Below are 42,391 nucleotides of genomic sequence, written 5' to 3'. Positions count from 1 at the left end.
GGAAAAACAAGGCTAATAAATCATCATTCATAACATGACAAAGATAACAACATTATGTTTTTTGCCCACTTTTTGTTAGTGACCCGATATAATATCTTAGGTGAAAATTAAACCAAAACCATTATAAATGACTGAACCTTACCACTTTCATGGTAAGGTTCTTATACGATTTTCATCAGTAGTTTTGCCAGAATGAGGAAAAATTTCCGACTAAGTTTAAAAAATCTTCGTAAAAGACAATTAATCCTTCGAAGTATTACAAAGATATAGAACTATTAATAATTATCAACAGATGAAATGTTAATTAACAAATAAATCTTAAAAATAGTTCTTCTTTTACACTTATAAATTAATTTTGGTTGCTTTTCAATGCTTCAATCAATTTGGGAACCACTTCAAAAGCATCTCCAACTACCCCATAATCAGCCGCTTTGAAGAAAGGAGCTTCAGGATCTTTGTTGATAGCAACAATCACTTTGGAAGAGTTTACCCCTGCCAAATGCTGGATCGCACCAGAGATACCAACCGCAATATATAACTGAGGAGCTACTTTGATTCCTGTTTGTCCTACGTGCTCGTGATGTGGACGCCAATCCATATCTGAAACTGGTTTAGAACAAGCAGTTGCCGCTCCAAGAGTAGACGCTAAATCCTCAATCATTTGCCAGTTTTCTGGCCCTTTCATGCCTCTTCCCGCAGAGACTACTAAATCTGCCTCTGGTAATAAAATATCGCCTTCTTGCTTATGAACACCGACTCTTTTCACTCCGAAATCAGCATCATCAAATGCCACTGTGATTTCTTCTACCGGTGCATCTGAGCCTGTCTCTTCTAATTGCACTACATTTTTAGTAACAGTAAGTACTTTCTTACCTTCTGGCACTTCCACAAATGCATAGGCTTTCCCTGTAAATACTCCACGTTTTACTACAAAACCATTAGAAGTATCAGGTAGCTCTTGTACGTTCGCGACTACACTTGCTCCCATTTTAATGGCTACTCTTGCCGCAACAGCGTCAACTAAAGAAGAACGAGACATAATTACTACATCAGTTCCTGCTTGGCCTGCTGCTTCTGCAATTAATTTGGCTGTAGCTGAGATTACACCATCGTTTAGTCGTTCATCAGAACAATGCAATACTTTGGTTGCTCCATATTTACCAACTCCTGCTAATTCAGAAGCATCAATACTTCCCATTGCAACAGCTGTTACTTCACCTAATTTTGATCCATATGTTACTGCTTCTAATGAAGATTTCTTAATGACTCCATTGTCTGCTTCTATAAATACTAATACTGACATGTTTTTTGTTATTTTATGTGTTTAAGTTGAGATAATAATGATTAAAGGACTCTAGCTTCGTTTTTCAACAAACCTACAAGTTCATCCATTTGTCCTGCATCGACCATTTTACATTCAGCCTTAGCTTCAGGTAATTCAAATGATTTGTAAGAAGTAACTCCTTCAACTCCTACAGGTTCTACAACTTGAAGTGGCTTTTTTCTAGCCATCATAATTCCTCTCATATTAGGAATCTTCCATTCTGCAATTGGTTCTTGACAACCCGCCACAAATGGCATTGCAACTTCAACATCTTCATGTCCACCTTCGATTTCTCTACTTAGCTTAGCTGTCGTTCCGTCTACCTCTAACTTCATAGCAGGAGCAATTGAAGGCCATCCCATCAACTCCCCCACTAAACCATGTACTAGGCCTGAATTATAATCTGAGGATTCACGCCCCATTAAAATCATATCATAATTTTCAGATTTTGCATGCTCTACAATTTGTTGAGCCACAAATAGTGAATCTATAGGCGCTGCATTTACTCTTACGGCATTATCGGCTCCAATAGCCAATGCTTTTCGGATTGATGGTTCAGTGTCTGCCTCTCCTACATTGAGAACAGTAACAGTTCCACCTGTAGCTTCTTTTATTTCTACAGCCCTTGCTAAAGCAAAGTCATCATAAGGTCCGATGATAAATTGAACTCCATTAGTGTCAAGCTTATTATCTGCAAACTTGATTTTAGTAGTGGTGTCAGGTACGTGACTAATGCAAACTAAAATTTTCATGTGTTGTGTTATTAATTGGTGATTACTTTCTGTGGTAGAAAGCAATAATTATCTTAAATTCTTTTTATTGGTAGAGCTAAAATAGTATGCAAGCATAATAAATTGCAAGTTTTATTTAGAATAAATATAAAAGATTGTATAAAAAGTGGTTTCTCGATATAGTATTAAACATTTTCAAACACAAAAAATTATATTAACATATATATTTGTATCAATCGAAAACCATCGAATTCTGAAAAGAAGTTAAGAAGAATAACATTTACACTCAAAAAAAATTTCAAATGGGAATTGCAAAAAAAAGATTACAAACCGCGTTAGATGGGAATGTTGAAAAAATGTTGAACCAACAAGTTCAGCTTGAAGATCAATCTTCTCAATTTTATCTTTCATTTGCCTCTTGGTGTGAACGTGAGGGGTACGTAAAATCAGCAGAGTTTTTATACGATCATGCAGAAGAAGAACGTCAACATATGTTGAAGTTTTTTAAATATATCAATGCCGTAGGAGGTCATGCTTTGGCCGCTGAAATCACTACAGTACCACATGAGTTTGAATCGTTACGCCAAATCTTTGAACTAGTGCTAGAGCACGAAGTAAAAGTTACCAAGGCAATTAATGAAATTGTAGATTGCTGCTTTCAAGCAAAGGATTTTTCTACCTTCCAATTTTTACAATGGTTCGTAGCAGAACAACGTGAAGAAGAAGAAACAGCTCGTACAATTTTAGATGCTTTTGATTTAATTGGTGAGGATAGTCCTCAAGGTTTATGGTTAATTGATCAAGAAATTGGTCGTATTGGACAGCAATCTGAAGAGGATCCATCTGCAGAAGCATAAAAAAATAGAGGTAGCCTACGATTTTTCTTTTCGTATGCTACCTCTTTTTATTTATGATTTGGAAGGTATAAAGAGATTTAAACCTCGGTGCTTTGTATCACTCTTATTCCTGAAACTTTCATATCTGTGAAAGCATTCTGGACATCATTCGGTTTTAAGTTAACACCTTTAGTCGCATCTTCAATCACAAAGGTTTTAAACCCACAAGATACTGCGTCCAAGGCTGTAAATTTGACACAATAATCAGTTGCAAGCCCAGTGACATAAACTTCAGTCACCTCTTTATTTTTCAAGTATTGACTAAGCCCCGTATCCTTTCTTTTTCCATTATCAAAAAAGGCACTGTAACTGTCAATACTAATATCTGTTCCCTTTTTATAAACAGCATCAATATTGGAGGTATCCAGTGACGATACAAATTCTGATCCTTCAGAATTTTGAACACAATGTATAGGCCACAAAATTTGAGGAAGCCCCTCCAAGTCAATAATTTGTCCTAATTCTTTGCCATCATGATTGTCGGCAAAACTTAGATGCTCCTCAGGATGCCAATCTTTTGTGGCTACTACAAGATCGAATTTTGATGATATTTTATTTATTGTTGGTATGATTTGATCCCCCTCTGGTACCTCTAAAGCACCGCCTGAAACAAAATCATTTTGTACATCAACAATTAACAATGCACGCATATGTAAGTTTGAATATTTTATTTTAATAATAAGACAATTTACAATAACATTTAAAAAAATACACAAAGTTGTTATTAGAATAAATGTATCTATGTAACTTGAAATAGGTTTGTCACTTTACTATTAGCAAAATCATACCTAAAAGTGAAGTTGACTACTACTATAAACGTAATTGATTCTATTATACACCATTAATTTTTTCGAAAAATGGATAAAAAAAGTAAAGACTTTTTATATAAATATTTAAATAACCCATCACCTACAGGACACGAAGCAGAAGGTCAAAAAATCTGGTTAGATTATGTAAAACCCTTTGTTGACTCTTCATTTGTAGACAACTATGGTACTGCCGTAGCTGTAGTAAATCCTGAAGCTCCTTATAAAGTTGTCATTGAAGCTCACGCTGATGAGATTGCTTGGTATGTCAATTACATTACTCCGGAAGGATATATCTACGTTATTAGAAACGGCGGTTCAGACCATCAAATTGCACCTTCCAAGAGAGTTTTACTACATGGTGAAAATGGCGTTGTAGAAGGCGTTTTTGGATGGCCTGCAATTCATACTAGAAAGCCAGGTAAAGAAGCAAATCCTTCTTTAGATAATATATTTATTGATGTTGGAGCAGCTTCTAAAGAAGAAGTGGAAGAAATGGGTATTGTGGTAGGTACTGTCATCACCTATGAAGACGAACTTCGTGAGCTTAACAAAGGACGCTATTTCTCTGGTAGAGCCTTGGACAACCGTATTGGTGGTTTTATGATCGCTGAGGTAGCAAGAAGGTTAAGTGAAGAAAAACATAAAGTCCCTTTTGGTTTATATGTAGTCAATGCGGTACAAGAAGAAGTTGGATTAAGAGGTGCTGAGATGATCACACAAACTATTAAACCTAATGTTGCAGTAGTTACTGATGTGTGTCATGATTCTTCTGCTCCAATGTACAATAAACAACTAGAAGGTGATACAAAAGGTGGAAATGGGCCTGTATTAACAGTGGCTCCAGCAGTACAAAACAACCTCTTTAAGATGCTTGTCAATACGGCTAAAGAGAAAGAAATTCCTTTCCAACGTGCTGCATCTTCTAGAGTTACAGGTACTGATACTGATGCTTTCGCTTATTCTAATGGAGGTGTCCCTTCTGCTCTTATTTCATTACCATTGAAATATATGCACACAACGGTAGAAACCGCACACGCTGATGATATTGAAAATACAATTAAACTGATGACTGAATTCTTGAAGCAATTGCCTAATGAGCATGATTTCAGATATATCAAATAATTGGTATTAGCTTTTTTAAAAAAGTACAAATTCAAAAATAAATCATAGTTAATTTTGAATTTGTAGATAAAAAGGTCCCCTTAGTATTTATACTACTAAGAGGACCTTTTTGAGTTCAAGATATTTCTTAAAAATAAAATTACTGTTTTTTACCTCCAGTCACTTTAGGCATTGACATACCATTACCTTTTGAAATAATGACATTGACCTTGTTCATTTTATTTTTTTTCAATTTCGAAGATTTCAAATCATCTTCACTTCTCATATCACCTTTAGTGGCAACTATATAATAAGATATTTCTTTTAGGCCTTTTGTAAACTTCACTCTACCATTTTCATTGGTCTTTGTTTTGGCTTTGATACCATTTGTTTCATCAAATGCATCATCCTCATTAGAGTAAAGTACTACATCAGCCCCTTTTACTACATTTCCTTTCTCATCTAAGACAGTCACTTGAAGACCAATCAAAGCGAATGGGCTTTCAGATTTAGGGATGACATTAAAACTAGATGTCACAATTAATAAAATAACCCCTGATAAAATTGATAGTAAGTTCGTTGTTTTCATAAAAAGATAAATTAGAGTTTAAAAATCATGTCCTAAAGATACATAATACTTAGGATCTGTTTGTCTAAATCCATCTTCAATTCCCCATGCTACATCTAATTTCAGATAATATCCTAATAATGTGGTACGTGCACCTACACCATGCCCCATTAAGAATGGATATCTGAAGTTTTTCACTGTGGCATCAAACGACCCTACTGGACCAATATCTTCTGTATTCAAACTATTATCTTCTTCAAATGGGCTTACACCTGTCCAAGCCGATCCAATATCAAAGAAAACTGTAAACTGTAAATCTCTCAATAATTTTGATTTAACTGGACGTTTAGTTAAAAACTTCATCACTGGCATTCTTAACTCGGCATTGAAAACCATATAGTTTTCGCCCTCCCATTTATTCCAATTAAAACCTCTAAGCGGTGTTGTAAATTTTGTAAACATCAAATCAGTTAAATCTGGAATATCATTGCTGTTCTCTGGCACTCCTCTTGGGTCATTATCCATACTACCAAATGCCCAGTTTTCCATTCCTCCCAAACGATATGTTTTAGGACTTTCGCCAAAGAATGATCCCGCTGAACCTCTTAATGCTAAAGTCATTGATCTTAACACTTTCTGGTAATGTCTAATATCAAAAGATATGTTTTGGAAATTTAAGGAAGAACTATTGAGGCCTACATAGTTTTCATATCTAATTTTTGCTCTTGTGCCTATCAACATGTTTTTTCCTCTCTCTAAGCTATTATCAAATATATATTCAATATTAAAACCTGTCCAATAACGATTTATATCACTATCACTCAAACCACTTATAGATGTATCTGTAAAACGTGTTGTAGTTAAAAATGGAAGTACCTCTATTCTACTTCTAATACTAACAGGTAAGGCTACCCCCACTTCATAATAATTTTTACTGTAACGATGCTGCAACTGCTCAATCTCTAAAGACTGCCTTTCATACCTTACACTATAATCCAATCGGTGTTTTAAATAAAGGTATTCCGCAAAGAAGTTACCATTATTTAAGGAGAACGTACCAAACAAACCAGCATTGATCTTGTGGTTTTCCATTGCATCCGTCATCATTACCTCAAACTGTAAACCTGAACCCATTAATGGGTCAAATCGCATATTTGTATTAAATCCATCTACAGAAAAACGTATCTCATAATCTTGTGATTTAGAGAACATCGATTTTCTTGCGGACGCCTCTTGTTTAGCTTTTAATCGATCATTGTATTTACTCCAAAACGCATCTCTTTTATTTTTACTATAAGAGAAGAATTTATAATTATCGGTATTGGCTTTATCTTCTTCCTCACTATCAGTGTAAGTTGGCTTCTGAGGAAGTATACCAATATCAGGCCCCTTATTCCCAGTTCCCTTTGTAGTAACAAAAGAATAATTATCGAAATCAATTTCTTCATCAAAAGGATCTCCCTCTACAACAGGTTCAGCCTCTTTTTGAGCCACTACAACATCAGGCTGATCGTTTACCTTTTTTGCAGTATCCTGTAATACTACTACTGGCAAAGATTTATCCTCGACCTGAATCGAATCATCCCAAACAATATCATCCCCTTCATAAACAGTATCTGCTGTATCTGCTAAAATCTTTCTGAGTTGTTCTTCCTCTTGCTTTGCTTGGAAAATTGAATCTTGAATTCTTTTTAGTTCCTTTTGTCTTTGTTGTTCTCTAAGAAGGGCCATTCTCGCTTCAGCCTCACGTTTACGTTTTGCTTGTAACTCTTTTTTCTTTTTAATCTCCCTCAATTCTCGAAGATCCATTATTTGCTGTCTCTTCGTTTTAGGAGTAAAAATGGTCTTATCTGGATTAATGCTTCCTGTATATATATGTTCTTTTTCTTCATTGTAAGCTACATATGCAATATCTCCCTTATAAGTAGTATAATCTTTCACACTATACTTAAAGTTTGAGACTTGTCTTACTAATGAATCTTTTAAATCATAAACAAAGAAGTTAGTAATCCCTTTTCTATCACTGAGGAAAAGAAGATGATTCTCGTCTAAAATTGAGGGTTTAAAATCCTTTCCTAAGTTATTTGTAATTCTTTCTAATTTTTGAGGGTTGGATTTAGAATAGACAAATAGATTAAATGTGCCTGTTATATCTTCCAATTCTCCTGTTTTGGTTTTAGTGGAGTCAACAGTTCTATTAGAACTAAAAATAATGTCAGAACCATTAGGTAGATAGGAAGGAGTCACGTCATCAAAATAATCTTTTGTAATTTGTCTCGTTCTACGTCTTGCAATATTATGTTCATAAATATCTGTTTGTCCTCTTCTTTCAGCACTCATTGCGATTTTCTTTCCATTAGGAGAAACAGAAACATCATTGATATGATCAAATTTAAATTCGATTTCTCTTTTCAGATATCTAAAGAATGTATTAAAGCCACCTTTTGATAAATTGTAAATGAACATGTAGTTCTGCCCCTTCTTCTGCGAGAAAATAACCAACTCGTCTCTGCTGATCCAATCTACAAGCGGCACATCATAATCGATTTGTTGATTGACTACCTTGTAACCACTTTTAAATACAGTTCGTATTTTTTTCTGCTGAAGGTCATAAACATTGATTTTATATTTCCCTCTCTCATTTTCGGTGTAGGCTAACCGTGTTCCATCAGGGCTAATATTGATTTTATTATATATTCTTGACTTTCTATTTTTGGAGATAGACTCATCCGCGTCAATATCTTTATAGTTTTGTTCTAAGGATTCATGTTCATCCAAATAAAACTTTTTCCAACCTTCAATAAACTCTTCATAAGATAAACCTAAAGTATTTTGAATGGCAATCTTCTCATCTCTTACAATTCTTGTAAGGTTTAGAATAGATGCCATATTACTTTTCCCATATTTCTCTACAAGGTAATTCCATATGGACTGACCTACTATTTTGGCATTTTCACCTTCTAAATATCTAATGTTAGGAAATTTCTTAGGGTGTCTTGAAAAGAAATCTCTGACTTTATCATCCATATCTCTAGACCAACCACGAGCTATATAATCTGAAGCTCCCACTATGAACCAATTCGGAAGATTCATCAGATAACTCGACTTGATCATATCTTTTAATGACCCACCGTACATCATTTCAAAAATAAGGGCATCAGCAATACTCCTTTTGACATCTTCTTCAAAAAGATACTTTGCTCCACTAAAAGCCACCTCTACTTCTGAGCGGATAAAACTCGTTTGTCCAGTAATAGCGTATCCTTGTTGATTGATACCAATATTACTTTGACGAAGATCCTGAATAGAATTATAGACTAAAATCTTTGTTTTAAAATAAGGAGCATACCCTACTGTTTCGGTAATATCTTGATATTCCCTTTCGGCTATTTCACCGGCTATTTTGGCAATTGTAATACCATAACCATAATAGTAGAGTTCAAAATGTTCTGTTTCGATGTAACTCCAATCAAAAATCTCATATTGTACCCTATTTTTCCCAAAATTCTCCAAACGGAAAAAATGTTGAGCATTTATACTTGTTGTAGCAAACAAGAACAATACTAAGATTGAAATAAATAATTTGCAGTGTCGGTTCATATTATAAAGGTTGCCCGTTCTAGGAGCTGTCAGATATTTAAATAGATAGATAATGCTGCACACGATTTAACTTAATCCCGCACATCACAAAAAGAGTTAATAAAAAGATAGCTTACTATCAGCCATATCGAAATTAAGATATTTTTCGAGATTGACTACAATTAATTTAATAAAAAAAATTGACGAATGTTTACTAAAAAATACAAAAGATCACCATTTTCTGCTTTTGATCATTTTTTATTGGTGACTTAAACCTAATATTTTTCTGATATTCTCAAATAATCTGTTTATTTTTGGCTTGAAAACGAAAAATTGGTAAAAGACAATAAAAAAATACAGTCTTAATTAGATTATGGCAGAAGTAATCAGAATGCCTAAGATGTCAGATACGATGACAGAAGGCGTAATAGCATCTTGGTTAGTAAAAGTAGGCGATGAAATCGCTTCAGGCGATGTGATCGCAGAGGTTGAAACTGATAAAGCAACTATGGAGTTAGAAAACTATGAAGATGGTATTCTACTTTACATTGCAGTTCAAGAAAAAGAAGCAGTTCCTGTAGACGGAATTATTGCTATTGTTGGTGAAGAAGGAGAAGATTTCCAATCTCTTCTTGATGGTGGTAATGCTGCTCCTGCTGCAGAAGCTCCAGCACCTACTGAAGCTCCAGCTGCAGCCCCTGCACCTGCTGCAGAGGCAATTGATACTTCAGGTATTAATGCTGTTGTAGTTAAAATGCCTAAAATGTCTGATACCATGACTGACGGTACCATTTCACAATGGTTAATGAAAGTTGGTGACGACGTTGAGGCTGGCGATATCCTTGCTGAAGTTCAAACAGACAAGGCTACAATGGAATTAGAATCTTACGATGAAGGTAAGTTATTATATGTAGCTGTTGAAGACGGTGGTTCTGTTCCTGTTGATGGCGTAATTGCTATCATCGGTGAAGAGGGTGCTGACTTTGAAACACTTCTTAAAGCTGAAGAAGCTAAATCAGCGGCTCCGGCGGCAGCTCCTGCAGCTGAAGCACCAGCTCCGGCTCCTGCAGCGGCACCAGCTCCAAAAGCAGCAGCTCCTGCACCTAAAGCAGCCCCAGTAGCTTCTACTCCACAATCACGTGACGCAGCTCCAGCTCCTGAACATGACGGTAAGAGAGTTTTTGCTTCTCCATTAGCAAAGAAAATGGCAGAAGACAAAGGTTTCAACATCGCAATGATTCCTGGTTCAGGCGAGCACGGTAGAGTAATTAAAAGAGACGTTGAGGCTTATGTTCCTGCTCCAACAACAGCACCTGCGGCTCCTGCAGCTGTAGCAGCTCCACTTGGTGTAGAAAGTTTTGATGATCAACCAATGAACAGTATGCGTAAGGCTATCTCAAGAAACCTTACTGCTTCTCAATTTGGTGCTCCTCACTTCTACTTGACAATGGACATCGACATGGACAATGCTATCAAAGCTAGAAAGTCTATGAACGAGCTTCCTGACGTTAAAGTATCTTTCAACGATATCGTAGTAAAAGCTGTTGCGGCTTCATTGAAGCAACACCCTATGGTAAACTCTTTAGTTGAAGGTGATTCAATCAAAGTGGCTAGCCACGTAAACGTTGGTGTAGCGGTTGCAATTCCTGACGGTTTAGTAGTTCCAGTAATCAGAAATACGGACTTAATGTCTCTATCTCAGATTTCTAGTACTGTGAAAGAAATGGCAGGTAAAGCAAAAGACAAGAAACTTTCTTTAGATGAAATGTCTGGTGCAACGTTCACTATTTCAAACTTAGGTATGTTTGGAATTGAGCAATTCACTTCGATCATCAATGCTCCTGCTTCTTGTATCTTAGCAGTAGGTGGTATTAAGCAGGTTCCTGTAGTGAAAAACGGTCAAATCGTACCAGGTAACGTAATGAAAATTACACTTACTTGTGATCACAGATCTGTTGACGGTGCTATCGGTGCAGCCTTCTTACATACATTGAAAGGTTTATTAGAAGATCCAGTTAGAATCTTAGTTTAATTAAGATCTCAAGATAAATTCAAAAGCAGTTTTACTTCGGTAGAACTGCTTTTTTTTATGGCCACACATTTGGGAAATAGTCTATTTCAAATAGATATTAAGTGCCAAGACAAAATTATTTAATACTAATTCTATTTATTGTTTTGCGATTATTTCCTTCAAAAAACGCTAAATAGAACCATTATTAAAACGTTTTTTAGCGTCGTACACACCAAAAAATTAGTAGTACTTAAATACAAAAAAGCACAACATACAAAACATGTTGTGCTTTTTTTGTGATTGGATTAATCGTCCTCTGTCGTTAGACAGCTTATCTTTAGTATTATTCGCATTTATATTAACGGTATGTGAACAAAAAATGTTACAGGAAAAATGATTTTTATTTTATTTTTTACAAAAAAGATCATTTCTGTATAACAAAATGTAAAACAACTACCATTGACCATGCTTTATTTCATCAATTGCCGTCTCTAAAATTGTATCAATATTCTTTTGAGTATCAGATGGGTTCTGAGTCTGATAAATATCAGGAGGAACACCTAATTCAAAGTCTAAATCTCCATCTACGGATCTAGTTTGAGTTACTGACATCCTATAATACCATCCATTAGGCAGCTGTCCTCCTCTTGGAGCGCCTAAACCACCACCCGTTGGTACTCCAATAATCTTCACATCTCTCAACTTTTGAACAGCTTTCATTGCTGTTGCAAAATATGAGGTTGCACTATAACAACTTCTATCTGTCAATATTACAATTTTCCCAGGGTAATAAAGTCCTGAAGGTGATATTGTAGCAGATACCCAATCGTCAAAATCATTTTCACCAGGACCTACCTTATTTCTACTATAATAAAGGATTGTCTCCCCTGCATCCGCTGGAATAAAGCGTTCACATAATTGGAATATATTTAGTGGAGAACCTCCCCCATTACTTCTCACATCAATAATTAAACCTGCAGTAGATCTTCCGTACCTTGAAATCACATAATCGATATCATAATTTGATATTAAGGATGCAAAACTACTATATCTCACATATCCAATACCTCGAATATCATTAGGGTTACCATTAACATGTAAAGTGTCAATTACTTTCTGACCATCATCATTTATTCTATGAATAAAATCATGTTGTAAAGGACCTGTCACAAAATATTGCTCACTCAAATAAGTAGTCCTTACAATTCGAGTACTATAATTGGAATCCGGCACTGCCAGTTCAGGGTACCTTGAAACACTAAATGGAGAATATAAATTGACATGACCATCTTCTAATGTCTTCAGCATATCAAACATCAAGCTGAAAAACAGTTCTTGAGGCATATCATCCTCAACTTTTGGACTATATTCAGTATAAACACTATCCCAATCAATATTTTTGAGTTCAAGATAAGAGTATTGTTCATTGACCTTATTCCATAAGTAATCAAATGATGCCCTATGATTACTCCCTGGATCTTTTTCTATAAATAAGTTTTCACAGCCAAATAAAAAAACAGCTACAAAAACACTTAAGACAACAGTTTTAAATTGATTTGTTTTCATTTTTTATTTATTTCCCGTGACATTAAACATAAATGCTAAACCTAATTGATGATATGCACCTTGGGTATTCCCGCTACTTCCTTCATTCACTGCAAAATATTTCCATTCATAAAAAAGCTTGAAAGCATTTTTATTATGCAATCTATAATACATCTCTAATCTTGAATTGAATTGAACGAGATCACCGATAAAAGCAAAATTTTGTTTTGCTCCTCCTGAAATAAAATTAGCACCAGTTGTAAAATCACTAATTGTATTGAAGCTAGGACGCATATAAGTTCCCATTATCGGAAGTGAAATGGTCCATAAAAATGTCAGGTCCCTATCCCTTTTTCTGAAGAATTTACCCGTTTTATTAAGATGTAGATCCCATCCTAATTGTGCTCCAGGACCAATACCCGAAATATATTCAAAATTTAGTGCTGAGTTGGTGTATGAAAAGTTACCTCTAAAGTTACCTGTAAAATCAACAGCCCCTCCTACTCTTAAAAATGCATTGGGAGTGCCTTTAAACACTGAATTAATAGTCCATAAGGCGTGAGTATGAATAGGAACAGTGTAAAAAATATTACCACCTGTATCAGTGTTCCCAGCTAAATCGGTTCTCATTATTCCAAAAGTAAAACCTCCATCGAAAAGGAACTCAAACTGTTCATTTCTGGTGATAAAACCGCCATTCCCTCCAATACCTGGACCTTCATATAACAGAGGTGAAAACGCTGCATCTCTAGATTTTGAAGATACATTCAGGGTTGTTCCAAAGAAAATAAATTGTTCTCTATACTTTGGGGTATTACTTAATGAATCAGATTGACCATAAGTATTAGGTAAAGTAAAATAAGAGAGCAATAAGATACTTAGTATTCGTAAGCTCTTGGTGAGACTCATTTTAATTGATTTAGATGAATAGATAAAAAAGTAATTATCATCAATGAAGTTAATGAACCTTTTTCATATATAAAATGAAAATATTCATGATTTATACTTAATTTTATTTTGAATATTAAAGGGAAAGGAAACGTATTTTTATTTTCTTTTACTTTAATAATTGAAATCATTCATATCTCTTCTTACTATCAGAACTTAAAAGCAATAATTTTTTATGGTTCAATCTCTTTCTTACAAGCTACTGATTTCCATTTTTTTATTATTTTTTTCAACCTCACTTTTCGCTCAAACAGGCAGGTATTGGAGCAATAGCTTTAATACGGATGCTAGTTTACTTTCTGGTGCTGTAGTGGGAGGTGGTAGTGGAATTGCTTCTATCTTTTATAATCCATCACAAATTGCCGATATAGATTATAAAACTTTTTCCATTTCTGCGAACATTTTTAGTACTTATATCTTCAGGTATGATGATGCATTGGGTGGTGGAGATAGTTATTCAGATTGGGATTTTAAGGTACAACCTCGTTTTGTAGCCTTTTTACTTCGACCTAGAAATTGGGATAAAACCAGTATTGAATTGGCCAGTTTTACAAGGGATAATATCTCATCTGAAATAAGAAGTAGAACAGCACAACAATTAGATATTATTAAATCTCTTCCTGGGATTGAAGAATATATCGGAGATTTCTACTATAGAATGGAGTATGAAGATTATTGGATAGGGATAGGTATGGCCAAAAAATACTCAGATAAATTCAGTTTTGGTGTTAGTGCGTTTCATTCTTATGCTGTCATTAACTACGATTACAATTTAGAAACAAAAGCCTACAACATTGAAAAAGGAGCAGCCATTGATATTGAAGATTTTTACATTGCTAATTTTGCCAATGTCCAAAATATCAAAGGGTATACTTCTAGATTCTTGCTTAAAATTGGATTTAAATATACACTGAATGATCTTCATTTAGGGCTTAATATCACGACTCCAACGATGGCTTATGCTGGCACATCAAAGGTTTATAGAGAAGTGAGTGTACAAAATGTAAATAATGTCGACGATCAACCTCTTCCTAATATGTTGGCAACTGAACAACAAGAAGAATTAGAAACCCGATTCAAAGAGCCATTCAGTGTTGCTTTTGGTGCCACATATTTTAGAAAAAAGTCATCATTATATTTTACAGTTGAATATTTTGCTCCCATTAAAAGGTATAACCTTATTACTGATATGCCGCCAGAAGCATTCGTAACGAATAATATTATTGGTTTTAAAACTGAAAATTGGTTGAACTACAAAGCACAGCATCGTAATGTCACTAATGTCGCTGTAGGAATGAGAGGTAATGTCAATCAAAATATTGAACTAATAGGAGGTTTTAGGACCGATTTTACCTACACTCCTTACACTGGAGGAGGAGACAATAAATTCCCTTCAGAAATCACTACATTTTCATTAAACCAATATCACTTTACAGGTGGTGCACAATTTAAAATTTTCAAAACAGATATAATCGCTGGACTACAGTATTCCCTTTCTAGAGGAAAGAATTTAAAGCAAGTTGCTAATTTTTCTAATCCTGTTGAATTTTCTCCTGAAGATCGCATAGTTTTGCAAGGGAGAAGAGATCACTCTATGGGAATACGTGAAAATACTTTGAGCTTATTCCTTGGATTCACATATAATATTGGACAATCTTCAGAATGAGACTTATAAATTGGATCAAAGAAATATTCAAACCACAATCATCCATACACTATTGGGAACAGGCAATCTCTGAAGAAAATATAGTGGAACGGTTTCAAGAATTATATCATGCATATTGTTCACTTCACGGTAAAATTGAAGCAGTAGTTCCACTTCAAAAAATCACTTCCATTGAAGGAAACTATGCTGTTCATGGTCATAATACATGGGCTACTGATAGTACTTATAGTGGAAATTTAAATTTATCATTGATTGAGAATGGAAAATGGTTTTCAAAATGGGACCTAGGCATAAGTAGTCAAATTCAATCAGGAAAGGGCTTTTTGTATCAGAACTTCTTAAATATTCAATTCAATTATAAAGATGAAGAAAATCAATACAGTGGTGAAGTGATCTATTGCTTCATTGATAACAAAAAAGCAATTGGCTTTTGGATTGAAGAAGGAATTTTTGAAGTTGGCTACGAAGAGTTAAATTTGAAAAATAAAGGATTTTAGAAAATGAAAAGTAAAGAAATATACCAAACTTTATTAGCACAAAAAGGCAAAAGTACCAACTACGCCAAGTTTAATCAATTGTCTGAATATCAAAAGAAGTGTCTTTACAATTCCAATTATTGGAGAATACAAACAGGTGAAGATCCTATCCCAGTTCCAGAAACTAATACTTCATATTGGGAAGATATTGAGAAAAATTTGGAAAAATGTCTTGATGAAGACTAATTTAAGGGAAACAAATAAAAAACTGCACGGAATTGTTCTATCATCATGAGTATTGAACCAAACGACATCATCAACAGTAATATCAAAAAAAAGATCTTTGGCGGCTATGACACCAAAGATGTTAGCAGACTTTTACATAAAGTAGCCAAAGAAGTAGAAGATTTAAAATCTCAGAATGATACAATGCTTCAACAATTAGAAGAAAATAGAAAGAGGCTACAAAAATTCGAAGAACTTGAAGATAAGATGATAGATAGTATCAATAATGCCGAAAATGCTCGACAAAAGGCAATAGATGATACTAAATCTCAAACTTCAGCCATGCTCGCAAATGCTCAGCAACGTGCTCAATTTATTGTTCAAGAAGCGGAAGACAGAGCTCAAAAAGCAATGGAAGAGGTACAAAAAAGGTATCAACATGAAATGGATACCCTACGCAAAAACACTAAAATGATCAAAAGAGATTATCAAGCTATTGATAATTATTCTGATAAGCTTTTGGAAGCCTTAAGTGATATGGCCGAGAAAACTTTAGGTGAAGCAAGAAGGTTAAAAGCAATCAAAAAGTTGGCATATAGCGATCAAGAAGCTGTAAAAGCTCAAAAAGAACAAACTAAGAAAATGCAGGACAAAATTGCCGTTGACGATTCTTTAAATACCAACTTTTTTGAGGATTTAAATCTTGACTAATCGATTCACAATGAAACATACTATTGCTCTAGAAGGGCTAGAATTTTTTGCATACCACGGATTTTTTGAAGAAGAACAAAAAATAGGTAATAAATATGGTGTTGACCTTTCTGTGGACACCAACTTTGATAATGCAGCACAAACTGACAATCTAGAAGGTACTATCAATTATATGGATTTGTATGATATAGTAAATAGTGAAATGAGTGTTTCGTGCAAACTTCTAGAGCACTTAGGGCAAAAGATTGTTGATAGAATATATCAAAAATGGCCTAAAACAGCTTTTCAGGTTACCGTAAAAATCAAAAAATATAATCCCCCTATTGGTGGAGTATGTTATGCATCAAGCATCAACATCACTCAGTGAGAAATTCTTAGCTAAATTGTCAATCAAACCTATAAAACCAGGTAAACTTGGTAGTAGCTCTGCATTTTCAGTCATTTCGTAATCCATACCAATAATCTGTCTTCCTGTTAAAAGAATTTTAGCATTGGGAAATGCATTACCAAGATCTAAAATATAATCCTGTAAATTACCAGTTTTAAGTAGTGAGGTAGATACCGTCAACATATACTCGCAAGGTGTAGTCTTGTAAACTGCTTTCAACTCTTCTAATGGCAATGACTGACCTAGATAAGTTACTTTAAAACCTCTTGACTTGATGATATAACAAGCAAAAAGTAAAGTGATCTCATGCAACTCTCCTTCTGGTAAAAAAAGCGTAAAACGTGGTTTCCCTTTATCATCTCTCAACATAATGGCATCTAAAGCTACGATAATTTTTTGTCGTACAAGATGGGAGATAAAATGCTCTTGTGCTGGTGAAATCGCTCCTATTTGCCACAGAAAACCGACCCTTGTCAAGAAAGGTAAAATTATGTTGATCATGCTTTCCTCAAAGCTATATTTTAAAATAGCTGTTGAAATGACTTTTTCGAATTGAAATTCGTCAAAGTTAAGCATACATGTAGTTAACTGGGTGATTTGATCTGAATAATTGTCACTTGAGCTCATGACATTAAAAACCTCCTCCCGGATTTGTTCTTGCGTTAACTTCGCTATCTTTGAAATTTTAATACCATGTGAATTAAGTAACGAAACGTTAAGCATTAATTTTAGGTCATCATCATCATAGTAACGAATGTTTGTCTCTGAGCGTTTAGGAATAATAATTTTGTAGCGTTGTTCCCAAATCCTTAGAGTATGTGCTTTTATTCCAGTAAGGTGTTCTAAATCTTTTATTGTGTAAGTACTCATATTACTTTACATATTCTAAATTAGTACTCCAATAACATTTTGTCATTAAAATTGTTTTAACTTTTGAAAGATCATTTACTTAAAAACCCTTCATTTCATTATTATAATTCACATCAAAATAATAAAAGAATTATTATTTGCATACACGGCTATGGTCAGCGTGCTGAGATTTTCAAGATCTTATCAAATCAATTATCACAATATGCAATATTAAGTATAGATTTGCCATTTCACGGTAGTAACAATTCAAACAACAATATTCATCTTCTTTGGAGAGATCTCAAAGTATATCTTGAAGGAAATGATTTTGATGAAATAAACCTACTTGGTTACTCAATTGGTTCCCGACTTGCCACTTTTTTTTATTCACAAGCGCCTCAACTTTTTCAGGAAATATACCTTATTGCTCCTGATGGAATTGCAAAAAATCCACTATTTCCTGTAGTTACTCACACTTTTGTTGCTCCTATTTTCAGGTTTGCAATGTCAAAACAAAAAGTTATACACAATGCACTGGAACTATTGGCAAACTTCAGATTGATTAAACAAAATTTATTTCAATTTGCTTCAAAAAGCTTAGGTTCTCCACAAGAAAGTGAAAAAGTCGCCAATACATGGATTGCTTTGAGAGATACTCAACTGAAAAATAAAAAGTTACTCACAATCCTCCTTCAACATAACACCAAGCTATATTTACTTGTTGGGCAAAAAGACAAAATCATTACAGTTCGCAAAGTAAGTTCTGTAGCAAGGAAACTTCCCAAAGGGCAAACTATATATTTTGACGCTAACCACTATCAAGTATTAATTGAAAGTATACAATGGATCACTGAAAAAAAGACCTCACAGAAGTAAAACTCTATGAGGTCTTTTATTACATAAAAAGTTTTTTTATTCAGCTGATGAAGCTGCTTCAATTAAACCTTTACGCTCTAATAATTTAAACATAAAACCTTTAGCAACTTCTGTAGGGAAGATCGAGAAAGGTAAGTATAAAGGCATACCTAAACGTTTTGCAAAGAAACGTTGTACTTTATTTGCCTCAATATTATCGTTACCAAGCATCAATACGAAAGCTTCTTTCGTTACTTTTACGCTTTTCACCATTTCCCATTTTACTGGCATACCTTCTTTAGCATTACGCTTCATCATGATAAAACGGCTATCAATTTCGTAAGATAACTTCTCAAAGAACATTTTACTTTGTTCCATTTGAGTTGCACCCATAAATTGTGCCCACCAAAATAAAATATATAAAACGGAAATGAATACGGATAAACCTACCATCCACCAGATAGAAGAGGGCCATATTAATGATGGAATGATAATGATAGCTGCAGGAATAAACCAAAACCACCATAATTCTTTCATCACACCCATTAGGCCTAACTTCACATAAGTACTCGATTCTAGTTGGTATTTTTTTGTCTTAATTGTCATAATATGCTTTATTTTACAGCTTTAAGGCTGATATCTTTACTTAAACTTGAATGTGTCAATGCACCTAACGAGATAAAATCGACACCTGTTGAAGCAATTTCTGCTACTTTTTCTTCAGTAACACCTCCTGACGCTTCTGTATCTGATTTTCCATTAATAATACCTACAGCCTCCTTCATTGTTGGCACATCCATATTATCTAACATGATCACATCTACTTCAGCTTCAATTGCTTGACGTACTTCATCAAGGTTACGAGTTTCAACTTCAATTTTTAAGTCTTTATTCTTCGCCTTTAAGTACGCTTTTGTTTCACTGACTGCTTTAGCAATACTTCCTGCATAATCAATATGATTATCCTTAAGCATTACCATATCATAGAGACCAAATCGGTGATTTTGTCCACCACCAATAAACACTGCCCATTTTTCCATTAATCTGAAATTGGGAGTAGTTTTTCTTGTATCAAGAATTTTTGTAGATGAATCTTTGATTAGGCTAACAACTCTTTGAGTATGCGTTGCAATACCACTCATTCGTTGAGCACAGTTTAAAGCTAGGCGCTCACCCATTAAAATAGCACGAGCATTACCTTTGATTTTCATTACAATATCACCTTTGTTTAAAAGGTCACCCTCTTCTACAAAAGTCTCGATTTCCATTGTAGGATCTAAGTGTAAAAAAATTCGCTTAGAAATTTCTATTCCTGCGATTACACCATTGTCTTTGAAGATCATTTGTGCTGACTCGATAGCATCTTCCGGCACTGCAGAAAGTGTTGAGTGATCTCCATCTCCTATATCTTCATTCAATGCCGTTGTAATAAACGCATTGATGGCTTCTTCTGTTAAATATTTCGGTTTCACGGACACAAAAGTAATCAATTGAATTTATTGTTCAACGATATAATCCATCTTACAAAAGAAAAATATAAATTCTTTGAAATGCTTGATCGTTTAGTAATAACAGAACAATAAAAAAAGCCATGCATTGCATCGCTTTGTCTATAAAAAAGGGCCGGTTGGAATTCTTCCTTTTATAACAAGATTAGGTTTCCTGAACTATGTCGACCTTCCACTGTTAACATTCTAGGAATGACTTTACCGAAGTAAAGTTGAGGCCTGCTCTTCAAAAATCAGTACACCTTATATGAGTTCACGTTGAAAAATCCAATATGTGACCGACCCAAGACAAAGGTCATAAATAATAGGATAATTCACAACATAAATTCCATTATTAACAGTAGTGAACACAAGTTATCAGACTACGATTGGCATTACTATTCTAAATGTAGTTCCAACACCTGGTGTAGATTCAAGAATATAGATTCGTCCTCCGTGATACTCCTCAATAATCCTTTTCACCAATGTAAGTCCTAAACCCCAACCTCGCTTCTTAGTGGTATAACCAGGATTGAAAACCTTACTTACTTTATTTTTAGGAATACCTTTACCGGTATCCTTTACATCAATTTCAACGGCTGTTTTATGTTGAGTAAGTCGAATAAAGACATTGAGCTCTCCTACACCATTCATTGCATCTACAGCATTTCGACATAGGTTTTCTATTACCCATTCAAACAATGGAAGACTAACATTGATTTCTACCGGACTGTCGATTTCATAATGAACACCCAATTTCACTTTGCTTGAGATTCTTTTCGACATATAATCCAAAGCACCTCTCACTGACGGTTCCAAATTGACTGGCTTTAATACAGGTTCAGAACCAATATTTGAAAAACGTTGCGTAATCATTTCCAATCGAGTCACATCTTTTTGAAGCTCCTCAATGATGGATTGATCAAAATCTTCATCTGTCTTAAAATACTCAATCCAAGCGACCAACGATGAAATCGGTGTTCCAAGTTGATGAGCCGTCTCTTTGGCTAACCCTGCCCAAACTTGATTTTGTTCAGCTCGCCTTGAAGTGGAGAATACCAAATAAGCCGTTAATGCTAATATACCTAAGACTGAAAGTTGAATAATCGGGGCAAATCTAAGATTGCTTACCAAATTTGAATCGGCGTAAAAGATATATTGAATCTCGCCATTTGAAAAATCAATTCGAATTGGTTCATAATCTTTCTTCATATCCTCGATTTTATTCATTAGGAAATCTTGTTGTTCCGCAACATTTATACCTTTCGGAATTGTAATATTTTTAGAAGAGATCGGTATACCATTCTCATCTGCAAGAATAACAGGAATCAGATCGTTACCTTTGATCACTTCCATTAATAGAAAAGTGACATCTGCATTATCTTCTGCTCCCATTGAAGCTAACTTTGCCTGAACCTTAGCAAAAAAGTCTATTTGATCGTATTCTCTTAATCTTAATTCATCTACCAACAATTCTGTATACACCAAAGAGGTCAATCCAATGATTAAACCAATAGTAATTACTAATACTTTTAATGTGACTCTATTTGAATAAATCTGTGCTTTCACTCTTTGGTTGAATTAGGTTAATTATTGTAGAATTATTGATTGAACAACACTTCTCTCATTAGGATAGTATTCTAAATACAATTTTTTAAAATTAGGGTAATCTGTATCGGCTTTATTGGAAAGTACCTCAATCACATTTTGAGGGTTTGGTGTTAACATTTCTCCTAATACTATTTCTGAATATACTTCTTTATAAGGGCTTTGCTCAAAGTAAGTGTACCCTTTTGATTGCTTATTTTTACTAATTACACCAACAATTGCTTTTACTTCTTGATCAGTGTTAGGATTCTCAAAAAATAATGCGGCCAATTCACCTTTCAATTTACCCTTTTTAACTTCAAGCGAAATAGAATCATATAATTGTGTAAAATTCTTACTATCTAATTTACCTTTATATTCTAAACCAGACAAAACCCAACCTTCATTATCTCTTTCTTCTACCTGAATATCAACAAACCAACCTGATTGTATACCTACTATTCCCAATGAAATAAATATAAAAAGTATTACAATCCATATCTTGGTATTTCCCATAAAATTAAATCTTCAATAAGTGATAAAAAACAAATTTCGTAAAACGAAGAAGAACTCTAAAAGTGTTACTAAAGTTCAAAATTTGCACTTTTTTTTGGTTAAAATATTACATTGATTCCACGAATCAAGCTAAACCTTTTTTTTCTTTTTTCTCAAAATCGCGACCGTCATTCTTGAAATACAAACCAATTCGCCGTCTTCGTCTGTAATATTAATTTCCCAGACGTGAGAATTCTTTCCAAGATGAACAGGTTTTGCCGTTCCGATGACAAATCCATTTCTTGTACTTTTTATATGATTGGCATTGATTTCTTGACCAACAGGTACAAATTCAGTATCATCTATATGAGTTAGTGCTCCAACACTACCTAGTGTTTCTGCTAATACTAAAGATGCACCTCCATGTAATAAACCCATAGGTTGCTTGGTTCTTTGGTCTACAGGCATTTTAGCACTGATTAGTCCATTTTCAACTTGAATAAATTCTATATCAAGGTGTCCAAGCATGTTGTCTCTCAAGTTATTAAGATTTTTTATTGTAAATTTACTGTTAAACATACATGAAGGTTAATTTTTTTTTATACTTAACTAACATTTTTTACGTAAAATAAGGTAGTAGCTTTTCCTTTGAGGAAGCAATTTAAAAATATGTTTTACCATTAAATCATTAATCAGATGATTTTATTAGAAAAGTCTAAATTAAGTTATGAATGCAAAACACATCTATATTATCAGGCATGGCGAGACTGATTTTAACAAAAAGGGATATGTACAAGGAAGTAGTATAGATTCCAATCTAAATGAACTAGGAACGCTTCAATCCGAAGCCTTTTTCAAGAAATATAACCACATCGCATTTGATAAGATTTATACTTCTAATCTAAAAAGAACACATCAAACAGTTCTACCATTTACAGCATCAGGAGTCCCTGTTCAATCTCACCATGGTTTGAATGAAATCAGCTGGGGAGAAAAAGAAGGACGAAAATTGACAGAACAAGATGATAAGAACCACATGAAGCTGTTATTTGAATGGCAAAATGGTAATTATGATTATAAACTGGAAGATGCTGAATCTCCTAATGATGTTGTAAAACGCCAAAAGGAAATAATGGATCAAATCTTATCAAAAACGGATGAAAAAAATGTTCTTATTTGTACGCATGGTCGTGCGATGAAAATATTGGTTTCTTACCTAATGGATGAACCTTTAAGTAAAATGGACCAATACGAACATTCTAATCTTGCGTTATATCATCTAGTTTACAAAAATGGCCTCTTTAGAATAGTACAGGCCAATGACATCAGACACTTAGAAAAAATCCAAACAAAAGTACATGCTAGCTAATTCTTATTTCTCAACTTCTGCATTTAACTTTTCAATTAATGCAGGCAAATCAGACATATCCTGAATAACATTTTTAACCCCTAATGTTTTCAGGGTATGTTCATGATCACTCTTTAAGTGAGAAGCTCCAATAAAACCAATTACATACATACCTGCTGCTAGTCCGGCTTTCGCTCCACTAGTACTATCTTCAATCACCACTACTTTACTCGGATCTACACCCAAATCTTTTGCTGCAAATAAATACACATCAGGTGCAGGCTTAGGATTATCCACACTTTCTACTCCAGAGTACACTCTATTCCCAAATTCATTTCTCAATCCCGTAAAATCAACAGCATGGTTAATCTGCTCTTTGTAGCTATTTGAGATAATAGCCTTAGGAAGATCGATGGCCTCGTATGCCGCTTTCGTACCTTTTATAGGTTTATCTTCCGTTTTTGCAGCTTCCTTGTATTGATCGGTAATTTGAGTAATAAAATCTTCAGGAAGAGTAAAACCATGCTCTTTTGAGAGCTTTGTCATAATTCCACTGAATGTTTGTCCTGCAAAATTACTTAAATACTCATCAACCGTCATCGGAACCCCAAATGAGTTAATGTATTTTACCATTACTCTTGCTGCAACGATCTCACTGTCTATAATGACACCGTCACAATCAGAAAATAAATATTCGAATCTCATTAGTTTAATTTTTTTCTCTTAATGGTGCAAATGTAATATATAAAAAGGCCAATAGACAAAAGATTCCGGACAAGATAAATGACCATCCAATTTGTGAAAGCTCATTTGCATAAATGTACCCTGAACCCAATGCTCCTAACCCTATACCTAGTTCTAAAGCAATGTACATTGTGGCAATTGCTCTTCCTCTATGCAATGGATTACTTCTATCAATAGTCCAAGCATATAATGTTGGTGAATTAGTACCAATTCCTAGCCCTAAAACAATCGCTCCCAAATACAATTCTAAATCTGTGCTAACAAAACCTATCCAGACCAATGAAATCATCAACATCAATGTTGAGAACTTTAAAACAGGCAACCTACCATAACGATCGGACAACCTCCCTGCAAATACTCTTACTAACATTGATGCGCCCGTAAAGAACATAAAAAACATCCCTTTATTCTCTATTCCCAATGATTTACTATAATCAGGGATGAGCGTGAGAATTACGCCATAAGATGTGGTACATAAAAGCATGACAATGGATGGTGATAATGCATTTTTATCTATAATTTCATTCCTTTTAATATTAAAATGCTCTAATCTCAGCTTCTCAGGGTTTTCAAGCGTTTCTTTTAGGCCTGATAAAATTAATATCGACAATAAAGAAATGCCAGAGGCACAATAAAACATGGTGTCAAGATCTGTTTCTAAAGCCAGCCAACTCCCTATAATTGGTCCCAAACCAATTCCTGTACTTGAGCAGAACCCTAAAATACCCAATGCTTCTCCTCTTCTTTCAAATGGAACAATATCAGCCAAATAAGCCGAGGTACCGGTAGGTTTAAATCCTGTACTGAAACCATGAAAGAACCGGATCAGTAAAAAAGCAGCAACACTTCCTATCAGTGGATAAAACAAAGTACACACACAACTCACCACTACACCTACTACCATTACAGGAACCCTACCTACTCTATCCGTCAATTTCCCACTAAAAGGTCGGGATAAACCCGCTGAAAGCGTAAATATTGAAATAATGTATCCTTTATATTCTTCACCACCCAAAGAAGTTAAATAATCAGGCAGTTCTGGAATGATCATATTAAAACTGGTAAAAAAGAGTAACGAACTACTACATAGTAACCAGAAGTTTAGAGTATATATTTTTTGATTTTGAGTCATTTGTTCTTTTAGTTTATCATTAAAAAAGGGTACATCCTCAACTTATAAAGAATGTACCCTAGTGAATTGTTTCAAAGACTTAGGCAAAAGCCCTATTTAAAATCCCTGCTAAACGAATTCCTGCTATTTTGATACGTTCTTCTAATACTCCATAGTGGTCATATAGATATCTATAACCAAGTTTTCCATCACCAATATTAGAATAATATTTTGTTGCCAATTCAGATGATTCATTCATCATATCTACAGTAGAAGCACTTTGTAACCTATCAACTTCCTCCTTAGTCGCTCTATCTACATAAAAAGCAACTTCAGTATAAGAAAGTTCTTTGGACTTTAGCATTTCCGAATCCCACACCTTATGTATATTGGAAGGTTTGCCAAACCATGTGACTTTTACTTTATTGCCTCCTAAATCTGTTTTTCTCCCTACATGAAAAGGTTGGTGTAAATCACCAATCAAGTGAGTCAACACTTTCACCGCCATACCTTTTTTTCTTTTTGAAGCACTTTCGTCTTCTAAAATAGCAATCATTTCATCAACAGCTTTAACAATATCCCCTTTGGGGCTTCTTTCAATAGACTCAAAAGTTTCTCCTTCATCAATATTGATATAATGCCAAGAGTACATGAAGCTATATTTTTTATCTGATTTTATATCGTCCATCCATGTAGAAACCATTGGCAGATAAGCAGAGTCTCCTAGAATATTCTCCAACTCTTTCTTTGCTTTTTTTGTTAAATGATTTTCAGCGACATGTGCTACGGCACGATGTCCTGTTTGTCCCCATGCCCATACTTCAGAATGATTTAACAAGAAAATTAGGAGTAATGAGAATAAGGATAAAGTATAGTAATTTCGACGCATTTTGATATGATTGGTTAAATTTTTGTTCTAATCGTGTGCAAGATAAAGGGTACATGATATCAAACAAAGCTTATTGATTGATGTTTATATTTTATCATTTATAATTGACAAACATTTAATGTTAATTGTCTATACCATAAGTCCCAAGATTTAATTAAACTTGTATACTAATTCTTATTGTCTTGGTATTACACATATTTTTACAATAACTCTATCATTTTATTATGAAAAAAATCTTAACTCTTTTTATTGGTTTATTACTTATTGGAGCTACAGCCCAAGCTCAAGACGGATTATTTAGCTTTGGTATTAAAGGTGGAATTGGTGCTTCTAATTACGACTTAAGTGGTCCTGTTACAGGATGGTCAACAGAAGGAACTGCCTCTTGGCATGTTGGTGGTATGTTTAGAACTAACATTCCTGTATTACCTATTTACGCTCAAGTTGAAGCTCTTTATTCTAGAGTTGGTGGCACGATCACTCTCCAAGGTCAAGGATCAGACGATGGATACGTTAATAGATTTGATGTACCTATCGTTGTAGGTTTAAAATTCGGTTTATTAGGTATCAGTGGCCGTGTATTTGGTGGTGCTGTTGCTCAATCAAACTTTCCTGAAGACGCTGATGATTTAGATTACAATAACTTTACTTGGGGATGGCAAGCAGGTATTGGTGCTGATATCAAAAAACTTACAGTTGATGTAAAATATGAGTCTGGATCAGATTTAATTTCACAACAATTAAATACTCCATCTATCAAAGCTACACAATGGATCTTAAGTGTTGGTTACTTCTTCGGTGGATAATCAAAACTTCAAACATAAAAATAAAGGCTATCAGTAAATGATAGCCTTTATTTTTTTATCTTCTTTTCCCATCTTCTGGGCAGTTAACCTTATAAATATGATAACTTAATGTAAACCCTAAGAAGTAATAATTATCTCTCCAAGAAGGATATACTATCTGCTCTCTTTCTGGAGCTGTCCTTGCTCCTCTATAGATAGAATCAGTATTATCATTCCATAGCGGTTTCACAATGCTAAACTCCATACCAAAATCTAAGTAGTAAGAAATTCTCTTTTTGAAACCAATACCTATTGGAAGAGTTACTGCTGTATAAGCCTTATTTGCACTAGTTGTGGTAGTATTTAATATTGGAAAAACACCTGCTCCCAACTGCATAAAAAAGTAAGGCGTGAAGTTGTCAATTTTTCTTTTGTGCTCTCTAAACTTTAAAAAATTGTATTCAAACCCTGTTGCTACATTAAACATCAAATTTTCAAAACTTGCATTTCTTGCTTGATGAAATGACTTATCATAATGAGCATCATCTCCAGTATACCAACCTAAATCTAAACTTGTTCTCCATAAGAAATGGTTTCTTATCTTATACTTCGCGGCGAATTTCCCTCCGACTCTAAAGGCAGCAGGATGAGGTATAGGAGATACATCTCCAGAATAAAAAGTGGTTCCAACACCGCCACTTAATACCCAATACTGTGCACTTGCTTCATGACTATTTACAAAAGTGATAGTAATTAAGAAGCATGAGATCAAAAGACATTTCAATTCCTTTTTCATACTTTGTTTATTTAAAAAAATCAAGTCTAAGTACCAACTAAAGCAATCGTGCATTTTGTTTGCAAACATAATTTATCAAGTCTCAATTAAGTTATAAAGGATAATATTGATGCTTTTTGATGAAAATTCTAAGGCAAATACTTCTTCAAAAAAGCATAAAAAGTCTGATTGCATTGGTTTAATACTTTAGATTAGGTTCAAAAAAAGTCCGCACAGTTACCTGACGGACTTTCAAGTTATTTATTTATTTTCTAACGGAATTTAGGCATCTTGATAGATCCGCCTATAATGTAGTTCAACTGAAATCCTAGTGTTAAAAACACATCATTTACATCACGTGTACTTGGACTTGAGTTGATATCATTATCAATCCCATCAATTAAGTCTGATCCAGTGTAATTTGCTGTTGCTTCAAATGCAATATCGAGATGCGAAGTCAACTTATATCTTACACCTAGTGCTACAGGAACAACATATGTTACTGTATTCACTCTTATCTCATCAGTGATTATACTTCCTTGATAATCCCCTGCGGGCTTTTGTCTTACTGAAGAAGTAGCAAATAAAGCACCAAATCCTAATCCAATGTATGGAATTGGTACTTTAGGTCTCCTGTAAAACACCCCTGAGTTTGGAAATAAATCCACAATACCCATCGCATTAAGCTGAAGAGCATAAGTATTAAATTCCAAGCCTCTGTCAACATTTAAGCCTGCATCTTTGTCGCTACCGGAGAATATGTTGTTATTCAATGATAAACGAGCAGTAACTCTTGGCATCATTCTTTTTTGGATAAAACCTCCAAATTGGAATTTAGTATGTGACCAATCAATACTTCCTAAGCTATTTGCAGGAGATAAATCCCCCATAAAATTGGCTGTAGTGATCATACCACCAAAACTTACGTATCTCTTTTTCGTTGTAAATCGAGCCCTACTTCTCATACCTTGAGCATTACTTTCAGTATAAGCAAAGCATAGAAGTATCAAAAATAAAACAGCCTGAAGTGAAGTTTTAAATTTCATTCTGAAAAAATATTTTATATGAATCAGGTGGAGTAATCTTATCAATTTTCGTTACTGAAATACTCTTCAACCTTTAGTATTACATGTTTTATGCCAAACAGTCTGTTCACACTAATTGAAGGAGCAATTGTTTGGATTAATGTATAAAAACGTTAGGCATAGTAGTTTACACACTAGCAAATATAAGGTTTTGTATCTATTTATAACTCTTTTTAGGAGATATTTTTTTAAGAAAATTTTAAACTTTTTAATTTTCACCTAATACTTTCTTCATTCCTTCTTCAAACAAAATTGGCTGATAATCAAGCACATTGTAAGCTTTTTGATTGGTAAAACCCGTTTTTAAAGGGCGTCTACCATGTTCTTTAAAGGTTGAAGCATTCACAGGTGAAATCAAAGAAGTTGTTAAACCTAGGTATTCTGCAACTTGTATCGCAATTGCATAGGGCGTAAGGTAATCTTTTCCTGAAATATGAAATATTCCTTCCTCATTTTTCTCTGCGATAAGGATACACCCTTTAGCCAAATCTCCTACGTATGTTGGAGTTCTATATTGATCATTTACTACTTTGATGGCCTCTCCATTACTTAACTTATTTTTAACCCAAAGCATAATGTTAGATCGACTCATATCTTTTACTTGTCCATAAACTAAACAAGTCCGAACAATAGCTACCTTTACCTCCTTTTCTTTTAAAAGAAAGTCCTCTGACATCATTTTTGTTGTCCCGTAATAGTTAGGAGGGTTTCTTTGATCGTCTTCTTCGTACAATCCTTTTTCTCCGTCAAAAACAAAATCCGTGGATAGATAAATGAATTGCTCTAATTTATTTTCTTTTCCAATTTCTAATAAAATCTGAGTGGCTGTTACATTTTGTCGAATGGCTTCTTCATGATCATCTTCACAATGCTCTACTTTCGAAATTGCAGCACAATGAAAAATGATTGAAGGTTTTAATTCTTGCATCACACTTCTTACACTATTCTCATCAGCAACATCCATCGAAAAATACTGATAGTCTTCTTCTTTTAATCGATCGTCTCCTCTACCTGTAGCTACAACGTTAAAATTATCCTGTTTCGCTAATTGAAGAGTAAGATGCTGACCCAATAATCCATTTGCTCCGGTGATCAGAACTGTTTTTCTCATTTTTGTATAAATTTTAGTAGAATTTGCACTAATTACGTAAACTAATTTGAAAGAACGAATGTTATTAGAGAGGCAATTAGCTAATTAATGATAGGATTGCTATTTTTGTGTATCAAATCTTTTTACTTTCATATGATTAAGTTTTCAACACAAAGTGATACTGAAGTTCAAGAGCTGGAGGAAACCCTGGTTGATTCTGAACTTAACCGAGAGTTAGTCGTTTTTAACGACGATGTAAATACATTTGATACTGTGATTGATGCGTTGGTTCAAGTTTGTAATCATACTACACATCAAGCAGAACAGTGTACTTGGATTATACATTACAATGGAAAATGTGCCGTTAAGAATGGTACTTTTGATGAACTAACACCTATGCGAACTGCATTGTGTGACAGAGGAATTTCTTGCGAAATTTTATAATTTTTACATTTCAATACTTTTAGCCGTGTCCAACTTACCTTCAAAATCTTTAGAAAAAGCCGTTGAAGAAATTTCAAAACTACCCGGCATTGGTAAAAAGACTGCTTTAAGGATGGCTCTATTCATTTTGAAAGAAGATGAGCTATTTGCAAAAGACTTAGCAACATCTATTGCTTCATTAAAACTGAATGTAAAGTATTGTAAAAAATGCCACAATATTTCTGATGATGAGCTTTGTAATGTATGTTCAAACCCATCAAGAGATTTTTCTACATTATGTATTGTAGAAAATATGTCTGATGTGTTGGCTATTGAATCAACAGGTGCTTATAAAGGAGTTTATCATGTGTTAAATGGTGTGATTTCACCATTACAAGGAATTACACCAATGGATCTTACCATTGAACATCTCATTGAGCGTGTTCATTCAGAAGATATAAATGAGGTAATATTCGCCTTAAATGCTAGTCTGGATGGAGATACCACTGCTTTTTTCATAAGACAACAATTAGAAAATATTCCTTCTTTAAAAGTAACAAATATTGCAAGAGGCATACCGGTTGGTGGTGCTCTTGAGTTTGCTGATGAGTTAACGCTAGGAAGGTCCATTTCTGAAAGAACCTCCCTTTAGGTAAAGTTCTTTCCAAAGAAAAAGCTGGATATATTTTAAAATATATCCAGCTTTTTTTATGTTTCTTAAAAAGAGTTTACACCTTTCTTAATTCCTTTTTCGCCTTCTTCTGTTTACTTTTCAATACTCTTGCTGAAATGTAAATACTTATTTCATATAAAATTACAATTGGTCCAGCAATTAAAATTTGAGTAATTGGATCTGGAGGAGTAATGATAGCCGAAACAATCAAAATGATAACAATAGCATGTCTTCTGTAATCTTTCATACTATCTGGAGTAACCAAATCAGATTTTGATAAAAAGAAAACGACCATTGGTAATTGGAACATCACTCCGCCCGAAAGGACAATCATTGACAAAGTAGAGATGTATGAAGAGATGTCAAACTCATTTAGTACACTCTCATCAATCTGGTAATTGGACAAGAAATTGATGGCCAACGGAGAAACTACATAATACCCAAATAATACTCCCGTGATAAATAAAAGACTCACAAAAAAAGTAGCACCCGTGGTTGCTGATTGTTCGTTTTGGTACAAACCTGGCTTTACAAATCGCCAAACTTCCCAGAAAGTATATGGAAATGCGAAAATCAACCCAATCACGATGGACGACATAATGTGCATGGCAAATTGCCCTGTCATAGTTCTACTCTGAATAGTAAAAGGTAAGCTTTTTATACACAAAGCTTCCGTATCCAAATAATGCGAAAGTTCACAAAGCCATGTATATGTTGGAAAGTCTAAGCGTGAAGGTCCTAATATAATGACGTTAAAAACAAAAGATTTTGCTATAAATGCGATTACTGAGAAAATAAAAATTGAAGCTACTCCTCTCAACACGTGCCATCTTAGTTCTTCTAAATGATCTAAGAATGACATTTCCTGCTGTTCGTTATTATCTGCCATTCGTTTGTATGAGTTCTTATTTAATTTCGGCACCAAAGTTCGACATTTTGTGCGAAATGGCATAATAATTAAAAGAACTAAATAAGAATACTTGTAAATACTAATGCATTCTGAGTAATTTCGTATATTCAATTAATAATATCCGGAGAGAATTTTTATGTTATCCAATCGTCTTAAATATCTTTTTTTAAACTTAGTCTCCATTTTTGTCCTATTTAGTCCCACTGTATTTGGACAAAGTGAATCCTACAAACAATATAGTTTTGACAGAAAGGTAGTGATTGTCATTGACCCTGGTCATGGTGGTACTGATGTTGGTAAGCCTCGAAGCAAAAGTTATTACAAGCATGAATCTGACCTTAATTTAGATATTGCCTTTAGGTTAGGTGGATATTTAGAAGAAAGGGTAAATAATGTTGTTGTAAAGTATACTCGTAAAACGGATCGTACGGTTTCTTTGGAAGAAAGAGTGAATTATGCGAATAGTGTAAAAGCGGATTATTTTATAAGTATACATTGCAATAGTCTTGCTCATAAAAGTTACCATGGAACTCAAGTACATATTCAAAGCAAGAAATTCCCAACTTCTTATGGTTGGGCCAGACAAATTGATCAAGATTTTGTAAGAGCGGGACGAAAAAGTAGAGGAATAAAGGATAGAAACGATAGAGGACACAACCTTCAAGTGATTCAATATACCGAAATGCCTGGTGTATTAGTGGAATGTGGTTTTATGAGTAATGCTAAAGAAGAAGCTTACTTAAATTCTGGAAAAGGACAAACCTACATTGCCTCTGCTCTTTTTAGAGCCATTCGAGATTTTGAAAACAAAAGACCTAGACCTGCAAAAGACAATCGATACCCTTATTATAGAGTACAGATTGGATCTACTACTAATCCAACAGCTGATTTAAAATCTAAGAAAATTAGAAATTTAAAGATGAAAGTTGATCCTCATAAAGATGGTCAGCACTATGCTCTTTTGGTAGGAAGAGAATATGAAAAAAAAGTAGCTGATAAATTAGCGAAAACAATTCAAAAGAAAGGCTTTAAAGATGCTTATGTAAGAAGGTTTGACGCTCCAAAACCGAAAACAATTCCTGTAACACCTAAAAAAGAGGTTGTATCAGAAGTAAAAGAAGCAAAAATAACAGTCGTAAAGAACGATACACCAAAAGACTCAATTACAACTAACAAGGACAGCGACAAATTATCTAAGCTACATTTCTATAGAATTCAGATTATGTCAAGTGTAGATGACGTGGATTTGAATAAAAGAGAGTTTAAATCCTTAGGCTATCCTGTTTTTCTTTTTTATGATGACGAATCCAAAAATGCCTACAAATATCAAGTACTTGTTGGAAAAACCTATTCAAAAGAAGAAGCACAGAAAATCTTAACCTCCGTAAGACAAAAAGGGTTTCCTGATGCATTTATAGTTACTGTATTAGAAAACCAAGCAAGGAAACCCCAGAAAAAATTATTACCATAGTAAGTTCCAACTCAAATGTCCGCCTCTAGCACATGTTCTTTTTGGATAAGTGCCAACATCGTTTCATCGAGTAATTGATCTAAATCTTTTTCGTTTTTAAGCATTTGCTTTAAGACATCCAATATAGCATCATCATGTACTTGATCCGCATACATCAAAATATTTTGATATCCTGTAAGGTCATTGGAATGAAGTTGTCTAATGGTAGACAAAATAGCAATGTCTGTAATATTATGATTAGAGGTATTATCTAGAATCATATTCAACTCTTTGATCATTCCCAAACTACATTCACAAATATCTCCCACTTGGTTTTCATGTAGGTCAGTAAATAACTCATCCAAAAAGTCTATATGTTTTTGAGCACTTTTCTCACATATTGCTAAAATTCTTTTTAAACCTACTGATTTCACTCTCATACTCAATTCATGATACACCCCAACCTGTTGTGTTTCAGAATCATATCGATCTTTCATTTGATGGATAAATAAGTCTCTTAAATCTTCAAATTGTTTCATAATGATTCAGTTTTATTAGGATTGACAATTTATTTTAAACACAATCTCAGCATCTATTACATTATAAGTGTAATTCACACACCTAAAATAACAGCATCAAAATTCACTTTCAATGACAAAAATCACTAGAAATAATTTCCTTATCACCATGAGATAATCAAACTAAATCCTATATTTGTTATACAAAAGAAATGAAATGAAATGAAGCAAAAAAGAGCAGATTCTAAGAAACTGCTCTTTTTTTTATGTCAAAACTTCATTACACTTTATAAGTGTATCAAAGCATTAGAATAACTTCATACCTTCATAAACACTTGATTGGTTGAGGTGCTTAATTTGACCTCTGAAATTTAATTCAATGTTTTCAGTCTGTGCTCTTACCTTTACATTCGCAAAGTTTCCTTCGCCATCCATTGTAAAATTCATACTAGCAGACATAATTGGTCCTTGCACGTTGAATTTTACATTTACTCTACCATTTTCTAGTTTTTCAACCTCATAACCTGAGATTCTACCTTCCATGGTAATACCTCCCACACCATTGAGGCCTACTACTCCATCAAAACCTAATTGGAAAATAGCGACATCTCCAGCTATTTTAACAAAGTTGATATTACTATTTACGTTTTCAATGTTTCCATATCGATCATACACTTGAATCGCTTCCAAAACAAAACTTGAGCTATCAATGCCATAAACCGCTTGTTCATGAGCAATCATCTCCATTTGTTTTGCTAACATTTTTCTTTGCTCTCTTTCCTTCTTTTTTTCTAATCTTTTTTGAGCTCTTATTTCCTGTTTAGTTAATGGCTGCTCTTCAAATGCCGCATCTTGAGCTAATAAGTTAGAGCTAAACATAAAAGAAATTGAAACGATTAATATTTTTATTAAGTTCTTCATAGTATTTTCAGCGTTATAGTTTTTCAAATCATTTTTCATATTCAATTGAACGATTGAATAGTTTTTGAGTTGATTCAATTCAAGCATATTAACATTTCAAGCATGAAAGAAATAGGTATCCTATCAGATACACATAGTTATATTGATGATCATATATTAAAAAATTTAGAAGGTTGCGATGAAATTTGGCATGCAGGTGATATAGGAGATATACATGTTATGCAACAACTTCAGAGCATAGCCCCTACCAAAGCAGTTTATGGAAATATTGATGATGGAGCCATCAGAGCTGAATATCCTGAAGAAGCTCTTTTTGAAATAGACGGCGTAAAAGTTTACATCATACATATTGGTGGGTATCCCCCAAAATATACCGCTAAACTCAAAAAACGATTAAGTGAGGTAAAACCTGATCTGTTTATATGTGGTCATTCTCATATTTTAAAAGTAATTCCAGATCCAGAAAGGAAATTACTACATATCAACCCTGGAGCAGCAGGAAGACATGGTTTTCATAGAATGAGGACACTTATTCGATTAAGAATAGAAGATGAAAAACCAAAAGATTTAAAAGTTATTGAGTTAGGGCTCAGAGCAAAAATATAGATTATCAACCACTTAACTCAAAACAATGATAACAATCAACATTTATTTACATCTAGATCACCTCTGTATGTGTTCAAAATACGCTTAATTTGTTATTGAAAGTTATGAGATGAGATAATGCTAGCAAACTGAAAATATTTTTAATAATAAAAATCAGTTTCTAAAGCGTGACACAGATAGGCATCGGGCGGTTTAAGTGCTCGATGCCTATTTTTTTACTATTATCCTTTCAAATAGACCACAAAACACCCGTTCATTTGTATTTACTTTGCATCATTCATTAATAACTCCTCTTATAGAGGAAATACCAATACTATAATTATCAATCAAACAATCTTTATAAATGAACAAATCATCAAAGCTACTAGAAGTTGTTTTCGTAATGTTCCGTCTTGGGTGTATTGCCTTTGGTGGTCCTGCTGCACATATCGCCATGTTAGAAAAAGAAATTGTTGAAAAAAGGAAATGGATGAGTAGTGAGCACTTCTTGGATCTAATAGGAGCTACTAATTTAATCCCTGGTCCAAACTCAACGGAAATGACCATGCATGTGGGACATGAAAGAGCTGGTTTTTTAGGGTTAGTTTTTGGAGGAATTGCATTCATTTTCCCCGCTGTCGTCATTACTGGTATTTTAGGTTGGTTTTATACTGAATATGGAGAACTTCCCAATGTAGCTCCTTTTATTATTGGTATTAAACCTGCCGTATTAGCGATCATCATGGGTGCAATCTTAAAATTAGGAAAGAAGGCTTTAAAAGGAGTTGAAATTGGAATTTTAGGAGTGATTACTTTCATTGCTTCATTTTTAGGAGTCAATGAAATCGTGGCTTTGTTAGGGACAGGTTTAATGGGTGTCTTCTATTTTAATGTTAAGCATAAGGAAAGTACAGACAAAAAAGCCTTTTTACCTTTATTACTCACTTCAAGTCCGCTAAATGGGATTGTAGGTATATCTACTTCAACTATTTTTCTAACCTTCTTAAAAGTAGGTGCGGTATTGTATGGTAGTGGATATGTACTTTTTGCCTATTTAGATGCTGAATTGGTCGGTAATGGTTGGCTTTCACGACAAGAATTAATGGATGCCATTGCAATTGGACAATTCACCCCAGGCCCAGTCCTGTCAACTGCTACTTTTGTAGGATTTCAATTAGGTGGGGTCAGTGGAGCAATAATGGCTACTTTGGGCATTTTTCTCCCTTCTTTTATTCTTGTCTTAATTTTAAATCCATTTATCTCAAAATTAAGAAACTCAAAACAAGTAGGGTATTTCTTAGATGCCGTAAATATTGCATCAGTTGCTATTATGGTAAAAGTGCTTTTTGAAATGACCGTTACCTCTTTACAAGATTGGCAAAGTATTACTATTGCTCTCTTAAGTATTGTGATCACTTTCAAATTTAAAAAGGTCAACAGTATGTGGATCATCCTAGGAGGTAGTATACTTGGTTATCTGTTATCATTTATTTAAGTCTTCCGTTGCCTTTTCTAATAATTATCAGGGTCAATGGATTTTATTCGTTGGCTTTTTGATTTTTGTTGCTAATTTCGTTTTGTAAAGTTCTTTAATCAACCATTTTTTAACCTCCAGTAGAAGATCATGTGCGGAATTACAGGTTTATTTGCCTTCAATGAAATTGGACGAATGCAAGCAATTCATATGCATAAAGCAACAGAAGTTATTGCCCATAGAGGTCCTAATGCTTCTGATGTTTATAGTAGTCATTTTGTTCATTTGGGGCATAGACGCCTTTCCATTATTGACTTATCAGAAGGTGCTAATCAACCTATGCATGATGATTCTGGTCGTTATACTATTGTCTTCAATGGTGAAATTTATAATTATCAGGAGATAAAAGAGCGATTAAAAAATAAAGGCGTCAATTTCAAAACAAGCTCTGACACTGAAGTTTTACTTTATGCTTATATCCACTACGGAAAGGGTTGTGTGAATCAATTTCATGGCTTCTTTGGGTTTGCTATTTATGACAACGAAGAAAATAGTCTTTTCATAGCAAGAGATAGAATGGGGATTAAACCATTGTTATACTCTGTTGATGAAGATAAAGTAGTTTTTGGTAGTGAAATGATCTCACTATTACAATTTGGAATCGAGAAAGAAGTTGACCCTACTTCAATTTTCCAATTACTTCAACTCACCTACATTCCAACTCCTGATTCCATTTTTAAGAATATCAAGAAATTACCTCAAGGACATTATATGTTCATCAAAGGAAAAGAGGTAATTGTAGAGCCTTATTATCAACTCAAAGAACAATGTACAACACCATTGAACCTTACTTATGAAGAGGCTCAAAAAGAACTTTTGAATGTAATGGAAGCATCTATTCAAGAGAGAATGATTTCAGACGTTCCTTTAGGAGCTTTCTTGAGTGGTGGAATTGATTCTTCAGCAGTAGTAGCCATGGCTTCAAAACATACTGAACAACTCCAGACTTTTTCTATTGGTTATAAAGATGAACCACTTTTTGATGAAACCCACTACGCAGAATTAGTCGCAAAAAAATACAATACAGATCATACTGCTTTCAAATTAACTCCAGATGATTTCTACAATCATTTATTTGGTATGTTGGACAGTTATGCTGAACCTTTCGCAGATGCTTCAGCATTAGCAGTGAACATTCTCTGTCGTGAGACCAAAAAGAAAGTAACAGTAGCCTTATCCGGTGATGGTGCTGATGAAATGTTTGCAGGATATAATAAACATCTTGGAGAATGGAAATCAAGATATCAAGGTACAGTTGCAAAAGTAATTAAAGCGGGTCTCCCTGTCTTGAAACAACTCCCACAAAGTAGGAATTCGGCTTTTGGAAATAAAATAAGACAAGCCATTAAGTTTGGAGATGGATTAAAGCTTTCTCCTCAAGAAAGATACTGGTTTCAATGCTGCTGGAGAGATACTGACACTACAAGAAGTATCCTTTCACAAAGCTTTAAAGGTCAAATTGATGACAACGCATTTGCAGAAAGAAAGGGGCATTTAACACAATACATTGATGGAAATGGTATCAATGATGTTTTATTCTCTGACCTCAATGGTTTACTCGTAAATGATATGCTTCATAAAGTAGACTCTATGAGTATGCTTAATAGTCTAGAAGTTCGTGTTCCATTTTTAGACCATAGAGTAGTTGAATTTGCAATGAGATTACCTTCGGAATACAAAATTCATGGCAACATGAAAAAGAGAATTCTGCAAGATGCATTTAGGACTTTACTCCCAGAAGAATTATATAAACGCCCCAAACATGGGTTTGAAGTACCGTTGATGAATGGTTATAAAACAGCCCTTAGGAGTTGGGTTAATGAGATGTTAGACAAGGACTTTGTAGCAAGTCAAGGTATCTTTGACGTTAACTATACCGAAAGTTTAAAAAATACAATCTTCAATTCTTCCAATTATGATCAAAATCAAGTGTGGTCAATTTTGGTATTGCAGAATTGGTGGAAAAAATATAATCCTTCGTTAAATAAAGCTTAAAAATATATTTTTATCAAAAAAATTACTTTAATTCGGATAAATTAATGATATTAAGTAATCTACCTCAATGAGGTATTTTACGAGTGTTTAAACACTTTATTAATTTTTTTATCTATCTAGGATTTATCCTATTGAAAGTTACCAACTACAAATTTTTTAGAAGGTGCGCATAAGAATAATCTTCAATCTCCGTAACAAGGGTGCTATTTTACCCTTCCACCACCAAAAACTTGTTCAGAATATGCTAAAGATAGCATGTGCTGATAATAACTTATTTGATAATGCCAATTTTACTTTTTCTGGACTTAAAGGACAGACTAAAGTTGGCCGAGAAGGATTACATTATTTTTCAAAAAAAGCGACCATCGTATTAACCAGCCCAAACAAAGAATTCGTTGATAGTATCGTAAATGGGTTATTTAGAGAGTCTCATATTCTCTTAGGTAATTTGATGTTACAAGCTGACAGTGTTGAGGTAGAAGAAGTTCCTCAATTCAGTGAGTCAATGAAATACCTATGCATTTCTCCCATTGTACCTTTTCACGATATCCAAGGGTTGAACAATAAGATGTTTGTTAATCCAATAAGTGATGACTTTTCAGACATGTTGTATGATTCTACAATGTTTAGAATGGAAAGCTCAGGTTTGTATACACAAGAGCAAATCGCTTCTTTTTTCAGATTCCAAGTGATTCCTGATCAAGATTATTTGGCCAGAATTAATCGAATGGACAAGAAGTTTGCTCGAATCTACTCTGTTATTAAAAATGGAGAAATCAAGGAAGCAAGAGGCTATACTTTACCATTTGAGATACTCGCAGCTCCTGAAGTGCAAGAGTTTATCTATCACAATGGATTTGGTGAATTAACTGCTCATGGATTTGGCATGTTAGATATCCCATATTTTAATCCAGAAAAGAAACCCTACATCGTAGACGAAGAAAATTCTAAGTAATTTAATTCTCTACTCCCAATTATTAATTCATAATAAATGGAGTAGGTGTAAAGCATAAAATAAAAACAATTAAGGTGATGATTCCAACAATCTTTCGTTTGGTATCAACACCTTTGTTATATAAGGCTGGCGGGTGATGCAACCCAATAAACCTTGATAAGATTAATCCAAAAAATAACCAACCTGTATATCCCATGGCAGTAGGGATAAAAGTGACAGTAATAAATTGAGCAGTGAAAATTCCCATTGCATAAAGAGCAATCGTTACTTTATCTTTGAATAACTTCATGGAAACAAAGTATAAGTAGAGAAGATATAACGGTGCATAACTCAAAAGATACTCATGATTGTCATTGGCTGAAAATAAACCCAATCCTCCCCAATATAAAAAGGCCGCAAATGTGAAAGGTAATAACTGCCTAAATCGCTTATAACCTATAATACTGTACAATGCATGTCCTCCATCGAGTTGACCAAAAGGGAGTAAATTCAAAGCAGTGAAAAAACAAGCCAAGAAGCCCGCAAATAAGTAAGGATAATGCATCATTTCATGCGGATTAGGTACTAATGATGGATCTGGAGCTACATAATGCTTGAAAAACTCAAATAATAAATTGGTTCCCAGCATTAAATCCTCACCTTCTCCTAACTCCTCGTAAACATATTCTGCATAATTGGCTCCGTATTCCTCATAATTGGGGTGAATCTGATAAATATAGTCTGCAGGAGGAAGATGAGTAAAACCATAAAACAAAATAATCAAGGCTGCTACAAAGCCTGCTAATGGACCTGAAACACCTACATCAAAAAATGCATTTCTTGTTTTGATCATGCTCTTTATTTTGATAAAAGCACCAAATGACCCTATTGAAGGACCTAAGCTAAAAAACCATACAGGAAGATAATAAGGTAAGGTAACTTTAAGTTTATGGTATTTAGCCGTAAAATAATGTCCGAATTCATGTACTGTCAATATTCCAAGAAATGAAACTGAATAAGAAAGAGCGCCTAACCACTCTTCAGGAGTGATAGGTGAAAAAAGAATTGATTTACCATATAACCACTCTAAACCCGCAAATGTTGTCGCCATTAAAGTAACAACAAATAATAGAAGGTGTTTCCACCATACCATTCCTACTTTTTCTTCCTTTGGAGTAGGAGTTTCAAATTGGGATTGTTCTATATCTTGATTCGTCTCTTTATTTTCTTCCATATTTTAATTCCATCAATAAGTCTTGCAAGTTAACTTTGTAGCTTGGATCATACAACAAAAAAAGAGAATGATAGAAAAGAAGCATCTTCATGAAGAATTTACAGTACCTAAAGCAGGTAAACAAGTACGGTTAGATCATTTTCTATCTTTAAACCTTCCTAATAAAAGTAGAAATATCATTCAGAAGAAAATTAAAACTGAAATGGTCACTGTCAATGATAAAAAGTCAAAGGCTAGTTACCTCGTTAAACCTGATGACATCATACGTTGGTATGAACCTTTCAACAAGCTTACTGAACTGCTAGAGTATGATTATCCCTTAGAAGTACTCCATGAAGACAGTGAGTGCATTGTAATCAATAAACCTGCCTTAATGCCCATGCATCCTGGACTAGGGAATTATGGTAATACTGTTCAGAATGCATTAAAAACGTATTATAGAAAAACAGATCAGAAAGATGTACTCTTAAAAGACTGTATTGTCCAGCGTTTAGATAAAGATACAAGTGGGGTGTTAGTTTTAGCGAAAACTGAACATGCTAGACAATTTTTAAGTCAGCAGTTTAAGAAAATGAAACCGTTCAGAATTTATAATGCTTTAGTGTGGGGAAATGTAAAAGAAGATCAGGGAACGATTCATCAACATATTGGGAGACACCCAGAAAATGAAAGAAGTATTGAAGTTTCGGTGGATAAGTCTTTTGGTAAAGAGGCTGTAACGCATTATAAGGTGCTACAGCGTTATTCTAAGTTTACTTTGGTAGAATGTAGGTTGGAAACAGGTAGAACGCATCAGATCAGAGTTCACATGCAATTCCTAGGACATCCACTTGTTGGCGACCTGCGCTATGAAGTACCTTTTCTAGTATTAGACCGGAAAATTCAAACGCAGATTGGACGTCATTGTCTTCACGCTAAAACATTACATTTTATCTCTCCCAATGATCGAAGCACAGTTCTTGCGTTTGATTCTGATGTATCAAATGATATAAAAGAGCTATTAATATAAAGACATAAAAAAAAGACAAGCCCATACGAACTTGTCTTTCCCTTGAATTGGTTGGCGGAACAGACGGGACTCGAACCCGCGACCCCCTGCGTGACAGGCAGGTATTCTAACCAACTGAACTACTGCT

Annotated in this window: 42 protein-coding genes; 19 read left to right on the top strand and 23 right to left on the bottom strand. The window is 34.2% G+C overall.

From position 1 onward, the window contains the following. Positions 1 to 349: 349 nt before the first annotated feature. Positions 350 to 1,303: an electron transfer flavoprotein subunit alpha/FixB family protein gene (locus IC221_RS25215; RefSeq protein WP_188171608.1), complete on the bottom strand. Its 954-nt coding sequence runs from the start codon at positions 1,301 to 1,303 to the stop codon at positions 350 to 352. A gap of 41 nt (positions 1,304 to 1,344) precedes the next feature. Next, complete coding sequence (locus tag IC221_RS25210) at positions 1,345 to 2,076, bottom strand: electron transfer flavoprotein subunit beta/FixA family protein (protein WP_188171607.1); 732 nt, start codon at positions 2,074 to 2,076, stop codon at positions 1,345 to 1,347. Positions 2,077 to 2,357: 281 nt separating this feature from the next. Between IC221_RS25210 and IC221_RS25205 the strand changes: the two genes are divergently transcribed. Further along, entirely contained in the window at positions 2,358 to 2,912 is a 555-nt protein-coding gene (locus tag IC221_RS25205) for a ferritin (protein ID WP_188171606.1), read from the top strand. Positions 2,913 to 2,989: 77 nt separating this feature from the next. On the opposite strand, the gene pncA is transcribed toward IC221_RS25205, so the two are convergent. Further along, a complete protein-coding gene (gene pncA, locus IC221_RS25200; protein WP_188171605.1) occupies positions 2,990 to 3,601 on the bottom strand; it encodes a bifunctional nicotinamidase/pyrazinamidase in 612 nt (203 codons plus the stop codon). Between the two features lie 207 nt (positions 3,602 to 3,808). On the opposite strand from pncA, the gene IC221_RS25195 reads away from it, so the two are divergent. Then, on the top strand, positions 3,809 to 4,882 hold the full coding sequence (locus tag IC221_RS25195; protein ID WP_188171604.1) for a M42 family metallopeptidase: 1,074 nt from the start codon (positions 3,809 to 3,811) through the stop codon (positions 4,880 to 4,882). A 139-nt stretch (positions 4,883 to 5,021) separates the two neighbouring features. On the opposite strand, the gene IC221_RS25190 is transcribed toward IC221_RS25195, so the two are convergent. Together IC221_RS25190 and IC221_RS25185 are read right to left on the bottom strand one after the other, a co-directional pair. Further along, positions 5,022 to 5,450 carry a carboxypeptidase-like regulatory domain-containing protein gene (locus IC221_RS25190; RefSeq protein WP_188171603.1) on the bottom strand — a complete coding sequence of 143 codons (429 nt, stop codon included), beginning with the start codon at positions 5,448 to 5,450 and terminating at the stop codon, positions 5,022 to 5,024. Between the two features lie 18 nt (positions 5,451 to 5,468). Further along, positions 5,469 to 9,029 carry a PD40 domain-containing protein gene (locus tag IC221_RS25185; protein ID WP_188171602.1) on the bottom strand — a complete coding sequence of 1,187 codons (3,561 nt, stop codon included), beginning with the start codon at positions 9,027 to 9,029 and terminating at the stop codon, positions 5,469 to 5,471. A 352-nt stretch (positions 9,030 to 9,381) separates the two neighbouring features. Between IC221_RS25185 and IC221_RS25180 the strand changes: the two genes are divergently transcribed. Continuing rightward, positions 9,382 to 11,040, top strand: a complete 1,659-nt coding sequence (locus tag IC221_RS25180; RefSeq protein WP_188171601.1) for a 2-oxo acid dehydrogenase subunit E2 — start codon at positions 9,382 to 9,384, stop codon at positions 11,038 to 11,040. A 432-nt stretch (positions 11,041 to 11,472) separates the two neighbouring features. Here IC221_RS25180 and IC221_RS25175 read toward each other — a convergent pair whose 3' ends face one another. Then, positions 11,473 to 12,585 carry a S41 family peptidase gene (locus tag IC221_RS25175; protein WP_188171600.1) on the bottom strand — a complete coding sequence of 371 codons (1,113 nt, stop codon included), beginning with the start codon at positions 12,583 to 12,585 and terminating at the stop codon, positions 11,473 to 11,475. Positions 12,586 to 12,588: 3 nt separating this feature from the next. Continuing rightward, positions 12,589 to 13,473, bottom strand: coding sequence for a hypothetical protein (locus IC221_RS25170; protein WP_188171599.1), 885 nt, complete (start codon positions 13,471 to 13,473; stop codon positions 12,589 to 12,591). Between the two features lie 214 nt (positions 13,474 to 13,687). On the opposite strand from IC221_RS25170, the gene IC221_RS25165 reads away from it, so the two are divergent. From IC221_RS25165 to folB, 5 genes are read left to right on the top strand one after another with little or no spacing between them, the layout of a single operon-like run. Continuing rightward, positions 13,688 to 15,178: a hypothetical protein gene (locus IC221_RS25165; RefSeq protein WP_188171598.1), complete on the top strand. Its 1,491-nt coding sequence runs from the start codon at positions 13,688 to 13,690 to the stop codon at positions 15,176 to 15,178. After that, positions 15,175 to 15,675, top strand: a complete 501-nt coding sequence (locus IC221_RS25160; protein ID WP_188171597.1) for a hypothetical protein — start codon at positions 15,175 to 15,177, stop codon at positions 15,673 to 15,675. The genes IC221_RS25165 and IC221_RS25160 overlap by 4 nt, the downstream gene beginning before the upstream one ends. Positions 15,676 to 15,678: 3 nt before the next feature. Then, a complete protein-coding gene (locus IC221_RS25155) occupies positions 15,679 to 15,900 on the top strand; it encodes a hypothetical protein (RefSeq protein WP_188171596.1) in 222 nt (73 codons plus the stop codon). A gap of 45 nt (positions 15,901 to 15,945) precedes the next feature. Then, positions 15,946 to 16,590: a DivIVA domain-containing protein gene (locus tag IC221_RS25150; RefSeq protein WP_044201321.1), complete on the top strand. Its 645-nt coding sequence runs from the start codon at positions 15,946 to 15,948 to the stop codon at positions 16,588 to 16,590. 10 nt (positions 16,591 to 16,600) lie between these two features. Next, the gene (gene folB / locus IC221_RS25145) at positions 16,601 to 16,957 is read left to right on the top strand and encodes a dihydroneopterin aldolase (RefSeq protein WP_188171595.1); all 357 of its coding nucleotides are present in this window, start codon (positions 16,601 to 16,603) and stop codon (positions 16,955 to 16,957) included. On the opposite strand, the gene IC221_RS25140 is transcribed toward folB, so the two are convergent. Continuing rightward, positions 16,934 to 17,848: a MerR family transcriptional regulator gene (locus IC221_RS25140; protein WP_188171594.1), complete on the bottom strand. Its 915-nt coding sequence runs from the start codon at positions 17,846 to 17,848 to the stop codon at positions 16,934 to 16,936. The genes folB and IC221_RS25140 overlap by 24 nt on opposite strands. A gap of 63 nt (positions 17,849 to 17,911) precedes the next feature. Here IC221_RS25140 and IC221_RS25135 point away from each other — a divergent pair, with 63 nt between their 5' ends. After that, positions 17,912 to 18,703, top strand: a complete 792-nt coding sequence (locus IC221_RS25135) for an alpha/beta fold hydrolase (RefSeq protein ID WP_188171593.1) — start codon at positions 17,912 to 17,914, stop codon at positions 18,701 to 18,703. Between the two features lie 36 nt (positions 18,704 to 18,739). Here IC221_RS25135 and IC221_RS25130 read toward each other — a convergent pair whose 3' ends face one another. From IC221_RS25130 to IC221_RS25110, 5 genes are all read right to left on the bottom strand, one after another. Further along, positions 18,740 to 19,288, bottom strand: a complete 549-nt coding sequence (locus tag IC221_RS25130) for a hypothetical protein (protein ID WP_188171592.1) — start codon at positions 19,286 to 19,288, stop codon at positions 18,740 to 18,742. Between the two features lie 8 nt (positions 19,289 to 19,296). After that, positions 19,297 to 20,154: a carboxylating nicotinate-nucleotide diphosphorylase gene (gene nadC, locus IC221_RS25125; protein ID WP_188171591.1), complete on the bottom strand. Its 858-nt coding sequence runs from the start codon at positions 20,152 to 20,154 to the stop codon at positions 19,297 to 19,299. A gap of 393 nt (positions 20,155 to 20,547) precedes the next feature. Beyond that, positions 20,548 to 21,738: a HAMP domain-containing sensor histidine kinase gene (locus tag IC221_RS29955; RefSeq protein WP_188171590.1), complete on the bottom strand. Its 1,191-nt coding sequence runs from the start codon at positions 21,736 to 21,738 to the stop codon at positions 20,548 to 20,550. A 21-nt stretch (positions 21,739 to 21,759) separates the two neighbouring features. Beyond that, a complete protein-coding gene (locus IC221_RS25115) occupies positions 21,760 to 22,272 on the bottom strand; it encodes a hypothetical protein (RefSeq protein WP_188171589.1) in 513 nt (170 codons plus the stop codon). Between the two features lie 129 nt (positions 22,273 to 22,401). Further along, a complete protein-coding gene (locus tag IC221_RS25110) occupies positions 22,402 to 22,791 on the bottom strand; it encodes a hotdog fold thioesterase (RefSeq protein ID WP_367397787.1) in 390 nt (129 codons plus the stop codon). A 187-nt stretch (positions 22,792 to 22,978) separates the two neighbouring features. On the opposite strand from IC221_RS25110, the gene IC221_RS25105 reads away from it, so the two are divergent. Next, positions 22,979 to 23,620, top strand: coding sequence for a histidine phosphatase family protein (locus tag IC221_RS25105; RefSeq protein ID WP_044201305.1), 642 nt, complete (start codon positions 22,979 to 22,981; stop codon positions 23,618 to 23,620). A 3-nt stretch (positions 23,621 to 23,623) separates the two neighbouring features. Here IC221_RS25105 and IC221_RS25100 read toward each other — a convergent pair whose 3' ends face one another. From IC221_RS25100 to IC221_RS25090, 3 genes are all read right to left on the bottom strand, one after another. Next, positions 23,624 to 24,304 (bottom strand): HAD family phosphatase, encoded by a 681-nt coding sequence (locus tag IC221_RS25100; protein ID WP_188171587.1) that lies wholly within the window; start codon positions 24,302 to 24,304, stop codon positions 23,624 to 23,626. Between the two features lie 4 nt (positions 24,305 to 24,308). Next, positions 24,309 to 25,475 carry an MFS transporter gene (locus tag IC221_RS25095; RefSeq protein ID WP_188171586.1) on the bottom strand — a complete coding sequence of 389 codons (1,167 nt, stop codon included), beginning with the start codon at positions 25,473 to 25,475 and terminating at the stop codon, positions 24,309 to 24,311. A 79-nt stretch (positions 25,476 to 25,554) separates the two neighbouring features. Further along, positions 25,555 to 26,343: a S1/P1 nuclease gene (locus IC221_RS25090; RefSeq protein WP_188171585.1), complete on the bottom strand. Its 789-nt coding sequence runs from the start codon at positions 26,341 to 26,343 to the stop codon at positions 25,555 to 25,557. Between the two features lie 224 nt (positions 26,344 to 26,567). Between IC221_RS25090 and IC221_RS25085 the strand changes: the two genes are divergently transcribed. Next, the gene (locus tag IC221_RS25085) at positions 26,568 to 27,149 is read left to right on the top strand and encodes an outer membrane beta-barrel protein (protein ID WP_188171584.1); all 582 of its coding nucleotides are present in this window, start codon (positions 26,568 to 26,570) and stop codon (positions 27,147 to 27,149) included. Between the two features lie 55 nt (positions 27,150 to 27,204). On the opposite strand, the gene IC221_RS25080 is transcribed toward IC221_RS25085, so the two are convergent. The 3 genes from IC221_RS25080 to IC221_RS25070 all read right to left on the bottom strand — a co-directional run bounded on the left by IC221_RS25080 (position 27,205) and on the right by IC221_RS25070 (position 30,099). After that, positions 27,205 to 27,924 carry a DUF6089 family protein gene (locus IC221_RS25080; RefSeq protein ID WP_188171583.1) on the bottom strand — a complete coding sequence of 240 codons (720 nt, stop codon included), beginning with the start codon at positions 27,922 to 27,924 and terminating at the stop codon, positions 27,205 to 27,207. 251 nt (positions 27,925 to 28,175) lie between these two features. Next, positions 28,176 to 28,949 carry a DUF6089 family protein gene (locus IC221_RS25075; protein WP_188171582.1) on the bottom strand — a complete coding sequence of 258 codons (774 nt, stop codon included), beginning with the start codon at positions 28,947 to 28,949 and terminating at the stop codon, positions 28,176 to 28,178. A gap of 247 nt (positions 28,950 to 29,196) precedes the next feature. Then, entirely contained in the window at positions 29,197 to 30,099 is a 903-nt protein-coding gene (locus tag IC221_RS25070) for an SDR family oxidoreductase (RefSeq protein WP_188171581.1), read from the bottom strand. A gap of 132 nt (positions 30,100 to 30,231) precedes the next feature. Here IC221_RS25070 and IC221_RS25065 point away from each other — a divergent pair, with 132 nt between their 5' ends. Both IC221_RS25065 and recR read left to right on the top strand, forming a co-directional pair. Further along, entirely contained in the window at positions 30,232 to 30,522 is a 291-nt protein-coding gene (locus tag IC221_RS25065) for an ATP-dependent Clp protease adaptor ClpS (RefSeq protein ID WP_044201289.1), read from the top strand. A 25-nt stretch (positions 30,523 to 30,547) separates the two neighbouring features. Next, a complete protein-coding gene (gene recR / locus IC221_RS25060) occupies positions 30,548 to 31,153 on the top strand; it encodes a recombination mediator RecR (RefSeq protein ID WP_188171580.1) in 606 nt (201 codons plus the stop codon). A 76-nt stretch (positions 31,154 to 31,229) separates the two neighbouring features. On the opposite strand, the gene tatC is transcribed toward recR, so the two are convergent. Next, positions 31,230 to 32,063, bottom strand: a complete 834-nt coding sequence (gene tatC / locus IC221_RS25055; RefSeq protein WP_188171579.1) for a twin-arginine translocase subunit TatC — start codon at positions 32,061 to 32,063, stop codon at positions 31,230 to 31,232. A gap of 157 nt (positions 32,064 to 32,220) precedes the next feature. Between tatC and IC221_RS25050 the strand changes: the two genes are divergently transcribed. Then, on the top strand, positions 32,221 to 33,555 hold the full coding sequence (locus IC221_RS25050; RefSeq protein WP_188171578.1) for an N-acetylmuramoyl-L-alanine amidase: 1,335 nt from the start codon (positions 32,221 to 32,223) through the stop codon (positions 33,553 to 33,555). 11 nt (positions 33,556 to 33,566) lie between these two features. Here the strand turns inward: IC221_RS25050 and IC221_RS25045 are convergent, their stop codons facing one another. Together IC221_RS25045 and IC221_RS25040 are read right to left on the bottom strand one after the other, a co-directional pair. Next, positions 33,567 to 34,073, bottom strand: coding sequence for a ferritin-like domain-containing protein (locus IC221_RS25045; protein WP_188171577.1), 507 nt, complete (start codon positions 34,071 to 34,073; stop codon positions 33,567 to 33,569). 285 nt (positions 34,074 to 34,358) lie between these two features. Then, positions 34,359 to 34,973 carry a DUF4251 domain-containing protein gene (locus tag IC221_RS25040; protein ID WP_188171576.1) on the bottom strand — a complete coding sequence of 205 codons (615 nt, stop codon included), beginning with the start codon at positions 34,971 to 34,973 and terminating at the stop codon, positions 34,359 to 34,361. Positions 34,974 to 35,075: 102 nt separating this feature from the next. On the opposite strand from IC221_RS25040, the gene IC221_RS25035 reads away from it, so the two are divergent. The 4 genes from IC221_RS25035 (at position 35,076) to cas6 (ending at position 40,042) form a co-directional block, all read left to right on the top strand. Then, the gene (locus IC221_RS25035) at positions 35,076 to 35,579 is read left to right on the top strand and encodes a metallophosphoesterase (RefSeq protein ID WP_188171575.1); all 504 of its coding nucleotides are present in this window, start codon (positions 35,076 to 35,078) and stop codon (positions 35,577 to 35,579) included. A 343-nt stretch (positions 35,580 to 35,922) separates the two neighbouring features. After that, entirely contained in the window at positions 35,923 to 37,053 is a 1,131-nt protein-coding gene (gene chrA, locus IC221_RS25030) for a chromate efflux transporter (protein ID WP_188171574.1), read from the top strand. Positions 37,054 to 37,182: 129 nt separating this feature from the next. Next, a complete protein-coding gene (gene asnB / locus IC221_RS25025; protein ID WP_188171573.1) occupies positions 37,183 to 39,087 on the top strand; it encodes an asparagine synthase (glutamine-hydrolyzing) in 1,905 nt (634 codons plus the stop codon). A 241-nt stretch (positions 39,088 to 39,328) separates the two neighbouring features. After that, positions 39,329 to 40,042 carry a CRISPR-associated endoribonuclease Cas6 gene (gene cas6 / locus IC221_RS25020; RefSeq protein ID WP_188171572.1) on the top strand — a complete coding sequence of 238 codons (714 nt, stop codon included), beginning with the start codon at positions 39,329 to 39,331 and terminating at the stop codon, positions 40,040 to 40,042. A 22-nt stretch (positions 40,043 to 40,064) separates the two neighbouring features. Here the strand turns inward: cas6 and IC221_RS25015 are convergent, their stop codons facing one another. Next, a complete protein-coding gene (locus tag IC221_RS25015; protein ID WP_223241486.1) occupies positions 40,065 to 41,255 on the bottom strand; it encodes a site-2 protease family protein in 1,191 nt (396 codons plus the stop codon). Positions 41,256 to 41,322: 67 nt separating this feature from the next. Here IC221_RS25015 and IC221_RS25010 point away from each other — a divergent pair, with 67 nt between their 5' ends. Continuing rightward, positions 41,323 to 42,264 carry an RluA family pseudouridine synthase gene (locus IC221_RS25010; protein ID WP_188171571.1) on the top strand — a complete coding sequence of 314 codons (942 nt, stop codon included), beginning with the start codon at positions 41,323 to 41,325 and terminating at the stop codon, positions 42,262 to 42,264. The last annotated feature ends 127 nt before the right edge of the window (positions 42,265 to 42,391 follow it).

Source organism: Flammeovirga sp. EKP202 (assembly GCF_014534745.1).
Taxonomy (GTDB): Bacteria; Bacteroidota; Bacteroidia; order Cytophagales; family Flammeovirgaceae; genus Flammeovirga.
This window is presented reverse-complemented; position numbering and strand designations above follow the sequence as displayed.

Excerpts from the sequence above, each read along its gene's own strand:
- IC221_RS25210 (WP_188171607.1), bottom strand. The coding sequence starts at position 2,076 with ATGAAAATTTTAGTTTGCATTAGTCACGTACCTGACACCACTACTAAA.
- IC221_RS25080 (WP_188171583.1), bottom strand. The coding sequence starts at position 27,924 with ATGAAAAAGGAATTGAAATGTCTTTTGATCTCATGCTTCTTAATTACT.
- IC221_RS25085 (WP_188171584.1), top strand. The coding sequence starts at position 26,568 with ATGAAAAAAATCTTAACTCTTTTTATTGGTTTATTACTTATTGGAGCT.
- IC221_RS25015 (WP_223241486.1), bottom strand. The coding sequence starts at position 41,255 with ATGGAAGAAAATAAAGAGACGAATCAAGATATAGAACAATCCCAATTT.
- IC221_RS25065 (WP_044201289.1), top strand. The coding sequence starts at position 30,232 with ATGATTAAGTTTTCAACACAAAGTGATACTGAAGTTCAAGAGCTGGAG.
- IC221_RS25180 (WP_188171601.1), top strand. The coding sequence starts at position 9,382 with ATGGCAGAAGTAATCAGAATGCCTAAGATGTCAGATACGATGACAGAA.
- IC221_RS25040 (WP_188171576.1), bottom strand. The coding sequence starts at position 34,973 with ATGAAGAACTTAATAAAAATATTAATCGTTTCAATTTCTTTTATGTTT.
- pncA (WP_188171605.1), bottom strand. The coding sequence starts at position 3,601 with ATGCGTGCATTGTTAATTGTTGATGTACAAAATGATTTTGTTTCAGGC.
- IC221_RS25035 (WP_188171575.1), top strand. The coding sequence starts at position 35,076 with ATGAAAGAAATAGGTATCCTATCAGATACACATAGTTATATTGATGAT.
- IC221_RS25185 (WP_188171602.1), bottom strand. The coding sequence starts at position 9,029 with ATGAACCGACACTGCAAATTATTTATTTCAATCTTAGTATTGTTCTTG.
- IC221_RS25075 (WP_188171582.1), bottom strand. The coding sequence starts at position 28,949 with ATGAAATTTAAAACTTCACTTCAGGCTGTTTTATTTTTGATACTTCTA.
- IC221_RS25190 (WP_188171603.1), bottom strand. The coding sequence starts at position 5,450 with ATGAAAACAACGAACTTACTATCAATTTTATCAGGGGTTATTTTATTA.
- cas6 (WP_188171572.1), top strand. The coding sequence starts at position 39,329 with ATGCTAAAGATAGCATGTGCTGATAATAACTTATTTGATAATGCCAAT.
- IC221_RS25115 (WP_188171589.1), bottom strand. The coding sequence starts at position 22,272 with ATGGGAAATACCAAGATATGGATTGTAATACTTTTTATATTTATTTCA.
- asnB (WP_188171573.1), top strand. The coding sequence starts at position 37,183 with ATGTGCGGAATTACAGGTTTATTTGCCTTCAATGAAATTGGACGAATG.
- IC221_RS25070 (WP_188171581.1), bottom strand. The coding sequence starts at position 30,099 with ATGAGAAAAACAGTTCTGATCACCGGAGCAAATGGATTATTGGGTCAG.
- IC221_RS25095 (WP_188171586.1), bottom strand. The coding sequence starts at position 25,475 with ATGACTCAAAATCAAAAAATATATACTCTAAACTTCTGGTTACTATGT.
- IC221_RS25010 (WP_188171571.1), top strand. The coding sequence starts at position 41,323 with ATGATAGAAAAGAAGCATCTTCATGAAGAATTTACAGTACCTAAAGCA.
- IC221_RS25140 (WP_188171594.1), bottom strand. The coding sequence starts at position 17,848 with ATGAGTACTTACACAATAAAAGATTTAGAACACCTTACTGGAATAAAA.
- IC221_RS25050 (WP_188171578.1), top strand. The coding sequence starts at position 32,221 with ATGTTATCCAATCGTCTTAAATATCTTTTTTTAAACTTAGTCTCCATT.
- IC221_RS25165 (WP_188171598.1), top strand. The coding sequence starts at position 13,688 with ATGGTTCAATCTCTTTCTTACAAGCTACTGATTTCCATTTTTTTATTA.
- IC221_RS25170 (WP_188171599.1), bottom strand. The coding sequence starts at position 13,473 with ATGAGTCTCACCAAGAGCTTACGAATACTAAGTATCTTATTGCTCTCT.
- IC221_RS25130 (WP_188171592.1), bottom strand. The coding sequence starts at position 19,288 with ATGACAATTAAGACAAAAAAATACCAACTAGAATCGAGTACTTATGTG.
- IC221_RS25205 (WP_188171606.1), top strand. The coding sequence starts at position 2,358 with ATGGGAATTGCAAAAAAAAGATTACAAACCGCGTTAGATGGGAATGTT.
- IC221_RS25090 (WP_188171585.1), bottom strand. The coding sequence starts at position 26,343 with ATGCGTCGAAATTACTATACTTTATCCTTATTCTCATTACTCCTAATT.
- IC221_RS25160 (WP_188171597.1), top strand. The coding sequence starts at position 15,175 with ATGAGACTTATAAATTGGATCAAAGAAATATTCAAACCACAATCATCC.
- IC221_RS25155 (WP_188171596.1), top strand. The coding sequence starts at position 15,679 with ATGAAAAGTAAAGAAATATACCAAACTTTATTAGCACAAAAAGGCAAA.
- IC221_RS25175 (WP_188171600.1), bottom strand. The coding sequence starts at position 12,585 with ATGAAAACAAATCAATTTAAAACTGTTGTCTTAAGTGTTTTTGTAGCT.
- chrA (WP_188171574.1), top strand. The coding sequence starts at position 35,923 with ATGAACAAATCATCAAAGCTACTAGAAGTTGTTTTCGTAATGTTCCGT.
- IC221_RS25045 (WP_188171577.1), bottom strand. The coding sequence starts at position 34,073 with ATGAAACAATTTGAAGATTTAAGAGACTTATTTATCCATCAAATGAAA.
- IC221_RS25215 (WP_188171608.1), bottom strand. The coding sequence starts at position 1,303 with ATGTCAGTATTAGTATTTATAGAAGCAGACAATGGAGTCATTAAGAAA.
- IC221_RS25195 (WP_188171604.1), top strand. The coding sequence starts at position 3,809 with ATGGATAAAAAAAGTAAAGACTTTTTATATAAATATTTAAATAACCCA.
- IC221_RS25150 (WP_044201321.1), top strand. The coding sequence starts at position 15,946 with ATGAGTATTGAACCAAACGACATCATCAACAGTAATATCAAAAAAAAG.
- IC221_RS25100 (WP_188171587.1), bottom strand. The coding sequence starts at position 24,304 with ATGAGATTCGAATATTTATTTTCTGATTGTGACGGTGTCATTATAGAC.
- folB (WP_188171595.1), top strand. The coding sequence starts at position 16,601 with ATGAAACATACTATTGCTCTAGAAGGGCTAGAATTTTTTGCATACCAC.
- IC221_RS25105 (WP_044201305.1), top strand. The coding sequence starts at position 22,979 with ATGAATGCAAAACACATCTATATTATCAGGCATGGCGAGACTGATTTT.
- tatC (WP_188171579.1), bottom strand. The coding sequence starts at position 32,063 with ATGGCAGATAATAACGAACAGCAGGAAATGTCATTCTTAGATCATTTA.